The 49112-nt window shown below is 73.7% G+C and carries 40 protein-coding genes (1 of these 40 only partly in view); 28 read left to right on the top strand and 12 right to left on the bottom strand.

All coding sequences use genetic code 11. The features are described 5' to 3' along the window. From DQ384_RS22745 to DQ384_RS22790, 10 genes are all read left to right on the top strand, one after another. Nucleotides 1–4152: the 3' portion of a non-ribosomal peptide synthetase gene (locus tag DQ384_RS22745; RefSeq protein WP_114030902.1), read on the top strand. 1386 nt of this gene lie to the left of the window's left edge; 4152 of the gene's 5538 nt are visible here — the last part of the coding sequence; its start codon lies beyond the left edge, outside the window; it ends in the stop codon at nucleotides 4150–4152. Beyond that, nucleotides 4149–5306, top strand: a complete 1158-nt coding sequence (locus DQ384_RS22750) for a saccharopine dehydrogenase NADP-binding domain-containing protein (RefSeq protein ID WP_114030903.1) — start codon at nucleotides 4149–4151, stop codon at nucleotides 5304–5306. Before DQ384_RS22745 ends, DQ384_RS22750 begins: the two co-directional genes overlap by 4 nt. Continuing rightward, nucleotides 5303–7207, top strand: a complete 1905-nt coding sequence (locus tag DQ384_RS43015) for a Gfo/Idh/MocA family oxidoreductase (RefSeq protein ID WP_114030904.1) — start codon at nucleotides 5303–5305, stop codon at nucleotides 7205–7207. The genes DQ384_RS22750 and DQ384_RS43015 overlap by 4 nt, the downstream gene beginning before the upstream one ends. Before the next feature lie 133 nt (nucleotides 7208–7340). Further along, nucleotides 7341–8615 carry a cytochrome P450 gene (locus tag DQ384_RS22760; protein ID WP_114030905.1) on the top strand — a complete coding sequence of 425 codons (1275 nt, stop codon included), beginning with the start codon at nucleotides 7341–7343 and terminating at the stop codon, nucleotides 8613–8615. Further along, the gene (locus DQ384_RS22765) at nucleotides 8612–9442 is read left to right on the top strand and encodes a thioesterase II family protein (protein ID WP_220183073.1); all 831 of its coding nucleotides are present in this window, start codon (nucleotides 8612–8614) and stop codon (nucleotides 9440–9442) included. Before DQ384_RS22760 ends, DQ384_RS22765 begins: the two co-directional genes overlap by 4 nt. Nucleotides 9443–9476: 34 nt before the next feature. Next, nucleotides 9477–10205, top strand: coding sequence for a class I SAM-dependent methyltransferase (locus DQ384_RS22770; RefSeq protein WP_114030906.1), 729 nt, complete (start codon nucleotides 9477–9479; stop codon nucleotides 10203–10205). Then, complete coding sequence (locus tag DQ384_RS22775) at nucleotides 10202–12187, top strand: ATP-binding cassette domain-containing protein (RefSeq protein ID WP_245966702.1); 1986 nt, start codon at nucleotides 10202–10204, stop codon at nucleotides 12185–12187. Before DQ384_RS22770 ends, DQ384_RS22775 begins: the two co-directional genes overlap by 4 nt. After that, complete coding sequence (locus DQ384_RS22780; RefSeq protein WP_114030908.1) at nucleotides 12184–13938, top strand: ABC transporter ATP-binding protein; 1755 nt, start codon at nucleotides 12184–12186, stop codon at nucleotides 13936–13938. The genes DQ384_RS22775 and DQ384_RS22780 overlap by 4 nt, the downstream gene beginning before the upstream one ends. Continuing rightward, on the top strand, nucleotides 13935–15536 hold the full coding sequence (locus DQ384_RS43680; RefSeq protein WP_114030909.1) for a salicylate synthase: 1602 nt from the start codon (nucleotides 13935–13937) through the stop codon (nucleotides 15534–15536). The genes DQ384_RS22780 and DQ384_RS43680 overlap by 4 nt, the downstream gene beginning before the upstream one ends. A 301-nt stretch (nucleotides 15537–15837) precedes the next feature. Then, a complete protein-coding gene (locus tag DQ384_RS22790; protein ID WP_114030910.1) occupies nucleotides 15838–17025 on the top strand; it encodes an endo-1,4-beta-xylanase in 1188 nt (395 codons plus the stop codon). A 95-nt stretch (nucleotides 17026–17120) separates the two neighbouring features. Here the strand turns inward: DQ384_RS22790 and DQ384_RS22795 are convergent, their stop codons facing one another. Beyond that, entirely contained in the window at nucleotides 17121–18824 is a 1704-nt protein-coding gene (locus DQ384_RS22795) for a ThuA domain-containing protein (protein ID WP_114030911.1), read from the bottom strand. 129 nt (nucleotides 18825–18953) lie between these two features. Beyond that, nucleotides 18954–21779 (bottom strand): carbohydrate-binding protein, encoded by a 2826-nt coding sequence (locus DQ384_RS22800; protein ID WP_114030912.1) that lies wholly within the window; start codon nucleotides 21777–21779, stop codon nucleotides 18954–18956. 883 nt (nucleotides 21780–22662) lie between these two features. On the opposite strand from DQ384_RS22800, the gene DQ384_RS22810 reads away from it, so the two are divergent. Both DQ384_RS22810 and DQ384_RS22815 read left to right on the top strand, forming a co-directional pair. Then, nucleotides 22663–23931: an ROK family protein gene (locus DQ384_RS22810; protein WP_220183074.1), complete on the top strand. Its 1269-nt coding sequence runs from the start codon at nucleotides 22663–22665 to the stop codon at nucleotides 23929–23931. A gap of 196 nt (nucleotides 23932–24127) precedes the next feature. Then, entirely contained in the window at nucleotides 24128–24547 is a 420-nt protein-coding gene (locus DQ384_RS22815) for an ATP-binding protein (RefSeq protein ID WP_181871349.1), read from the top strand. 103 nt (nucleotides 24548–24650) lie between these two features. On the opposite strand, the gene DQ384_RS22820 is transcribed toward DQ384_RS22815, so the two are convergent. Beyond that, nucleotides 24651–25238 (bottom strand): snapalysin family zinc-dependent metalloprotease, encoded by a 588-nt coding sequence (locus DQ384_RS22820; protein WP_245966703.1) that lies wholly within the window; start codon nucleotides 25236–25238, stop codon nucleotides 24651–24653. Nucleotides 25239–25769: 531 nt separating this feature from the next. Between DQ384_RS22820 and DQ384_RS22830 the strand changes: the two genes are divergently transcribed. Next, nucleotides 25770–26234: a hypothetical protein gene (locus DQ384_RS22830; protein ID WP_114030916.1), complete on the top strand. Its 465-nt coding sequence runs from the start codon at nucleotides 25770–25772 to the stop codon at nucleotides 26232–26234. 165 nt (nucleotides 26235–26399) lie between these two features. On the opposite strand, the gene DQ384_RS22835 is transcribed toward DQ384_RS22830, so the two are convergent. The 4 genes from DQ384_RS22835 to DQ384_RS22850 all read right to left on the bottom strand — a co-directional run bounded on the left by DQ384_RS22835 (nucleotide 26400) and on the right by DQ384_RS22850 (nucleotide 31790). Then, the gene (locus tag DQ384_RS22835) at nucleotides 26400–28127 is read right to left on the bottom strand and encodes an ABC transporter ATP-binding protein (RefSeq protein ID WP_114030917.1); all 1728 of its coding nucleotides are present in this window, start codon (nucleotides 28125–28127) and stop codon (nucleotides 26400–26402) included. After that, entirely contained in the window at nucleotides 28124–29647 is a 1524-nt protein-coding gene (locus DQ384_RS22840) for an ABC transporter transmembrane domain-containing protein (RefSeq protein WP_220183075.1), read from the bottom strand. The genes DQ384_RS22835 and DQ384_RS22840 overlap by 4 nt, the downstream gene beginning before the upstream one ends. 77 nt (nucleotides 29648–29724) lie before the next feature. After that, nucleotides 29725–30483, bottom strand: coding sequence for a response regulator (locus DQ384_RS22845; RefSeq protein WP_114030919.1), 759 nt, complete (start codon nucleotides 30481–30483; stop codon nucleotides 29725–29727). Continuing rightward, entirely contained in the window at nucleotides 30477–31790 is a 1314-nt protein-coding gene (locus DQ384_RS22850; protein ID WP_181871350.1) for a sensor histidine kinase, read from the bottom strand. Before DQ384_RS22850 ends, DQ384_RS22845 begins: the two co-directional genes overlap by 7 nt. A gap of 166 nt (nucleotides 31791–31956) precedes the next feature. On the opposite strand from DQ384_RS22850, the gene DQ384_RS22855 reads away from it, so the two are divergent. From DQ384_RS22855 to DQ384_RS22875, 5 genes are read left to right on the top strand one after another with little or no spacing between them, the layout of a single operon-like run. Then, nucleotides 31957–32733, top strand: coding sequence for a DUF998 domain-containing protein (locus DQ384_RS22855; protein ID WP_114030921.1), 777 nt, complete (start codon nucleotides 31957–31959; stop codon nucleotides 32731–32733). Between the two features lie 36 nt (nucleotides 32734–32769). After that, nucleotides 32770–33072 carry a hypothetical protein gene (locus DQ384_RS22860; protein ID WP_114030922.1) on the top strand — a complete coding sequence of 101 codons (303 nt, stop codon included), beginning with the start codon at nucleotides 32770–32772 and terminating at the stop codon, nucleotides 33070–33072. Then, nucleotides 33069–33731: a TIGR04282 family arsenosugar biosynthesis glycosyltransferase gene (locus DQ384_RS22865; RefSeq protein WP_114030923.1), complete on the top strand. Its 663-nt coding sequence runs from the start codon at nucleotides 33069–33071 to the stop codon at nucleotides 33729–33731. Before DQ384_RS22860 ends, DQ384_RS22865 begins: the two co-directional genes overlap by 4 nt. Then, complete coding sequence (locus DQ384_RS22870; protein ID WP_114030924.1) at nucleotides 33731–34369, top strand: methyltransferase domain-containing protein; 639 nt, start codon at nucleotides 33731–33733, stop codon at nucleotides 34367–34369. Before DQ384_RS22865 ends, DQ384_RS22870 begins: the two co-directional genes overlap by 1 nt. Next, nucleotides 34348–35577 carry a molybdopterin-dependent oxidoreductase gene (locus tag DQ384_RS22875; RefSeq protein WP_114030925.1) on the top strand — a complete coding sequence of 410 codons (1230 nt, stop codon included), beginning with the start codon at nucleotides 34348–34350 and terminating at the stop codon, nucleotides 35575–35577. Before DQ384_RS22870 ends, DQ384_RS22875 begins: the two co-directional genes overlap by 22 nt. A gap of 416 nt (nucleotides 35578–35993) precedes the next feature. Here DQ384_RS22875 and DQ384_RS22880 read toward each other — a convergent pair whose 3' ends face one another. Continuing rightward, complete coding sequence (locus DQ384_RS22880) at nucleotides 35994–37145, bottom strand: NAD(P)/FAD-dependent oxidoreductase (RefSeq protein WP_245966704.1); 1152 nt, start codon at nucleotides 37143–37145, stop codon at nucleotides 35994–35996. 147 nt (nucleotides 37146–37292) lie between these two features. Between DQ384_RS22880 and DQ384_RS22885 the strand changes: the two genes are divergently transcribed. The 8 genes from DQ384_RS22885 to DQ384_RS22920 all read left to right on the top strand — a co-directional run bounded on the left by DQ384_RS22885 (nucleotide 37293) and on the right by DQ384_RS22920 (nucleotide 42787). Further along, nucleotides 37293–37727 (top strand): pyridoxamine 5'-phosphate oxidase family protein, encoded by a 435-nt coding sequence (locus DQ384_RS22885; RefSeq protein ID WP_114030926.1) that lies wholly within the window; start codon nucleotides 37293–37295, stop codon nucleotides 37725–37727. Nucleotides 37728–38281: 554 nt separating this feature from the next. After that, nucleotides 38282–38509 carry a hypothetical protein gene (locus tag DQ384_RS22890; RefSeq protein ID WP_114030927.1) on the top strand — a complete coding sequence of 76 codons (228 nt, stop codon included), beginning with the start codon at nucleotides 38282–38284 and terminating at the stop codon, nucleotides 38507–38509. Next, nucleotides 38506–39522 carry a DUF998 domain-containing protein gene (locus tag DQ384_RS22895; protein WP_114030928.1) on the top strand — a complete coding sequence of 339 codons (1017 nt, stop codon included), beginning with the start codon at nucleotides 38506–38508 and terminating at the stop codon, nucleotides 39520–39522. Before DQ384_RS22890 ends, DQ384_RS22895 begins: the two co-directional genes overlap by 4 nt. A gap of 85 nt (nucleotides 39523–39607) precedes the next feature. After that, nucleotides 39608–39964 carry an ArsR/SmtB family transcription factor gene (locus DQ384_RS22900; RefSeq protein ID WP_114030929.1) on the top strand — a complete coding sequence of 119 codons (357 nt, stop codon included), beginning with the start codon at nucleotides 39608–39610 and terminating at the stop codon, nucleotides 39962–39964. Next, nucleotides 39961–40446, top strand: coding sequence for an SRPBCC family protein (locus DQ384_RS22905; RefSeq protein WP_114030930.1), 486 nt, complete (start codon nucleotides 39961–39963; stop codon nucleotides 40444–40446). The genes DQ384_RS22900 and DQ384_RS22905 overlap by 4 nt, the downstream gene beginning before the upstream one ends. A gap of 57 nt (nucleotides 40447–40503) precedes the next feature. Next, nucleotides 40504–40890, top strand: a complete 387-nt coding sequence (locus tag DQ384_RS22910) for a VOC family protein (RefSeq protein ID WP_114030931.1) — start codon at nucleotides 40504–40506, stop codon at nucleotides 40888–40890. A 30-nt stretch (nucleotides 40891–40920) separates the two neighbouring features. Then, nucleotides 40921–41502: a TIGR03086 family metal-binding protein gene (locus tag DQ384_RS22915; protein WP_114030932.1), complete on the top strand. Its 582-nt coding sequence runs from the start codon at nucleotides 40921–40923 to the stop codon at nucleotides 41500–41502. A 346-nt stretch (nucleotides 41503–41848) separates the two neighbouring features. Continuing rightward, nucleotides 41849–42787, top strand: coding sequence for a putative protein N(5)-glutamine methyltransferase (locus DQ384_RS22920; RefSeq protein WP_114030933.1), 939 nt, complete (start codon nucleotides 41849–41851; stop codon nucleotides 42785–42787). Here DQ384_RS22920 and DQ384_RS22925 read toward each other — a convergent pair. Continuing rightward, nucleotides 42762–43673: a MarR family winged helix-turn-helix transcriptional regulator gene (locus DQ384_RS22925; RefSeq protein WP_245966706.1), complete on the bottom strand. Its 912-nt coding sequence runs from the start codon at nucleotides 43671–43673 to the stop codon at nucleotides 42762–42764. The genes DQ384_RS22920 and DQ384_RS22925 overlap by 26 nt on opposite strands. 146 nt (nucleotides 43674–43819) lie before the next feature. On the opposite strand from DQ384_RS22925, the gene DQ384_RS22930 reads away from it, so the two are divergent. Next, entirely contained in the window at nucleotides 43820–44506 is a 687-nt protein-coding gene (locus DQ384_RS22930; RefSeq protein WP_114030934.1) for a hemerythrin domain-containing protein, read from the top strand. A 134-nt stretch (nucleotides 44507–44640) separates the two neighbouring features. On the opposite strand, the gene DQ384_RS22935 is transcribed toward DQ384_RS22930, so the two are convergent. Next, nucleotides 44641–46197, bottom strand: coding sequence for a glycoside hydrolase family 13 protein (locus DQ384_RS22935; RefSeq protein WP_114030935.1), 1557 nt, complete (start codon nucleotides 46195–46197; stop codon nucleotides 44641–44643). A 245-nt stretch (nucleotides 46198–46442) separates the two neighbouring features. On the opposite strand from DQ384_RS22935, the gene DQ384_RS22940 reads away from it, so the two are divergent. After that, on the top strand, nucleotides 46443–47132 hold the full coding sequence (locus DQ384_RS22940; protein ID WP_114030936.1) for a GNAT family N-acetyltransferase: 690 nt from the start codon (nucleotides 46443–46445) through the stop codon (nucleotides 47130–47132). 136 nt (nucleotides 47133–47268) lie between these two features. Here the strand turns inward: DQ384_RS22940 and DQ384_RS22945 are convergent, their stop codons facing one another. Next, complete coding sequence (locus DQ384_RS22945) at nucleotides 47269–47775, bottom strand: GNAT family N-acetyltransferase (protein ID WP_114030937.1); 507 nt, start codon at nucleotides 47773–47775, stop codon at nucleotides 47269–47271. Nucleotides 47776–47808: 33 nt separating this feature from the next. Next, the coding region (locus DQ384_RS22950) for an Nramp family divalent metal transporter (protein ID WP_342769446.1) at nucleotides 47809–49112 on the bottom strand (1304 nt) is incomplete at its 5' end.

The following is a 49112-nucleotide window of genomic DNA, read 5'->3' on the forward strand; positions in this document are numbered from 1 at the left end:
CGCGGCGAGGATCTCGTCCTGTCGTGGGACGTCCGCGAGGGCGCCCTGCCCGGCGGCGTCGCCGAGGACATGTTCGCGGGCTACGCCGCCCTGGTGGAGTCGCTGGCGGCCGAGGGCGCGCGGGCCGAGGCCGCCTGGGACCGTCCGGCCGCCGTCGCGCTGCCCCCCGCGCAGGCCGCGCGCCGGGCCGAGGTGAACGCGACGGAGGGGCCGCTGCCGGACGCGCTGCTCCACGAGCCGATCGTCGCCCGCGCGCTGGCCGTGCCCGGCGCGGTCGCGGTGGAGGCCGCGGACCGCACCCTCACCTACCGGGAGCTTCTCGGGCGGGCGGCGGAGGTCGCCGACCGGCTGGCCGCGGCCGGGCTGCGTCCCGGCGAGCCGGTGGCCGTCTGGATGGAGAAGGGCTGGGAGCAGGTCGTCGCCGTGCTCGGCACCCTGCTGGCCGGGGGCGCCTACCTGCCGGTCGACACCGCGCAGCCGCCGGCGCGCCGCGACACCATCCTCGTCGACGCCGCGGTCCGGGTCGTGCTGACGCAGTCCTGGCTGGCGGAGATCGGCGATCTGCCCGAGGACGTGTCCGCCGTCGCCGTGGACCGGCTGCCCGAGGGCGACGCGCCCGACACCGTGCCCGAGCGCCGCCGCGACCCCGACGACCTCGCCTACGTCATCTACACCTCCGGCTCCACCGGCACGCCCAAGGGGGTGATGATCAGCCACCGGGCCGCCCTGAACACGGTCGAGGACATCACACGCCGTTACGGCGTCACCGCCGGCGACCGCGTCCTCGGCATCGCGGGACTGGGCTTCGACCTGTCGGTCTACGACATCTTCGGCCCGCTGGCCGTGGGCGGTGTCCTCGTGCTGCCCGAGGCCGGGCGCCGGGGGGACCCCTCCCACTGGGCAGAGCTCATCGCCGGCAGCGGTGTCACGGTGTGGAACTCGGTGCCCGGCCAGCTGCAGATGCTCTGCGACTGGCTGCGCTCGGAGCCTCCGGCGGGGGACGGCACGCTGCGCCTGGCCCTGCTCTCCGGCGACTGGATCCCCGTCGGCCTGCCGGACGAGGCACGGGCGCTGCTGCCCGGCGTGGAGGTCATCGCCCTCGGCGGCGCGACCGAGGGCTCCATCTGGTCCATCGCCCACCCGGTCGGCGAGGTGGACACGCGGCGGCCGAGCATCCCCTACGGCCGGCCGCTGACCAACCAGTACTTCGCCGTGCTCGACCACGCCATGCGTTCCCGCCCCGACTGGGTGGCCGGCGAGCTGTACATCGGCGGGGCCGGAGTGGCCCTGGGGTACCTCGGCGACCGGGCGCGCACCGCGGAACGGTTCGTCACCGACCCCGCCACCGGCGCGCGGATCTACCGCACCGGCGACCTGGGCCGCTACCTGCCTGACGGGACCATCGAGTTCCTCGGCCGCGAGGACGCCCAGGTGAAGATCCGCGGCTACCGGGTGGAGCTGGCCGAGGTCGAGGCCGCCGTGCGGGCCCACCCGGCCGTCGCCATGGGGGCCGTCCTCGTGGACGACTCCGCCGCGGGCGGCCGCCGCCTGGCCGCGTTCGTCGAGACGGCGCGCCTCGGACCCGGTCAGCCCGGCTCACCGGTGGCCGCCCCCGTGCGCGCGGCCGCGGCCGAAGCCGTGCGCGCGGCCTCGGCGGAGGTCGACGCCGAGCGGCTGGCCGCCTTCCTGGCCACGCTCGACGAGGTCGCGCTGGCGGTGATGAGCCGCGTGCTCACGCAGGCCGGGCTGTTCACCGGAGCCGCCGGGCACACCGCCGAGGAGGTGTACGCCGCGCTGCGCTCCACCCCGCGTCACCGGCACATCCTGCGCCGCTGGCTGCGCGCGCTCACCACCCGGGGCCTGCTGTCCCTCGACGTCGAGACCGGGACCCTCCACGCGGGACGTCCCGTCTCGGAGGCGGAGCTGGAGGAGGCGTGGCGGCGGGCCGCCGCCCTGGAGCGGGAGGTGGGGTGGAGCACCGAGCTGCTCGGCGTCATGCGCACCTGCGCCGGCCGGTTGCCCGAGCTCATCGCCGGCGACCTCGACGTCCGCGCGCTGCTCTTCCCCGGCGCGGCTACGGAGGCGGCCGACGCCGCCTACCGGGACAACCTCGCCATCCGCCACCTCAACCGGGCCGTCGTGGCCGCCGTGCGCGAGATCGCCGCCGCCCACACCGGAGAGGAGCGGCTGCGCGTCCTGGAGGTCGGCGGCGGCGTCGGCGGCACGACCGGCGAGCTGGTGCCGGCGCTCGCCGGGTACGGCGTGGACTACCTGTTCACCGACTCCTCCGCGTTCTTCCTCGGCGAGGCTCGCGAGCGGTTCGCCGACCACCCCTGGGTGCGCCACGAGCGTTTCGACGTGAACGAGGACCTCCGCGGCCAGGGCTTCGTCCCCAACACCTTCGACGTCGTAGTCTGCGCCAACACCCTGCACGCCGCGTCCGACGCGGAGGCGGCGGTGGCGCGGCTGCGCGAGCTGCTGGTGCCCGGCGGCCACCTGGTCTTCGTGGAGAACACCCGGGACGACCACTACCCCCTGCTGGTGTCCATGGAGTTCCTGGAGGTCGCCGGCCGCGTCTGGACGGACCTGCGCCGGCACAACGGGCAGTCCTTCCTCACCCGGCCGCAGTGGCTGGAGGTGCTGGCCCGGCACGGCGCGTCGGACGTCGCCGCGCTCCCGGAACCGGGCGACCCGCTGGCCGCCACCGGGCAGGAGGTCTTCCTCGCCCGGATGAAGGCCGACCGCGCCCACATCACGGTGGGCGAACTGGTCCGCGGGGCGTCGACCCGGCTGCCCGAGTACATGATCCCCTCGGTGTGGCAGATCGTCGACGCCCTGCCCCGCACCGCCAACGGCAAGACCGACCGGGCCCGGCTGCGCTCCTGGCTGCCCCGCGAGGCCGCGCAGGCGACTCCGGACGCCGACGACCGGCCGATGGACGAGCTGGAGACCAGGCTCTCCGCGCTGTGGGCGGAGCTGCTGGGCGCGGAGCACGTCCGCCGCGCGGACGACTTCTTCGCGCTGGGCGGCGACTCCCTGCTGGTCGCCCGCATGGTCGGACGGCTGCGGGAGCGGGTGCCCGAGGCCACCGAGCTGGAGTGGGAGGTCGTGCTGCGGCACATGTTGCGGCGGCCCACGGTGGCGGGCCTCGCCGCGTTCCTGCGCGGCCTGGGCGGCGAGTCGCCGGCCGCACGGCCCGGCGCGCCGATCGACCCCGTCGTCCACCTGCACGGCTCCCGGTCGGCCGACGAGCCCACCACCGTCCTCGTGCACGCCGGCACGGGGACGATCATGCCCTACCGGGCGCTGGTCACCGAGATCAGGCGGCGCTCCCCGGGCGTCGCCACCGTCGCCGGCCTGGAGGTCCCCGGGCTCGACGACTACCTGACGGCCCCTCCCGAGGGCCTCATCGAACGGCTCGCGGCCGACTACGCCCGCGCGCTGACGGCGGGCGGTGGCGATCGCTTCCACGTCGTCGGCTACTGCCTGGGCGGCCTGATCGCCACCGAGGTGGCCCGCAACCTGGCCGAGTCGGGCGCGCGTGTGGAGACCCTGACGGTCATCAGCAGCCACAGCCCGCGGTTCCGCCTCGACGACGAACTGCTGTCGGAGTACTCCTTCGCGGTGATGATGGGCATCGACCCGGCCGACCTCGGTTTCCCCGGCGACCAGTACCGGGTGGCCGCTGCCGCGGACGCCGTGCTGGCGGGCAGTCCCGGCGTCCTGCCCGACGGCGGGCTCGCCGCCCTGACGGGGGAGTACGCCGACGTCGCCGCCTGCTTCCGTGCCCTGGCCGCGGTGCCCCGGGCCGCGCGCATCGCCCGGATGTGCGAGGCCGTGCCCGCCTCGGCGGGCAGCTACGAGCCCGGCCACATGACGCGCCTGTTCTCCGCCTTCCGGCAGAGCGTCTTCGCCATCACCCGCTACCACGCGGAGCCGTACGCGGGCGACATCACCTTCCTGCGCCACGACGGCGCGTACCCGTTCCCCGGCAGCAAGGCCGCCGTCACCGGGTACTGGGAGGAGCTGACTCTCGGCGACCTGGAGATCGTCGACATCGGCGGCGACCACTTCAGCTGCCTCTCGGCCGAGCACGCGCCCGCGGTGCTGAAGATCCTCGGCGAGCTGACCGACGGCGCGGTGACCCGATGACGGCCACCCCGGTCATCGGCGTGCTCGGCGCCTCGGGCGCGGTGGGCCGGGCCGCGGTCCGCGAGCTGCTGGACCTCGGCCACACCACGCTACGCCTCGGCGGGCGCCGCGCCGGCGCCCTCACGCGGGTACGCGACGAGGACCTCACCGGCCGCGGCGAGGTCGCGCCTACGGACATCGGCGACGCCGCGAGCCTGGCCGCCTTCGCCGGCGGATGCGACGTCGTCCTCAACTGCGCCGGCCCGACCTACCGGCTCAGGGCCACCGTGGCCTCCGCCGCGCTGGCCGCCGGAGCGGACTGCGTCGACGTGGCCGGCGACGACCCGGCCGCGGAGGACCTGCTCCAGGCGGGCGACCCGGCCCGCGACGGCCGCGCCGTAATCCTGTCGGCCGGGGCGCTGCCCGGACTCTCCTCACTGCTTCCCCGGTGGCTGGCCCGTCAGGGGCTGGACGAGGTGCACGCGCTGACCGCCCACTGCGGCGGGCTGGAGCCGTGCTCTCCGACCGTGGCCACGGACCTGATGCTCTCGCTCACCTCCGGCGGCGCGGACGGGGCCGCGTACGGCGAGCCGCTGGCCGCCGTACGCGGCGGGCGCCGTGCCTCCCGCGCGCTGAGGGCGACCGAGGACGCCGAGGCGCCCGGCTTCCCCGGCCGTGTCGCCCTCCAGCCGTACCTCGGCGGCGAGACCGAACGCCTCGCCGCGCGCCTCGGCCTGGACCGCGTGGACTGGTTCAACGTTCACCCGGGCCCGCAGGTGCACGCCCTGCTCAACCTGCTGCCGGCCCGCCTCGCCGCGGGGGAGGACATGGAGCGGCTCGCCGACCGGCTCATCCTCGCCGCCGAACTCGACCTCGCCGGGCGCACCCCCTACTACGTGCTCGGCTTCCGCCTCACCGGCACCGCCGGCGGCGAGCCCGCGGAGCGCCGCCTGACGGTGCGCACGGCCAGCAGCTACCGGCTCACCGCTGTCGTCGGCGCCCTGGCGGTGGACGCCGTGCTGCGCGGCGCCGTGCCACCCGGCGTGCATTTCGCCTGCGACGTGCTCGACCCGGACACCGTCGCCGACCGCGTCCGGAGCGGCGGGGCCGCCATCCGGTTCGATCTGTCCGGCGGGCCGCACGACGTCGAAATGGTCGAGGAGGGAGTGCTGTGAGCGGGCCGCCTCCCCTGCGCGTGGTCGTCTGCGGCACCAACTTCGGCCGCTTCTACATCCAGGCCGTGCTCGACCACCCCGGATACGTCCTGGCCGGAATCCTCAGCCGCGGCTCCGCCGCCTCCCGCGACCACGCCCGGCGCCTCGGCGTGCCGCACCATACCGACGTCGGGGAACTGCCGGACGACGTCGACGTGGCGTGCGTCGTGGTGGGCTCGTCGATCCAGGGAGGCGAGGGAACCGCCCTGGCCAAGGCCCTGATCGGCCGTGGCGTGCACGTCCTGCAGGAGCACCCCGTCCATCTCGGGGAGCTGACCGAGTGCCTGAAGCTCGCCCGCGCCCACCGCGTGCAGTACCGGCTCAACACCCACTACCCGCACGTCGGACCGGTGCGCGCGTTCATCGAGGCCGCCCGCAGGCTCGCCGTGCGGCGCGAACCCCTGTTCGTGGACGCCGCCACGCCCATCCACCTGATGTACCCGATGGTGGACATCCTCGGCCGCGCGCTGGGCTCGCTGCGCCCGTGGCGGTTCGCCGCCCCGGCGCCCGTCCCAGGGGAACTCGGCGCGCAGCCGTTCCGCGTCCTGCAGGGGCTGCTCGGCGGCGTGCCGCTGACCTTGCGCGTGCACCACCAGATGGATCCGGCGGACCGGGACAACCACGCCCTGCACTGGCACCGGCTGTCGGTCGGCACCGAGGGAGGGGTGCTCACCCTCGCCGACACCCACGGGCCGCTGCTGTGGAGCCCCAGGCTGCACGTCGGTCGGGACTCCGGCCACCGGTTCGTCCTGGACGGGCCCGGCACCGGCGATCTCGGCCTCGCCACCGTCACGGTCGCCGGCGGCGCCGGGACGTTCCGCGAGGTGTTCACCGAGCTGTGGCCGCAGGCCATCGGCCTCGCGCTCGACGGGATGCGCGACGCCGTGGCGGAGGGCGGGGACGCGCTGCGGGCGGCGCAGTACGACCTGGCGGTGTGCCGCATCTGGTCGGACCTGGCCGCGCGGCTCGGGCCACCGGAGATCGTCCGGCCCTCCGCCCCGCGCCCGCTCGCGGCCGTCGAGGTGTTCCCCGGCCTTCCGGCCCCCGGTGAGGTGCGGGCACCGGCGCCCTCACCACGGCACCAGGCCGCCGACGCGGCGCCGCACGTGCCCCCGGCCGAGGCGCCGTACGTGCCGTCGGCCGAGTTCTTCGACCTGGTCGCCACCGAGCACACCGCCACCGGGAGCGCCGCCGCCATCGCCGGGGCGCTCGCCGGGGTGGACCTCTCCCACGGGCCGGTGGTCGACATCGGCGCCGGCACCGGCCTGGTGACCGAGGCCGTCGCCCGCGCCCGGCCCGACGCGGAGATCCTGGCCTGCGAGCCGGCCGTCGGCATGCGGGCCGTGCTCACCAGCCGCGTCTTCAGCGACCCCTACCTGCGCCCCCGGGTGACGATCACCGCGGACGCGGCCCCCGAGCTGGAGCTCCCGGACCGCGTCAGCGCCGTCCTGCTGTGCGGCGTCCTCGGCCACCTGGACGCCGGGCGGCGCGAGCGGCTCTGGGAGCGGCTCCTGCCACGCCTGGCTCCCGGCGGAGTGGTCATCGTCGAGCTCATGGGCCTGGAAACGCCCCTGGTCCTCCCCGAAGCCCGCATGGCGACGGCCCGGGCGGGCCGGCACCGCTACGAGTGGTGGTTCTCCGGCGCCCCCGGCGACGACCCGGGCGAGATGCGGCTGCGCACCACCTGGCGCGTGTACCGGGAGGACGAGGACGCGCCGCTGCGCGAGGTCCGCGACTCCTACCGGTGGATCCCCTTCGGGCTGCGGCAGGTGGCCGAGGAGTCCGGGCTGCACCCGCGGGCGCTCCCCACCCGGCCGGGCGCGCCGCCGCTCGCCATGCTGACCCGCCGACCGCCATGCTGACCCGCCGTCCGGCCACCGGCCCTCCGGCGACGTGGCTCGCTCGCCGTCTCGCCACCGGCCCCCTCTCTCCGACGGCGAAGCCGACCGGCCGACCGGCAACCGGCCTCAACTCTCCGACGACGAAGGACGATAGATGAACCCGCCCGCGCCTCCCAGCCCTCCCACCGCCGCGTCCGAGGCCGCCGAGCCCGCAAGGGCGGCCCCTGAGGCGGACGCCGCCCGTCCGCAGGGCTTCCCCATGCGCCGGGGCTGCCCCTTCTCCCCGCCCGAGGAGTACGCCCGCCTGCGTACCGAGGAGCCCGTGGCCCGGGTCACCCTGCCCACCGGACGTGAGGCCTGGGTGGTCAGCCGCTACGAGGACGTGCGCGAACTGCTCGCGGACCCGCGGATCAGCGCGGACATCCGCCGCCCGAACTTCCCCGCCCTCGGCGAGGGCGAGCAGGAGGTCGGGGCGCGGCTGCGGCCCTTCATCCGCACCGACGCCCCCGAGCACACCCGCTACCGCCGGATGCTGCTCCCGGAGTTCACCGTCCGCCGGATCCGCGCCATGAGGCCCGCCGTGCAGGCCATCGTGGACGGCCTCCTGGACTCCATGCTCGCCTCCGGCGGCCCCGTCGACTTCGTGCCCGCGTACGCGAACGCCGTCTCCACCTCCGTGATCTGCGAACTCCTCGGCATCCCCAAGGAGAACCTGGAGTTCTTCCGGGACGTCACCCGCGTCTCCGGCTCCCGGAGCAGCACCGCCGAGCAGGTGGCGGAGGCCCTCGGCGGCCTGTTCGCCCTCATCTCGGGCCGGGTCGAGCGGCGTCAGGAGGAGCCGGGCGACGACCTGCTGTCCAAGCTGGTGGCCGGCCACCTGCGGACCGGCAACGTCACCGTGCCCGAGCTTCTGTCCACGGTGGGCATCACCATCAACGCCGGGCGCGAGACCAGCACGAACATGATCGCCCTGAGCACCCTGTTGCTCCTCCAGCGCCCCGACCTGGCGGAGGAGCTGCGGGCCGACCCCTCGCTCATGCCCGCCGCCGTGGACGAGCTGCTGCGGGTGATGTCGATCGCCGACTCGATCCCGCTGCGGGTCGCGGCGCGGGACATCGAGATCTCCGGCGCGGTGGTGCCCGCCGACGACGGCGTCATCGGCCTGCTGGCCGCCGCCAACCACGACCCCGAGCAGTTCCCCGAACCGGAACGGGTCGACTTCCACCGCCCGGAGAACCATCACGTCGCCTTCGGCTACGGCGTGCACCAGTGCATCGGCCAGCATCTGGCCCGGCTGGAGCTGGAGGTGGCCCTGGAGACGCTGCTCCGCCGCGTGCCCACGCTGCGCCTGGCCGTACCGTACGAGGAGGTCGAGTTCAAGCACGACTCGGCGACCTTCGGCATCGAGCGGCTGCCGGTGACCTGGTGAGCGCCCGTCCCGCCGTCCCCGCGCCCGCGCGGGGCGGGGACGGCTCCCTATGGCGTTCGAGCCCGTGGATCCGCTGCTGGAGCCCCCGCCCCGCGGCCCGGCTGCGGCTGGTCTGCCTGCCCCACGCCGGAGGCGGCGCCAGCGCCTACCGTCCGTGGGCGGCCCTGCTGCCGCCGGAGGTCGAGCTCCTGACCGTCCAGTACCCAGGCCGTGAGGACCGCTTCCAGGACCCCCTCGTGGACGGCATGCAGGACCTGGTCACGCGGATCGCCGGCGCCCTGACACCGGCGCTCGACCGTCCGTACGCCCTGTTCGGCCACAGCATGGGCTCGGCCGTCGCCTGGGAGCTGGCCCACGAGCTGCGCCACCGGGGCGCGCCCGCGCCGCGGCGGCTGTTCGTCTCGGGGCGCGAGGCCCCGGGCACCGCCACGGCCGGCGAGGTCCACCGTCAGACGGACGAGGTGCTGTGCCGGGAGCTGGAGCGGCTCGGCGGCACCAGCCTGGAAGTACTGGCGGACGACGGAGTGCGACCGTTGGTGCTCGGCTACATCCGCAACGACTACCGCCTCATCGAGACCTACCGCCCGGTGCCGCGCACGCCGCTGAGCTGCCCGATCGCCGTCTTCGCGGGCGAGTCGGACCCGGAGCTGACCCCCGGGAGCGCCGGCGGCTGGGCAGAGCTCACCACCGGCCACACCGAGGTCCGGTCCTTCCCGGGCGGCCACTTCTACCTCAACCGGCAGCGCCGGGAGGTCGTCGGGGCGGTGCTGCGGAGGCTGGACCCGTCGCTGGCCAGAGGGGATCACCGGTGGCCGAGCACCCCATGACCACCAGGCCGTCCTCCCGCGCAGGAGCACTCCCGTGATCGACTACTACTCGGCCTCCGCCGAGTTCTACGAGATGGTCGCCACCCGCCACACCGCCAGCAGCGGACCACCGCTCGCCCGGGTGCTCGCCGGCGTCGACGTCTCGCACGGCCCCGTGCTGGAGATCGGCGCAGGAACCGGCCGGATCACCGAGGCCATCGCGTCCGCGCTGCCCGAGGCGGAGATCGTCGCCGCCGAGCCGTCCGCCACCATGCGCGCCATGCTCACCTCGCGGGTCGCCCGCGACCCGGACCTGCGCCGCCGCGTGACCGTCACCGACGGCGCGGCGCAGGACCTCGACCTGCCGGAGCGGCTCTCGGCGGTGGTGATCTTCGGCGTGGCCGGGCACCTCACCGCCGCCGAGCGCGTGTCCCTGTGGCGGCGGCTCGCCGACAGGCTGCCCACCGGCGGCGTCATCGTCGTCGAGCTGATGGGTGTGTCCGCCCCGCGCGTCATCCCGCCGGTGATGTCCCTGCGGGAGACCATCGGCCGCCAGACGTACGAGTGGTGGATCGGCGGCGAGCCCGCGCAGGGGGACGCCATGCGCTTCACCACCGTCTGGAAGGTCCTGCGGGACGGGCGCACCGTCCGCGAGGTCTCCGACGAATACGACTGGCACACCTTCGACGTCGCCCGGCTCGCCCGCGAGGCGGGAATGACGAGCCGCCGTGTCACCGAGGCCGGCGGCCAGGCCATCCCCGAAATCGGAGTCCTCGTCAAGTGACCCAACGCACCTCACCGCCGGCCCCGCCCGGCATGCCCGCCGAGCACCGCCGGCCGGGCCCGCCCGGCGCGTCCGCCACGTCCGCCGCTCAGCGTGAGCCGGGCCCGCCCGCCGCGCACGGCGAGCCCGGCCCGCCGCACGTGCCCGGGGCGCCGCCGTCCCCGCTGCTCGGCATCCTGCGCGAGGTCCGGGGCCGTCTCGCGCCGGCCGTCGCCCTCCAGGCCGCCGGAGCGCTCGCCGGTGTCATGCCCTTCATCGCCCTGGCCCGGATCGCCGTCCACCTGACCGGCGGCTCCCCGCCCTCCGGGGACGACCTGTGGCCGCTGGTCACCCTCGCCTGCCTCTCCGGTCTCGCGGCCCTGGCCCTCGGGTCCGCGGCCGGCTTCGTCAGCCATCTAGCGGACAACGACCTGCAGCTCACCCTGCGCCGGCGGCTGGCAGATCACGCCGGGCGGCTGCCCCTAGGGTGGATCACCGCCAGGGGCGGGGCCGAGATCGAACGCGCCGTGCGGGACGACGTGCGCGCGCTACACACGCTGGTCGCCCACACCCTGCTCGACGTCACGGCCCTCTTCACCGCCCCCGTCCTGGCCCTGGCCTATCTGCTGACCGTCGACTGGCGCCTGGCCCTGCTCAGCGTCCTCCCGCTCGCCCTCGGCGCCCATCTGTTCGGCCGGGCCATGTCGGGAGCGGCGGCTCAGATGGGGGAGTACGGCGCGGCCCTCGGCCGGATCTCCTCGGCCGCCGTGGAATTCGCCAACGGCATCGCCGTCCTGAAGACCTTCGGCCGCGGCCGCAACGTCCACGACCGTTTCCTGTCCGCGACCGACGGCTTCTCCGACTTCTTCACCGCCTGGGTCCGCACCACGCTGGTGGCCTCCACAGGGGCCCTGCTCGTCGTCTCCCCGGTGCTCGTGCTGCTCCTGCTCGTCGTGACCGGGGCCGTGTTCGTCGTGAACGGGTGGACGACCGGCGCGGCCCTGGTGCCGTTCGTGCTGCTCGGGCCGGTCGTCGCCGCGCCCATGAGCGTGGTCGGCACCCGGATCCAGCAGATCCGGGCGGGCCAGGCGGCCGCGGCCCGGATCGCCGGCCTGCTCGCCACCCCCGTCCTGCCGCAGACGGCGACGCCCGCCACGCCGGAGGGCTCCCGCGTCTCGATGCGCGACGTGTCCTTCTCCTATGACGGGCGCTCCGACGTGCTGCGCGGCATCGACCTCGATCTGGAGCCCGGCACCGTCACCGCGCTCGTCGGCCCGTCCGGATCCGGCAAGTCCACCCTCGCCTCGCTGCTGCCGCGCTTCCACGACGTCACCACGGGCGCCGTCACCATCGGCGGCGCCGACGTCCGCGACGTCCCGGCCGCCGAGCTCTACCGCCACGTCGGGTTCGTCCTGCAGGACGTACGCCTGCTGCGCGCCTCCGTCGCGGACAACATCCGCCTCGGCCGCCCGGAGGCCACCGGCGAGGAGGTCGAGCGGGCCGCCCGCGCCGCCCGGATCCACGACCGGATCGCCGCGCTGCCCGGCGGCTACGCCACCGAGGTAGGGACCGGCGTCGCGTTCTCCGGCGGCGAGGCGCAACGCCTGTCCATCGCGCGGGCCCTGCTCGCCGACGCGCCCGTCCTCGTCCTGGACGAAGCCACGGCGTACGCCGACCCGTACTCCGAGGCGCTGATCCAGACCGCGCTGTCCACGCTCGCCGCCGGGCGCACGCTCCTGGTCATCGCGCATCGGCTGTCCACCGTCCGCCACGCCGACCAGATCGTGGTGCTCGACGGCGGGCGGATCGCCGAGCGCGGCCGCCACGAGGAACTGCGGGCCGCCGGCGGCCGCTACGCCCGGCTGTGGAAGGCCCAGGCACGCGCCGGCGCGTCCCAGGCACCGGCCGGGACAAAGGCCCGGGAACGCGCCGGCGGACCAGGGGCTCCGGCCCCGGCCGCCCTCGGCCTCCCCGACGACCCCCGGGAGGGGACCCCGCGATGATCCGCCATCTCTACCGTGTCCTCGGGCCCGGAGGATCCGGCGCCCTGAACCGCCTCCTCGCCGTGCAGGTCGGCGCCGCCGTGCTCCAGGGCATCGCGTTCGCCCTGCTGGTGCCGGTGCTGCGCGCCCTGCTCGGCGCGAACCCGGGTGAGGTCTGGCCGTGGCTCGCCGCGCTGGCGGCCTGCTCGCTCGGCTACGCCGTCCTGCAGGCCATCGGCCTGAGCAGCGGCTTCACCGTCGGCTCCCGGCTCTCGCGTGTCCTCCACCGGCGGCTCGCCGACCGCGCCCTCGACCTGCCCCTCGGCTGGTTCACCGCCGGACGGGCCGCCGAGCTGAGCCGCCTGGCCGCCCAGAACGTCGTCCAGGTCATGAACATGCCGGCGCACCTGCTGCGCCCGCTGACCGGCTCTGTGCTCACCCCGGTCACGATCGTGGCCGCCGCCTTCTTCTTCGACGGGCGGGTCGCGCTCGTGCTGCTCGTGTGCGCGCCGGTGCTGCTGGGCGTCCACGTGTGGAGCACCTCGGTGATGCGCAGGCTGGACCAGGGCCGTGACGGCGCGATCGGCGAGTCGGCGGACCGGATCCTGGAGTACGCCCGGAACCAGCCGGTCCTGCGCGCGTTCGGCCGGACCGCCGACGGCTACGGGGCGCTCGACGACGCGCTGGTGGCCGAGTCCCGCGCCGACCGGCGGATGATCGTCCGTGGCGTGCCCGGCCTGGTGTCCTTCGCCTTCGTCACCCGCATGGTCTTCGCCCTCCTGCTCGCCCTCGGAGTCTCGTGGGTCCTGGACGGCTCCCTGGACGTGCCGACCCTGCTCGCCCTGCTGGTGCTCACCGGCCGGCTCACCGACGGCCTTTCCGCCGCGGCCGACCTGGGGGCGGGGACGCGGATGGCCCGCAACAGCCTGGAACGGCTGGCCGCCGTCCTCGGCGCGAGCCCCTTCCCGCGACCGGCAGAACCCCTGTCCCCCAAGGGGGCCGACGTGGAGTTCGACGGCGTCTGCTTCGGCTACCCGCAGGACGCCACGGCCGCGGCCGTACCCGCTGGACTGCTCGCCGACGTGAGCTTCCGCATCCCCGAGCGCAGCATGACCGCTCTCGTCGGACCGTCCGGCGCCGGCAAGACCACCGTCGCCCGGCTGCTCGCCCGCTTCTGGGACACCACCGACGGCACGGTCCGCGTCGGGGGCGTCGACGTCCGCGACATCACTCCCGAGGAACTGGCAGCGACCGTCTCGATCGTCTTCCAGGACGTCTACCTCTTCGAGGGCACGATCGAGGACAACGTCCGCGTCGGCGCCCCCGACGCCGGCGACGAGGCGCTGCGCCGCGCGGCGGTCATGGCCGGGCTGGACCAGGTGGTGGAGGAACTGCCCGATGGCTGGGCCACCCGCGTCGGCGAGGGCGGCGCCGCCCTGTCCGGCGGGCAGCGCCAGCGCGTGTCCGTCGCCCGGGCCCTGCTCAAGGACGCGCCCATCCTCGTCCTGGACGAGGCCACCGCCGCGCTCGACCACGAGAACGAGGCCGTGCTGACCTCCACCGTCCGGGCCCTGGCCGCGGAGAAGACCCTGCTGGTGATCACCCACCGGCTGAGCACCGTCCTGGCCGCCGACCAGGTGCTCGTCATGGAGGACGGGCGCATCACCGAACGCGGCACGCACGACGAGCTGCTCGCCGCGGGCGGCACCTACACCGGCTTCTGGCGTCAGCGGACCGACGCCGAGGGCTGGCGGCTGGAGGCGGCCCGATGAGCGCGCCGACCCTGACCGGGACGACCGGCGACGCGCACCGCCGCGCGGGCGTGACGATCGACGCCGCGGGACGCCGCGGGCGGACGGAGTGGGCGGAGTGGGCGCGGGCCGTCGCCCCGCTCAGGTACTCCGTCGTCCTCGACGGCCCGGACGACCCGGCCCGCGCCGCGGTGCTGCTCGCCCAGGCCGGCCTCGGCGAGGAGCACGCCGTGTACGAACACGCCGGAGTCTGGTACTTCGCCGCGGGCTCCGCCGTCTCGCTCACCGCCGGCGCGGCCGAGATCACCGCGCGTGCCGGCGGGCGCACCTGGACCGTGGCCGCCGACGGCCGGCCCCTGGACAAGGTGGCCGAAGCGCTCGCGGCGCTCCGCGACACGGGCGCGTCGGACCGGCACGTGTACGGCTGGGCCGCCTTCGAACTCGCCCACCTCCTGCACGGCGATCCGGACGCCGCGGGAGGCGAACCGCTCCTGTACGTCATGGCGCCGTGCGCGGAGGTAGCCCTCAGCCGGGGGAAGGCCGAGCTACGCGCGGTCGACGACGTGTGGACCAGGAGGATCGCCGCCCTGCTGCGTGACGCCGCCACCCCGGGCCCGGGAGCGCGCACCGTCATTCGGGCGGACGCCCGGGCCGAGGCCGCGGCGGACACTGGGACCGAAGCCGCGGCGGACGTTGGGGCCGGTGCTCCGGCGGGCGGCCGGGCGGGTGCCCCGGTGAGCGCTCGGGCCGGTATGCCGGCGGGGGCTCCGGCCGGGCGGGACGCGGGACGCCTCATCGCGGTGGACGGATCCGCGTACCGGCGGGCGGTCGCCCACGGCATCGCCGACATCCAGGCGGGCCTGCTCGACAAGGCCGTCCTGTCCCGTACCGTCCCGCTCCCCGAGGGGACCCGGGTCGACTTCGCCGCCTCCTACCTCGCGGGACGCCGCGCCAACACCCCCGCGCGCTCCTTCCTCCTGGACCTCGGTGGCCGGCGGGCCGCCGGCTTCAGCCCGGAGACCGTCGTGGAGGTGGACGCGAGCGGCCGGGTCTCCACTCAGCCGCTCGCGGGCACCCGCGCGCTCGGACCCGACCCCGCCGAGAACGCCCGCCTGTGCGAAGAACTCCTGGCCGATCCGAAGGAGGTCCACGAGCACGCGATCTCGGTACGGCTCGCCTGCGAGGAGATGGAAGCCGTCTGCCGCCCCGGCTCTGTGGTGATCGAGGAGTTCATGGCGGTCAGGGCCCGGGGGTCGGTGCAGCACCTGGCGTCCCGGGTCGCCGGACGGTTGCGCGACGGGCTGGGCCCGTGGTCGGCGTTCGCGGCGCTCTTCCCGGCCGTCACCGCCACCGGTGTGCCGAAGGCCGCCGCCCTCGCCGCCCTGAGCCGCCACGAGCCCGGACCTCGCGGGCTCTACGGGGGAGCGGTGTTCCGGGCCGGGACCGACGGCTCCCTGGACGCGGCGCTGGTCCTGCGAACGCTGTTCGGACACGAGGGCCGTACCTGGCTCCGCGCCGGGGCCGGGGTCATGGGGCAGTCCACTCCGGAGCGCGAGTACGAGGAGACGTGCGAGAAGCTCCGCAGCGTCCTCCCGCACCTGCGGTTTCACGGCGAGTGAGGCGACTGCTCACAGTGGCCGTCCTGCCGTGCAAATGGTCGACCGGTGACCATGCTGTGAGACGTGCGGCGAAGAGCCGGTGCGCGCAGCGAGCGGAACGCCACTCGACCTGCGAACTCCCGTGATATCCGGGCGTCTCCCGATGCCGGGGGGCGCCCTCCACAGGGGCGGCGCATGAGGTTCCCGGTTTCCGAAATGTTTCGGGATTGCAACATGGGCCTTTTCCGTGATTGCACGCTTGGCTACCATCATGTTTCGCAATTGAACCGAAAATTTCGGGGGCGAAGACCGAGGGAGCTCAATGAGACGTTTCTTAGCCATCGGCGCCGCCGTGGTCACGCTGGCCGGCGCGCTGACCGCCGTGCCGGTTCTCGCGGCCCAGCGGCACCCCACGGTGGCCGAGCAGAGCCTGCGCGCGCTCGCCGCCCGCCACGACCTCGCCATCGGCACCGCGATCGACATGGAAGCGCTGCACGACGCGGCCGATCCGCAGTACCGGGCACTCGCCGCGTCGCAGTTCTCCACCGTCACCGCCGAGAACGTCATGAAGTGGGAGGCTCTGGAACCCACCCGGGGTGTGTACAACTGGGGTCCCGCGGACGAGCTCGTCGACTTCGCCCGCAGGAACGGCCAGCGGGTCCGCGGTCACGTGCTGGTCTGGCAGAACCAGCTGCCCGCCTGGCTCACCCAGGGCGTCAACGACGGGACGATCAGCGACGCGCGGCTGCGCGACATCCTGCGCGACCACATCACCGCCGTCGTCAAGCACTTCAAGGGCAAGATCTGGCAGTGGGACGTCGTCAACGAGGCGGCCAGCGACCCGTGGGACAGCCCGTCGTCGATCCACCTGAAGGGCTTCTGGGCCCAGCACCTCGGCCCCGGCTACATCGCCGACGCCTTCCGCTGGGCCCGCGCCGCCGACCCCGGGGCCCTGCTGTTCTACAACGACTACAACATCGAGGCGTTCGGGGACCGCGGCCCTTCCGACAAGACCTGGTACGTCTACACCATGGCCAGGCAACTGCGCGCGAGCGGTGTCCCCATCGACGGCGTGGGCAGCCAGGGGCATCTCGGCACGCAGTACGCCGACTACGACGCCTTCCAGGTGGGCGAGGTGCTCGACGCCTTCTCCGGCCTCGGGCTCGCCACGGCGTTCACCGAGGTGGACGTGCGCAGCCAGATGACCGCGGGCGTGCGCGCGGGCGACCCGGCCGAGATCAACCCCCGCCTCCAGGCGTCGGCGTCGAACTACAGCGTGCTCCTGCAGGCGTGCCTGGCCGACCGGCACTGCCTCAGCTTCACGGTGTGGGGATTCACAGACAAGCACTCCTGGGTGCCCGGCTGGTTCAGCGACCCCCCGGAGGGCCTGGCCACCCTGTACGACGAGTCCTACCGGCCGAAGCGCGCCTACAACGTGGTCAAGGCCGACCTGGCGTACGCCGGCCCGCCCTACGTGCTGCCGAGGATCCCGCAGAAGCCCAGGCGATGAGCGGCGTCGCGGGGCGTCCTCGGCCCGGACGCCCCGCGGCGGGCACCATCTCAGAGGGCGGGCCGGGGCCGCGTGGCGCCGGCCCGCCGTTCGGCTCAGCTTCCGTAGACCTCGAAGGTGAACAGGGAGTACCCGTACGCCGTGGCGCGGGTGGTGCCGTAGATGCGGACGTAGCGGGTGGAGGCGTTCAGGCCGGTGTTGTCGTCCTCGCCTCCGTTGCCGCCGGTGATGGACCGGGCGGTGGTCCAGGTGGTGCCGTTGGGGGAGGTCTGGATCTGGTAGGCGGATCCGTAGGCGGCTTCCCAGACCAGGCGTACGCGGTTGATGGTGTAGGTGGCGCCGAGGTCGACCTGGATCCACTGCGGGTCGGAGAACGCGCTGGACCAGCGGGTGGTGGTGGAGGCGTCGACCGCGGCCGAGGCGGGGTAGGCGGCCGATTCGACGCTGGACGCCGTCGCCGGCTTGTTCAGCGCGAGGTTGGTCGCCGGCTGCGTGCCCCCGGACTCCTTGACGCGGATGTTGCGGAACGCCACCTGGTCGGCGGCCCCGTGGTTCTGGATGCCGATGTACCCGTCGAGGTTGCGGTTCGGGTCGGTGTTGGTGAAGTCGTTGACCAGCGAGCCGTTGAGGTACACGCGGATGCGCTGGCCCTCGACGAGGATCTCGTAGGTGTTCCACTCCCCGGGCGGGTTCAGCGCGGCGTCGCGCGCCGCGAGGTCGGCCGACTTGAAGCCGTAGATCGAGCCCGTGGTGCGGTCCGCCGTGTCGGTGGCGTCGATCTGGATCTCGTAGCCCTGGTTGACCGCGACGTTCGGGTCGTTGCCCGGGTTGGGGAAGCCGACGAAGATGCCGGAGTTGCTGTCCCCGGTGAGCTTCCAGTCCGCCTTCAGCGAGTACGAGGTGTACTGCTTGGCGTTGTACCAGAACAGGCCCATGCCGCCGACGGAGGACAGCGTGGCGTCGGAGTTGGTGAAGCTGCCCGGCCCGGACTGCGCCCAGCCGGTCGTGGAGCCGTTGTAGAGCGTGGTGTACCCGGTCTCGGGCCGGCAGTCGGCCTGGGCGCGCTTCGCCGCGTACCGGATGCCGCCGAGCAGCTGGCTGCGGAAGCCCGCCTCCGTGAAGGACGCCTGGGTGTGGCCGAAGCCGGTGTAGAACGACCGCCCGCCGTCGACGGTCTTGCACCAGGTGATCGGGTGGTCGGCGCCCATCGAGCCGCCGGAGTAGGAGGACTCGTCGAGCGTCGCGAGGACGCGGGCCGTGCCGCGCGGGTTCGTCCGGTAGTTGTACAGCTCGTCGGTGCGGGTCCAGGTCTGCGGCAGGTGCGCGGTCGCCGGGTGGGCCCGGTTCTCGGTCTTCGAGTTGACCTGCTGGATCGCCGGGTGGCTGGCGAACCACGCCCCGGCGAGCTGGCCGTAGAACGGCCAGTCGTACTCGGTGTCCGCGGCGGCGTGGACGCCCACGTAGCCGCCACCACCGCGGATGTAGGACTCGAACGCGGTCTGCTGGGTGGGGTTCAGCACGTCGCCGGTGGTGCTGAGGAAGACGACGGCCTCGTACTGCGCGAGGTTGGCCGTGGTGAACGCGTTCGCGTCCTCGGTGGCGGTGACGGTGAAGCTGCCCGCCGCGCCGAGGTCGCGGATGGCCTGGATGCCGTTCGGGATGGAATCGTGCCGGAATCCGGCGGTCTTGGAGAACACGAGGACGTCGTACGGCGCGTCGGCGGCTTCGGCCGCAGTCGGGAAGAACGTGCAGGCGGCGAGCGCGATGGCGGCGCCCACGCCTGCGAGAAGTCTGCGCATGGATCCTCCGGTCGTGGCGGGCACTGGGGGGTGGGAGGCACGGCGGGTGAGGGGCACGGCGAGGGGGAGGGGCGCCCGTGCGCGGCACGGGCGCCCGACCTCATCGGTGCTTCGGGTCCGCCGTTCGGCTCAGCTTCCGTAGACCTCGAAGGTGAACAGGGAGTACCCGTACGCCGTGGCGCGGGTGGTGCCGTAGATGCGGACGTAGCGGGTGGAGGCGTTCAGGCCGGTGTTGTCGTCCTCGCCTCCGTTGCCGCCGGTGATGGACCGGGCGGTGGTCCAGGTGGTGCCGTTGGGGGAGGTCTGGATCTGGTAGGCGGATCCGTAGGCGGCTTCCCAGACCAGGCGTACGCGGTTGATGGTGTAGGTGGCGCCGAGGTCGACCTGGATCCACTGCGGGTCGGAGAACGCGCTGGACCAGCGGGTGGTGGTGGAGGCGTCGACCGCGGCCGAGGCGGGGTAGGCGGCCGATTCGACGCTGGACGCCGTCGCCGGCTTGTTCAGCGCGAGGTTCGTCCCCGTGGGGGGCGGCCCCGTGCCGCTGGTGAACGAGAACGAGTCGAGGTCGAACAGCGAGCCCGCGCCGCCGGTGAAGACCAGGTACAGGGCCTGGGTCCCGGACGGCGGCGTCACGGTGCCGGTGACGTTGGCCCAGGTCTCCCAGCCGCCGGTCGGCGCGACCGTGGCCGTGCCGATGACCGTCCCGGTCGCCGAACCGGCCCGCAGGGTGAGCGTGCCGCCGGCGCCGGCCGACGCGACCCGCGCCGTGAACGAGGTGACCCCGCTCAGGTTGTACGGCGTGAACGAGATCCAGTCCCCGTTCTCGATGTACCCGACCGCGTTGCCGCCGTTGGCCGTCGGCTTGGCGACGACCGTCACACCCTGCTGGGCGCTGTAGTGCTCGGCCTGGCGGGTCCGCGGCTGCAGGACGGCCTGCGGCGCGTGGACGGCCGTGGTCGAGCCGACGGGGGTGTACTCGGCGTCGAAGACGCCGAAGATGTTCGCGGCGGAGTCGTGCTCACCGTCCACGGTGGTCTGGATGGTGCCCGAGCACCCGGTCGCGCTGGTGATCGGGTGACCGTGGCTGTCGTGGCCGAGAATGTAGGTGATCTTCACCCGGTTGCAGTCGACGGTCCCCGCGTTCGGGTCGTTGACGGTGATCTGGAACGGGATCGCGTCGCCGAAGCTGAACACCCGCCCGTTGACCGGCAGGTTGAGCGTGACCGTCGGCTTGCCGATGTCGATCGTGACGCTCGCCGTGGCGCTGCGGCCGGTGTTGTCGCTCACCGTCAGCGTCGCCGTGTACGTTCCGTTGGCCGTGTAGGTGAACGTCGGGTTGGCCGCGGTCGAGTCGGTGCTGCCGTTGGTCTGGAAGTCCCAGGCGTAGGTGATCGGGTCGCCGTCCGGGTCGGTGGTGCCGGCCGAGCTGAACTGCACGGTGAGCGGCGCGTTCCCGGACGTCGGGTTGGCGGCGGCCACCGCGATCGGCGCCCGGCCGGTGCCCGTGCTGTACTCGATCCTGTAGAGGGCCGAGTTGGCGTCGCCGCCGAACCAGCCGGTGCCGTAGTCGAGCACGTACAACGCGCCGTCCGGCCCGAACTCCAGGTCCATCACCTGGGTGCCGGTGTAGGCGGGGAAGGCCTCGATCGTGCCCACCGCGCCGCCGGCGCCCAGGGTGACCGCCTTGATCCACCGGCGGCCGAACTCGCCGATGAACACCTTGCCGCTCATCGACGCCGGGAACTTCACGTCCGAGTTGAGCGCGGCGTCGTAGTTGTAGACCGGGCCGCCCATCGGGGACAGGCTGCCGCAGCACAGCTCCTGCCGGTCCTGGCCGCCGCCGTAGCCCAGCCAGGCGGCGCGCGAGGCCGGGAGCTGGGTGATGCCGGTGTTGTTGGGCGAGTTGTTCACCGGACCGCCGGCGCAGTTGAACGACGCGCCGGAGGGGCCGTTCGGGAACGTGAAGTCGACGTACGGCGCGTTGTAGTTCGAGCAGTACGGCCAGCCGTAGAAGCCGGGCTGGGTGATGCGCTCGAACGAGACCGTGCCGGCCGGGCCGCGGGTCGCGCTCGCGGTGCCCGCGTCGGGACCGTAGTCACCGAGGTAGACGGTGCCGGTGGCCCTGTCCACGCTCATGCGGAACGGGTTGCGGAAGCCCATCGCGTAGATCTCGGGCTTGGTGTTCGCGGTGCCGGGCGGGAACATGTTGCCCGCCGGGATGGTGTAGCCGCCGTTCGCGCCCGGCTTGATCCGCAGGACCTTGCCCCGCAGGTCGTTGCTGTTGCCGGCGGTGCGCTGCGCGTCGTAGGCGGGGTTGCGGTCGGCACGCTCGTCGATCGGCGTGTAGCCGCTGGACTCGAACGGGTTGGTGTCGTCGCCGGTGGACAGGTAGAGGTTGCCCGCCGCGTCGAAGTCCATGTCGCCGCCCACGTGGCAGCACATGCCGCGGCTGGTGGGCACGTCCAGGATGGTGACCGCCGAGGCCGCGTTGAGGGTGTAGTCGGCGTTGACCGTGTACCGGGCCAGCCGGTTCACGCCGTTGAACGGGGCGAACTGGGCCGGCGTCCCGTTGGCCGGCGCGTCGCCGCCCGGGGTGGACAGCGGCGGCGCGAAGTAGACGTACACCCAGCGGTTCGTCGCGAAGTTCGGGTCGGCCTTGATGCTCTGCAGGCCCTCCTCGTCGTGCGTGTACACCGGGATGGTGAGGGCCACCTTGGTGTTGCCGAGCACGTCGGTGTAGCGGATCGTGCCGTCGCGCGACGTGTGCAGGACGCCCCGGTTGGGCAGGACGGTCAGGCCCATCGGCTCACCGGTCTCCGCCACCCCCTTGGCGAGCGTCACCTGGGTGTAGCCGGGCGCCGCGAGCGCCGCGGCGTCCCGTGCGGCCTGGGCGGGAGGGCCCAGGCTGAGGGCGGCCGTGAGCACGGCGGCCCATGAGACGAGCTTTCGTAACATGATCGGTGGTCTCGCTTCCTGTCGCAGGAGTCCAGACAGGCGTGCGCCGATCACGCCAACGACGCCGCGAGGTGTGGGATCCGTCAGCGACGTCGTTCGGACAAACTGTGTACCGCCGGAGGTGAAAGAGTCAACAGGTCTATGTCAGGGGTTGTGAGTCATCTTCTGGTGCGGTGATGCGAATACGGAGTGAGCCGGGGTCGCGGAACCCCGGGTGATCGGTACGGCACGCGTGCCTGTCCCGGCCGCCGCCACACGGTGCCTGGTCCTATGGACGAGGTGGTTCGCTCCCGGCCGTTCCGGCTCTGCGGCCGCGCGCACGCGCGGCGGTTCGAGCCGGCAGCCCAGTTCGGCCTCGGAAAGCGACTCCTCGTCGCGCAGGAGACGAAGAGTGCGGTGCTGCGGTCGCGAATCGCTGCACCTCCTGAACTTTCGCCAACTTTACGGCTTGTTCTGCTGCGAGCCTAGAATGTTACGTACATACTGTCTAGATGTTACGGTCGGTTCCACGCGGCTTTTGTCATTATGAGACGAAAGTCTGGCTTCGCCAGTCGAAACTCGCATCACCGGGCACAGAGAAGCGCCGGGCCGCGGGAACGTTTCCCCGGACCCTCCGCCTGGATCCGGGCGTGGAGCGGCCGAGGCCCGCGTGCGCCGCCCGACCGGCCGATGCCGGGCGTACCGGCTCCCGAGGCGGGCCCGCGACGACGGCCGGGCCGGCCGGCCGAGGCGCAGGGGTCGGAGTCGCGAGCACTTCTGCGACTTTTGATTATTTCAACAAAATCAGCGAGGGAGCCACCGAAAGCCCTTCCCGGAATGGGCGAAAGGACGGTACGTTCCACCCGAACGCCTACACCGAGCGCGCCAACTCGAGGAGTGGTAGGTGAAGACGAACCGGCCGGAGGACTCGCACCAGGCGGCGCTGCTGCGCCTGATGCGGGACGGGCCCCGCTCGCGGGCCGAACTGGCGGATCTCACCACGGATCCCGCCGCCGCGGGCACCTCCGCGGGCTCCCCGGCGCCGCCGGCCGGCGCCGCGTACCCGCACCCCGCTTATCCGCATCCCTGGCCCATGTCGCGTTCGAAGCTCAACGCCTCCCTCAACCGGCTCGTCGGGCTGGGGCTGGCCGAGACCGACGGGCTCGCGGCCTCCCGGGGCGGCCGCCGTTCGGGCCTGGTGCGGGTGTCGCGCGACACCCGCTTCGCGGGGATCGACATCGGGGCGACCTCCGTCGACGTGGCCGTCACCGACGGCGAGCTACGCGTGCTCGGGCACGTGAGCGAGCCGTGCGACATACGGTTCGGCCCGGCCCACGTGCTCGACCGGGTGCTCGTCCTCGCAGGGAAGCTCCGCGAGCAGGGGGTGTTCACGCAGCTCCACGGCGCCGGGATCGGCGTGCCCGGGCCGGTGAGCTTCGCCGAAGGGGTCCCGGTCGTGCCGCCGATCATGCCGGGCTGGGACCGGTACCCGATGCGCGAGATGGTCAGCCAGGAGCTCCGTTGCCCGGCCATGCTGGACAACGACGTCAACATCATGGCGCTCGGGGAACTGCACGCCGGGCTGGCCCGTCAGGTCGGGGACTTCCTGCTCGTCAAGATAGGCACCGGCATCGGCTGCGGCATCGTGGTCGACGGCAAGATCTATCGCGGCGTGTCGGGGAGCGCGGGCGACATCGGGCACATCCGCGTCGACGAGGTCGGCCCGGTGTGCGCGTGCGGCAACACCGGCTGCCTGGAAGCCTATTTCAGCGGCGCGGCCCTGTCCCGCCAGGCGCAGGCCGCGGCGCGCTCGGGCGCCTCGCCGTACCTGGCGGAACGGCTGGCGGCCACCGGGACGCTGTCGGCCGAGGACGTCTCCGCGGCCGCCGCCCAGGGCGACTCCGCGGCGGTCCAGCTCATCCGCGACGGCGGGCGCCGTGTCGGCCAGGTCCTGGCGGGCCTGGTCAGCTTCTTCAACCCCGGGCTGGTGATCATCGCGGGCGGGGTGGCGCGGCTGGGGCACGTGCTGCTCGCGGAGATCAGGAGCGTCGTCTACCGCCGGTCGCTGCCCCTGGCCACCGGCAATCTTCCCATCGTCCTGTCGGAACTGAACGACACCGCCGGGGTCGTGGGTGCGGCCCGCCTCATCAGCGACCACGTCTACTCCGTCTGAACCTCGCCCGTCCCCCGTCCGAACACCGCCCGCTCCGATCCCCTGACCCGATCGAACGTCCCACCGGCCCTCCACGCGCGTGGATCGCCAGTGCCGGCAGAGCTCGGTGACACACCTAATCCAATCCCCCGAGGACGCGATGCTGGAAGTCCGGAACATCCCGCGCGCCCCGTTTCCGCTGCCTACGGCGATTCCCATGGACCCGATCGATGCGATGAACGACTTCCAGGGCGGCGGAATGATCTGGCGCCGCGCCTTTACCGGCACGCCCGACCAGATCCCGCACGCGCGCCAGCTGGTACGCGTCCTGCTCGCCGACTGCCCGCGCCGCGACGACGCCGAACTGATCGCCTCCGAGCTCGCCGGCAACGCCGTCCGGCACACGCGCAGCGGCCACGCCGGGGGAGAGTTCGTCGTCGAGGTCGCCCGCTCCGGACAGGCCGTGACCGTCGCGGTCTACGACAGCGGCTCGGACGGTACCCCGAGGTTCGGCACACCGTGCCCGACCGGCGACGAATACGGCCGAGGCCTGTCCATCGTCGTGGCCCTGGCCGACGAGGTCGGCTACGAAGCCTTCCGAGAACGCGGTCACCGAATCTGGGCCCACCTGACCTGACCGGCCATGCCCGTTCCCGGCTTCGGCGGCGGGGCGGCGACGGCCCGTACCCTCGCGGTACCGGCGAGGGTACGGGGCGCCGGTGGTTTCGCCGGGAGCCGGGTTACGGTGCCGGGACCAGGCCGCGGGCGGCGTCCGCGCGGTCGACGTAGAGCCGGTCGAACTCGGCCAGCGGGGTGGCGCCGGCGAAGTTGGCGTTGACCTCACTGCGCTCCGCCGGGCTGGGGTTGGCGTTGGTGCAGCTCACCGGGGCGCTGGAACCGGACATCAGGTCGGTGCAGAGGCCGGTGCGCCGGTCGGGCAGGCCGAGGATGTGGCCCATCTCATGGGTGGCGATGCGCAGGGGGTAGTAGCCCTGGGCGGTCGCCTGCCTGCCCATCCAGATGGTGCCCCGGCCCAGGCTGGTGACCATCGCGCGGGGCCAGTTGTTGTCGGCGAGCACCACGAAGTCGGCGGGCGTGCCGGCCACGAGCCGGACGTTGGTGACACTGGCGTTCCAGACCTGTGCGGCCTGGTCCACCACGGTGCGGAACTCGGCGGCCCGGCTCGCGTCGTACCGCAGCACGCGCACCGCGCTCGCCGCCGGGCCGGTGCCGGTGTGCTCGGACGCCTGGGCGGGCGACACGGTGGCGAGAAAGGCCAGTCCCAGCAGCAGGGTCGAGACGGCGCGGAGGAACCTTGACATGCGCATCGGGGTCTCCTCGGTCGGGGGGTGACCACCGCGAGGCGCGCCGAAGGGATCACCGGCGCGGACGCACCGGTGATCCGCGGAGTCCTCGGGTGGGGCTCCCGCCAACCTACGCCGTGCGGGCCCCGCCGGGGATACGCCAGTTCTCCCCTACCACGGTGTTATGGGACGGCCGCGCCGATGGCCAGACGCCGGCTGAGGCCGGCCGGCGCGGATGACCGACGGCGAACGCGATGGCGCGGCGCTCTGGGCCTGCTCGGGATCGGGGAGGTGGGCATCACGGGGGCCGCCGCGGCGGTGGCCAACGCCGTACGCCACGCCACCGGCAAGCGCGTGCTCGACCTGTCCGTCACTCTCGACAAGCTGCTGTGAACGAGGAGGTTCTTCTGACGCTGAGACCGGATGAGACGCGAGCGTAGGGAAGTGGCCAGGCAGCGCTCTACTTGCCCCACTGGTCTGGGTGCGGCCCGTTCCGGTCCTGGGTAGCTACTACCTGAGTTCGTACGAATACAAAAATTAGCCAGTGGGGGATCTATGGGACTTCCGGAAGGACGGTTCTCCATCTACCGGGGCACGGAGCTACACGCCCAGAGCCGGCTGGACTTCGCGTACGGCACACAGTCCGCCGTCGGCCACCCTTCGCAACTGGTGGACACCAAGTGGCTGTGCTGGGGCGCCGTCGGGTCCGCCCAGGCGCGCTTCCGCGTGGTAGACGGCGCGGAAGAGGACGGCGGCTGGAGCTGCCGAATGAAAATCGACGACGGCCCCTACGCCGGCTACTGGCTGGACTCCAGCGACGGCTACGTCTGCGCCGTAGGCTCCTCCAGCCAGCGGTGGAGGTTCCTGGGCAGCGGCGACCACTACGAATGGTGGCAAGACGCACGGCCGGTGGTGGTCAGCGACCACAAGCCCGCCTCCAACGTGGGCAGCGGCCGGCAACTGCGCGCCCAGCTCGGCGCCACCCCGCAGATGTACACCATCAGCCGGATCGACGGCTAAGCGCCGGTCGCCAACCCCTGCCCATCGCGATCACAGCGGCTTCTGCGGTCGCGATGGGCACCCGGCCACACCGGACTCGGGCGACACCGAGCTGACCGAGCGCCCTGGCCCGGGCCGCCGCCGAGCGTGCCGCGCGCGGCCAGGCCCGGCCCGTCGGCCAGCCCCCTAAGGGCGTGAGCCGTGCCAGGAGCTCCACAAGGCCTCATAAACCCCACCGGCCGCGATCAGCTGATCATGCGTGCCGACCTCGACCACGCGCCCGCCCTCCATCACCACCACCCGATCCGCATCCCGCGCCGTATGCAGCCGGTGCGCGATCGCGATCACCGTACGTCCCTCCAGCACCGCCGCCAGCGACCGTTCGGCGCGCCGGGCCGTACGCGGGTCGAGCATGGCGGTTGCCTCGTCCAAGACGACCGTGTGCGGGTCGGCCAGGATGACCCGGGCCAGGGCGAGCTGCTGTACACGGTCGGGGCCGAGTTCGGTCCCGGAGGAGCGCGAACCGAGCTCGTCGTCCAGCGAGGCGACCCAGTCGGCGCCGACCGCCGCCAGGGCCTTCTCCAAGTGGTTGTCGTCGGCCGTGGGGTCGGCCAGGTGGAGGTTGTCGCGGACGGTGCCGAGGAACAGATGCTGCTCCTGGGTGACCAGCACGACGTGCTCGCGGAGCTGGGCGGGGGACAGGTCGGCGACGGGGACCGAGCCGACGGTGACCGTGCCGAGGCGGGGGCGGTCGATGCCGGCCAGCAGCTTGCCGAGCGTGGACTTGCCGGCTCCCGAAGGGCCGACGATGGCCAGGCGCTCGCCGGGCCGTACGGTCAGGTCCACTCCGGTGACGACGTCGTCGGTGGATTCGTAGGCGAAGTGCACGCCGGTTGCCACGATGAGGTCGTCCCGGGGGTCCGGGGCGGCCACAGGGGTCTGCGTCGCCGGGGTCTGGAGGCCTTCGATCCGGGCGAAGGAGGCGCCGCCGCTTTGCAGCTGTTCCATCCAGATGAGGATGGTCTCGATGGGCTGCTGGAGCTGGCGAAAGTAGAGCACGCACGAGACCACGGCGCCGAGGGTGACCTGGCCGCTGTCCAGCAGTACTCCGCCGAGCAGCAGGACCAGGACCGGAGGGAGGAGTGCGGAGACTTCCACCGACGGCCAGAGGACACCGCGCAGGAAGAGGGTTCTGAGCTGGGCGACCCGGCTGCGCTCGATCACCCGCTCGGCGGCGCGGGTGCGCCGGTCCTGGAGGCCGAGGGCTTCGATGGTGCGGGCGCCGGCGGCGTTGGCGGCCAGGTGTTCGGCCAGTTCTGAGCGGGCGGCGCCCTCCTCAAGATAGGCGGCGCGGGCCCGGCGCAGGTACCAGCGGGAGGCGGCGGCGATGCCGGCGAGCGCGAGCAGACCGCAGGCTCCCAACAGCGGGTCGACCAGGAAGACGGCCGCGACGAGGAAGAGCGCCTGCAGGGCGGAGATCAGTACGGCGGGGGCGGCGTCGCGCAGGGTGCGCCCGACCACGCCAACGTCTGTGGTGCCGCGGGCGGTCAGGTCTCCGGTGCGGATGTGCTCGACCGTGGCGGCGGGCAGGGCGAGCACGCGGTCGAGGAGCTCCTGGCGGATGTGTTCCTGGGTGCGCTCGCTGAAGCGGGTGCCGATCTTCTCGGCGTATCGGGACAGGATGAGCTGCAGCAGCGCCCCGCCCACGGCGATCGCGGCAAGGAGGTCGATGATGCCGCCGGCGGAGATGGTGTCGATGATGCGGCCCAGCAGCCACGGGCTGATCAGGGCCGCGGCCGCCGCCAGGCCGTTGAGGAGGAGGGTGGCGGTGAAACCGGGGACGTCGCGGCGGATCAGGCGCAGGGCCGCCTGCCGTACGTGCTTGCGGTCGGCGACGGGGAGGTCGCGGATCATGACACCACCGTCCGGTACGCGTCGCTGGATTCCAGCAGGTGGCGGTGGGTGCCCGTCGCGGCCACCCGGCCGTCCTCGATCAGGACGACCTGGTCCGCCTGGGCGAGCAGCAGCGGCGACGTGGTGGCGACGACCGTCGTACGGCCGGCGCGCGCCGTACGAAGACGCTGCGCGAGCAGGGATTCGGTGTGCGCGTCCAGCGCCGAGGTGGGCTCCACCGCCAGCAGCACCTCGGGCTCGGCCACCAGCGCCCTGGCCAGGCGTACCCGCTGGCGCTGGCCGCCCGACAGGTTGCGGCCACCGGGCTCGATCATGGAGTCCAGCCCGTGGCGCAGCCCGGCGACCACGTCCTGGGCGGCGGCGACGGTGACGGCGCGGCGGATGGTCTCGTCGTCGGCCGCGCCGCGGCCCTGCAGGACCTCGCGCAGCGTGCCGGCGAACAGCGCGGCGTCGTGGTCGGCGATCAACGAGGTGCCGTCAAACCCGCCGAGGCTCTCGAGCAGCGCCACGCTCTCCTCGGGGCGGGCGCTGACCAGCCCCACAAGGCTTCCCGGCGTGACCTCCAGCCCGGGGGAGCGGGGCCGGTCGCCGGGCCGCAGCGCGAGGAAGCGGGTGACCTGCCGGGCGGAGACCAGGCCGTGGCTGATCTGGAAGCTGCCCTCGATGAAGAAGGAGACCGGAACCACCAGCATGGCGATATATCCGTAGACGCCGACCAGCTCGCCCACCGTGATCGTGCCTTCTGCGGCCAGCCTGGCACCCAGCCAGGTCACTGCGGCCAGGAACAGCGCGGGCAGCCCGGCGCCCAGCGCGCCGATCCAGCTCGTCAGCGACGCCACCCGGTAACCCTGCTCGCGCAGGCGCGCCGAGTCGGCGAGGTAACGCTCGGCGTAGGCGCCCTTGCCGCCGAACGCGTTGAGCACCCGCAGCCCCTCGATCAGGTCCACCAGCCGGGTGGTCAGCCTGCCCTGGCTCTCGCGGTAGCCGTTCTGTACCTTCATCAGCCGCCCGAGCAGCGGCCCGAGCACGATCGCCAGCACCGGCACGCCGAGCAGCACCACCACGGCCAGCACCACGGAGACCTGCAGCAGCAGCGCCGCCACCACCCCGTAGCTGATCACCGCGCCCACCCCGGGACCTGTCACCGTCAGCGACGCGGCGATCGTGATGACGTCGCCGATGCCGATCGTCACGACCTCGCCTGCCGAGGTGCGCTTGTTCAGGTCCGCGCCGAGAGTGTTGATCTGCTCCACCAGGGCGCGCACCGTGCGGAAGTTGGCGTCCATCCGGATCTTGGTCATCGTGCGGTGCCGCATCATCGCCAGCCAGGCGTTGGCGAGGCCGGCGCCGAGCAGCGCCAGCACCCAGCCGGGCGCCAGGTTGTCGTCGATCGCCCTGGACAGCAGGTACGGCGGGAGCGTGAGGCCCACCGTCCACAGGGTGCCCAGCGTCGCGCCCAGCGTGACCCGGCCCTTCTGCGCCCAGGCCAGCCGGCACAGATACCGAGCCGCCGCCTTCATGGCGATCACGCTAGACCAGACCATGGCTTTAGAACGACTCCGGCCGCTGAGCGCCCGCCCGCCGGCCCGCAGGACCCTCACGCGCGGGAGCGGGGAAGACCTTTCGCCACGACGGGGATCACGAGGCCGGTCTCGTAGGCCAGGACGACGGCCTGGACGCGGTCGCGCAGGCGGAGCTTGCTCAGGATGTGGCCGACGTGGGTCTTGACCGTGTGCTCGGAGACGATGAGCTCGGCCGCGATGTCCGCGTTGGTGAGGCCTTTGGCGACCAGTGCGAGGACCTCCGTCTCGCGCGCGGTCAGGTCGGCGAGCCGCTCCGGGCGCACCGGCGGGGCGGAGCGGTCGGAGCGGACGAAGTCGGCGATGAGCCGCCTGGTCACGGCCGGGGCCAGCAGGGAGTCACCCGCGGCGACCACGCGCACCGCGCCGACCAGCTCGGTGGCGGTGGCGTCCTTGAGGAGGAAACCGCTCGCTCCCGCGCGCAGCGCCTGGTAGACGTACTGGTCGAGGTCGAAGGTGGTCAGCATCAGCACCCTGAGCGGCCGGTCGGCGGACGGGTGCGGCTCCGCCGGGAGGTCCGCCGCCGGTTCGTCGTGCGGGGACGGCCCCAGCAGCCGGCGGGTCGCCTCCAGCCCGTCCAGCCTCGGCATCCGGATGTCCATCATGACCACATGGGGCCGCTCGCCCCGCAGGCTCAGCTCGGCGATCTTCTCGAGCGCCTCCACACCGTCGCCGGCGGTCCCCACGACCGACAGGTCCGGTTGCGCGTCCAGCAGGTACGTGAATCCTTCCCGGACCATCGCCTGGTCGTCGACGACGAACACCCGTGTCACCATGGCGCGCCGCCGTGGCCGGTCCCGACCGGGACCGCCGCGCTGACGGTGAACCCGCCGTCCGGCCGTGGCACGGCGCTCAGCTCACCGCGCACGATCGCCGTCCGTTCCCGCATGCCCGCGAGCCCCTGCCCGGATCCGGCCGCGGGCGGGACGCGCCGGGGCGGGGGATCGTTGTCCACCTCGACCCGCACCCGGTCCGCCGTGTACCGCAGCTCGACCCGCACGGGCGCGCCCGGGGCGTGCCGCCGCGCGTTGCTGAGGGCCTCCTGCGCCACTCGATAGAGGACGAGGCCGACCGTGGGCGGCACCGGGCGGGGTTCGCCGCGGACGGTCAGCGTGACGGGCACGCTGGAGGAGCCGGCCTCGGCGACCAGGCCCTCGATGTCGGCCAGGCCGGGCTGCGGCGTGAGGTCCACCTCGTCGTCGTCGCGGCGCAACACGCCGAGCAACTGGCGCGTCTCGTCGAGCGCCTGCCGGGTGGCGTCGCCCACCGCGGCCAGCTCGGCGCGCACCGGATCGTCGTCCGGCGCCGACCGCAGCGCGGCCAGCCGGTACGGCGCCGTCTCCGTCCGCACCGCGATGAGGGACAGATGGTGGGCGATGATGTCGTGCAGCTCACCGACGATGCGGGCCCGCTCCTCCAGCACGGCCCGCCTGGTCTGTTCCTCGGCCACCGACCGGTTCACCACGTCCAGCCGCTGTTCGATCCGGTCCTGGCGGCCGACGCCCAGGCCGGCCAGCGTGGCGGCGCCCACCGCCAGGATCCCCGCGACCACGCCGCCGGAGAACGGCCCCGCGCCCACCGCCATCCCCGCGGGAAGGACCAGCGCGAGGCCGACCCCGGCGACGGCCATGTCACAGGGCAACGGAGCGCGCGCGACCGTCATCATCACCACCGGCAGGTACAGCAGCATTCCCGGTGTCCAAGGCGACCCGATGGCGTGCCCCCCGTCCGTGTGGGCGAGCGTCGCCGCGACGGCCAGGGTCAGCACGGTGCCCGCGACGGTGAGCCGCCAGGCGGTCAACGGCCGGCGCCGCATGAGCAGAACGGGCAGCATGTGCAGCAGGATCACGACGGGGACGAGCGGCCCGCCGTGTTCGCGCAGGTAGCCGTTGCCGACCTCGCCCGTGAACAGCGCCGCCACCGCTACCACGAGCAGCACCCTCTGGGCGTACCGTCTGCGGCCGGTGCCCCAGGCGGACGGCGGCAGGTCCCGGTCCCGGCCGGTGACCAGCACGTACCCCACCGCGCGTGCGGCCCGCCCGGCGAGCGCGCCGAGGCCGGTCCCGGCCGCTGTGCTGTCCATGCCGGCCACGCTAACCGGCCGGGGATCCCTCGGCATCGCCCCACAGGGTGATCCTCGGCGTCACCATCAGGTCGCACACCGGCCTCGCGGACGCCGGTGAGGACCAGCCGGGAGATCAACCGGCGGGCCGACGCGGAGGAGTCCTCCCGACGCCCAGCCTTACCGCATGAGCACCGCAGAGCCGCCGTCCTCGCCCGCCAGGCCACACGCCGCCGTCACCGCCGACCCGGCACGGCACGGTCTCGCGCGGATGGCGGCCTACGCCGGGTGCCTGTGGATCGCGTGCACGCTCGCGACCGCCGTCGCCGCCGAGCTGGGCCGGCCGGGGGGCCTCGACCTGATCCGTCCCACCTTCAGCGAGCTGATCTTCACCGGCCCCGGGGCGCGCCTTGTCGGGCTCAGCATGGTCTCGCTCGCCTTCGCGTCCATCTGCGTCGTCTTCGCGCTCGCCGGGCTCCGGGCGCCGACCGGCCGCCTCGCCCAGGCGCTGATCGCCGGGTGGGCCGGCACTCTGGTGGTGGCCGCGATCTTCCCGATGACGCCGGTCGGGGCGCCGCCCGTCTGGCACGACACGCTGCACCGCTACGCCGCCCTGGCCGGGCTCGTCTGCCTCCCGGTGGCCGGGCTGCGGCTGGCCCGGCGATTCCGGGACGATCCGCGCTGGCGACCGGCGGTGGCGCTCCTGCGGCCGCTCTCCGCGGCGAGCCTTCTCGGCGTCGCCGCCTTCCTCGCCACGTTCGTGCCCGTCGATCATCCGCTCTGGCTGCTCGGCGCGCGGCAGTACAGCGGCATCACCGAGCGCGTGCCTCTGGCCGCCGACCTCGCGCTGCTGGCCACGCTCGCGGGGGCGGTCCTGCGCGCCGCCGCCCCGAGGCGGCCTGGGTCACGATCTCACCGCAGTGCCGAGCCGGGTGCCCGGGTCGGTCCCGTCATCACTCCGTAAGGGTTGATCAGCGGTTTCGCGTCTACGGTCGAAGCCATGATGATCGACGTGGTGCTGCCGTGCCTCGACGACGAGGAGGCGGCACTTCCCTGGGTGCTCGGACGGATGCCCGACGGCTACCGCCCCATCGACCGGCGCTTCGGCCACCCGCTGGAGATGGTGCTGCGCGCGGCGGCGTACGGCCGGCGGATCACCGGGACCGCGGTCGCCTACCGCCCGCGCGTGGGCCGCTCCAAGGTGACGGGAACGGTACGCGGCACGTTCCGGGCGATCCGCGACATGCGCCGCGTGATGGGCGAGGTGGGAGGCGGCGTGGTGCGGACGGGAGGGGCGGCATGACCGGGGCGCAGGTCGTGGTGATCGCCAAGGAGCCCGTCGCCGGACGGGTGAAGACGCGGCTCGTGCCCCCGTTCACCCCGGGGCAGGCGGCCGGTCTGGCCGCGGCCGCGCTGGAGGACACGCTGCGCGCCGTGGCCGCGACACGGGTCCGTGAGCGGGTGCTCGCGCTCGACGGGCTGCCCGGAGCCTGGCTGCCCGGGGGGTTCACGGTGATCCCGCAGCGCGGCGGCGGCCTGGACGAGCGGCTGGCGGCGGCCTTCCACGACGCCTGCCGCCTCCACCGGCTGCCCGTCGTCCTGATCGGCATGGACACCCCGCAGGTCACCCCGGACCTGCTCCGGCAGGCGGTGGACCTGCTCGCCGGCCACGACGCGGTGTTCGGCCCGGCCGCGGACGGCGGTTTCTGGCTGCTCGGCCTGCGCCGTCCCGACCCGTCCCTGCTGCTCGGCGTGCCGATGTCCACCGCCGTGACCGGCGAGGCCCTGGTGCGGCGCCTGCGCGAGACCGGGCTGAGCGTGGGCCTGCTCCCGGAGCTCCGGGACGTCGACACGGCCGCCGACGCGTTCCAGGTGGCGGCCGAGGCGCCCGGAACCCGCTTCGCGGCGTCCCTCGCCGCCATGAGGACGGGTGCTCCCGCGATGATCGGCGAGGCCCCGTGATGATCGGCGACCTCTACGCCGCGTCCCTGGACGGCGCGCCGATCGAGGTGGAGTACGTCGACGGCCGGGTGGAGCCGTTGCGGGCCGCGCGCTGGCGGGAGCCGATCGACGGCGACCACGCCATGCTGGCGCGCTGCTCCGGTCCGACCCTGGACGTCGGCTCGGGCCCGGGGCGGCTCACCGTCGCGCTCACCCGCAGAGGCGTCCCCGCGCTCGGCATCGACGTCACCCCGCACGCCGTGCGCCTGACCCGCGAGTCGGGCGGGGCGGCCCTGTGCCGTGACGTGTTCGCCCCGGTCCCCGGCACCGGCCGATGGGCCACGCTGCTGCTCGCCGACGGCAACATCGGCATCGGCGCGGACCCCGTCGCCCTGCTGCGCCGCGCCCGCCGGCTCCTGCGCCCGGGCGGCGAGGTCGTCGCCGAATTAGAACCCCCCGGCGTGCCCAGCCGGGTCGACCGAGTGAGGCTGCGCGTGGACCCGGGCCGCCCGGACGGAGGGAATCGTCCGGACGTCGGGTGCTGGTTCGGGTGGGCTCGCGTGTCCGTGACCGACATCGCCCGGCTCGCCCACGCGGGCGGGTTCCCCATGGTCCACCACTGGCAGGAGGCGGGCCGATGGTTCGCGAGCCTTCGCTGAGAACCCGCGTCGCCGTACTCGCCCGCGGAGGCCGGAGGGGTGCCTCCGCCGGGCGGTTCGGGCGCGGGGAGGGGACGGGGCGCCGGCTTCGCGGCCTGGCGGGGTCGGCGCCGCCTCCGCCGTTCGACCGGGTGCGTTTCACCAGCCGCCTGCGGTCGGAGGGGGTGGCGGCCAGGCTCGGGATCGCGCTCGGCTGCGCGTTCACGCTGGCCTTCGTCACCGGCCTGTTCAGCCACTTCCTCCAGCACCCGCCGTCGTGGCTCGACTGGCCGTCCCGCCCCGTGTGGCTCTACCGCCTCACGCAGGGGCTGCACGTCATCGGGGGCCTCGCCGCGATCCCGCTGCTGCTCGCCAAGCTGTGGACGGTCTATCCCAGACTGTGGCAGTGGCCGCCCTTCCGGTCGGTGGCCCACGCCGTCGAACGCGGCCTCGTCCTGCTGCTCGTGGCGGGCGCGCTGTTCCAGCTCGTGACCGGGCTGCTGAACATCGCCTACATCTACCCGTGGCCGTTCTCGTTCCCCGTCGCGCACTACTGGACGGCCTTCATCGTCTACGGCGCGCTGATCGTCCACGTGCTCAACGAGTGGGCCAAGGTGCGCCGCTCGGTCGTGACGCCGGTCGAACCGGGACGGCGCGGCTTCCTGCTGGCCGTGGCCGCCGCCTGCGGGGTCACCGTCCTGGCGACGGCGGGCGAGACGGTCACCCCGCTGCAGGGGCTGGCCGTGCTGGCCCCCCGCGCCCCGTCGATCGGGCCGCAGGGCCTGCCGGTCAACCGCACCGCCCTGGCCGCGGGGGTGAGCCCCGCCGACGCGGGCTACCGGCTGACCCTCACCGGCGGGGCCACGCCGGTCGAGCTCGGCTACGCGGATCTCGCACGCTTGCCCCAGCACACCGTCGAGCTGCCCATCGCCTGCGTGGAGGGCTGGAGCGTGACGGCGCGCTGGACGGGTGTCCGGCTGGCCGACCTCATGGCCATGGCCGGCGCGCCCGGCGACGCCGTCCTCACCGTGGAGTCGCTGGAGACCCACGGCGGCTACCGAACCAGCGAGGTACGGCCGCCGCACTGGCACGACCCGCTCACCCTGCTCGCGCTGCGCGTGAACGGGCGGACGCTCCATCTCGACCACGGCTACCCGCTGCGGCTCATCGCACCGAACCGGCCCGGCGTCCAGCAGACCAAGTGGGTGCACAGGATCGTGATCGCGTGAAGGCGCTCGGATACACGCTCGCCGGCGCGCTGATCGTCCTCGGCTTCACCGGCCTGGCCCTCGACGCCACGCACAGCAAGCCGCTCGGCTGGGCGCTGTGGTTCGCGGGCCTCGTCCTGGCCCATGACCTGCTGCTGATGCCCCTGGTCCTCGCGATAGCCCTGCTCGCCCGGCGCGCGCGGGCGCCGTACGGGTACGCACTGGTGATAGGCGGGCTGGTGACCGCGGTGGCCCTGCCGATGGTCCTCGGCCTGGGCGGACGCGCGGACAACCCGTCCCAGCTCCCCCTGCCGTACGGCGCGAACCTCGCCGCCGTCCTGCTCGCCCTCGCGGCCGCCGCCACCGTCGCGCACCTGTCGCGCCGGAACCGGAAAGGGCCGGCACCGTCTCCGGCACCGTCTCCGGCACCGTCTGCGTCAACGCGCGTTCGCGAGGGCGCCGGCCAGCCAGCGTCGGGTCACGGCGTAGGCCAGGGGGAGGGGGACGGTGCCGGCGCCGAGGCCGACGTCGACCAGGAGGTCGAAGACCTCGCGGCGGCGGGCGGCGGTGGTGATGGCGGCGTCGATGAACCCGGGGGACTGCGCGGCCCGTGACAGCAGGTCGGTGGTGCGCAGGTGGCGTCCGAGGGCCCCGCGCAGGCCCCGCCGATACGCGCGGAGCGGTTCCCCCGGCGCGGTGACGGCCGCCTCGCCCGCCAGCCGTCCGGACAGCAGCGCGTAGTAGATGCCCTCACCGGTGAGCGGGTTGATCAGGCCGGCGGCGTCGCCGGCGAGCAGCACGCGGCCCGCGCCCGGCCTCGGCCGCCCGGGGGACAGGGGAAGGTGGTGGGCGCGCAGGTCACGGGCCGGCAGGTGGGGGAGCAGCTCGGCCAGACGGCCGTGCAGCACCTGGCGGCCGGGCAGGCCGGTGGCGCGCAGCCGGGGCAGCAGCATGCCGAACCCGACGTTGGCCGTCCCGTCGCCGACCGGGAACGACCAGGCGTACGCGGGCCAGCCGTCCCGCTGCATGGCGATGAACTGCACGTCGTCGTCGGCGGGCACGTCGGCGTACCCCCGGACGGCGATCGCGGTGTGCCGGGGAGGGCTCGGCGGCAGACCGGCGAGGCGGCGCACGACGGAGTTCGCGCCGTCCGCGCCGACCACCACGCGGCCGACCGTCGCGCCGTCCAGCACCACCCGGTCGCCCCGGACGTCCATTTCGCGGACGTTGTGGCGGCGCACCTCGACGCCGCGCTCCCGGGCCGCCTCGACGAGGCGGGCGTCGAAGACCATGCGCGGGACGACGTAATTGGGGCGCGCGACGGTGGCGTGGACGCGGGCGCCGCCGGGGGAGACCACCTCCAGGCGCCGGGCCGGCCGGTGGTCGTCGATGAGGCCGGGGACGCCGAGCAGCGCCAGCTCGTCACGGCCGTGCGCCGCGATGCCGTCGCCGCACGCCTTGTCGCGAGGGAAGTCCGCCTTGTCCAGCAGGAGCACCCGCGCGTCCGGCCGGAGCTGTTTGGCGCGCAGGGCCGCCGCGGACCCCGCGGGACCGCCTCCCACGATGATCAGATCCCAGACGTCGTCCACGCGGCTCAGCCTCCCACGCCGGACCCCGTGCGGAACGCGCCGGGGGCCGGTGATCGTCGCGTTGCGGGGAGGTCCGGGCCGGGTAGGGCGACTGGGGGGAGTTCTCCGAGGTGTGACCGGCAGCAGGACGTCGCGGAGGGGGAGCACATGGACGACGGTGGCGGGGGGCCCGTGCCGGAGGAGCTCGGCGCCGAGGAGTGCATGACGCTGATCTCCCCGGGAGGCGTCGGCCGGGTCGGCTTCTGCACGGCGACGGGGCCGTTGGTGCTCCCGGTCAACTACACGACGCACGAGGGCGGCGTGCTCTTCCGTACCGCGTTCGGCGGGCCGATGGACGAACAGCTCGACACCGGGGTCCGGGGCGTGGAGTTCAAGGTCGCGTTCGAGGTCGACCGGATCGACACGACGACCCGTGAGGGGTGGAGCGTCCTCGTCCAGGGCGCCGCGCACCGGATCGCCGCCGAGGACGAGCTCACGGCGGCCAAGGCCGTGGCCGTCGAGCCCTGGGCGGGCGGGGAGAGGCGGCTGTACATCCGGATCAGCCCCGTGCAGATCACCGGACGCCGGATCCGCCACCCCTGAGACGGTGAGGCGGCCTCGCGGGGACCCGGCACCGGCGAGGATGGCGTCAGGGCGGGACATGGGCGCGTGCCTGTGGGAACGCGCCATTCCCTCGCGTTCCCGCCGGTGCCGGGAGCGAACGGGCCGGGATCCGCTCGCAGCGTGCCGCACCGCGCCCGCGATGACAATGAGCATTCGCCGATTCGCCGATCGTCAGGCCGGTTCGGTATGAGCGCCATCCACGGCGAGATCCAATTCGAATGGAGGGTGGCCGATCGTCCTCCTGCCGGCCGGGTGGACGCGCTGTCGGCGCCGGGCGCGCGGCCGGCGTTCGAGCACGACGCCCTCGCGGCGTCCCCGGGTCCCCGGCGTCGTCCTCCGGCGCTCCGGGCGCCGCCGGGCCCTGCGCGGGGGACACGGTGGTCGAGCGGGCCCGGGCCGTCCGCGCCGGGGGGCGAAAGTCGCGAGGGTCGCGACTTTGGTCCACGGCGGCGCCGAGAGACGGCGACGACGGTCGCCCATGAAGATCCCCCAGCCCGATCCGCGCCGGGGCCCGCGATTCCTAGCGTCGGGGCATGCGCAAACCCATCCAGCTCGCAGGACTCTTCATGATCCTCCAGGGTGTCAGCGGGGTCATCGACCACCTGTTCGTCCAGCCCTTCTTCGGCGTGGTGCTGAACTTCTTCAACCGCGTCGTCATCCCCCGCGTCGCCTTCCTGACCGGCCACGAGATCTTCGCGAACCTGATCCTCGCGGCGCTCGGCGTGGTCGTGGTCGTGGCCGCCGAGCGGGCGGGGTCGTGACCGCGGACGGAGGGCCGCTGTGGCGGCGCCTGGCCCCGGCGGCCGGGCTGTTCTTCCTGGCGCCGCTGATCGGCGAGTTCGTCCTCGGCAACGTCCCCCTCTCGGGCATCGTCGTACTGCCCTTCTACGCCCTGCTGTACGGGACGGGCGCGCTGCTGGTCCGGGAGGTGGCGCGCCGGACCGGCGGCGGGTGGCCGGCGATCGTGCTCCTGGCCGCGGCGTACGCGCTGATCGAGGAGGGCCCGGTCGACCAGCTGCTGTGGAACGACTCCTACGCCGGGCACGACTACCTGCACACCGCGTCCTACATCCCCGCGCTCGGCACGAGCGTCGCGGTCGTGCAGACGATCCTGTCGCTGCACACGATCTGGAGCATCTGCGTCCCGATCGCGATCGCCGAGGCGTTCGTGCCCCGCCGGGACACCACGCCGTGGCTGGGCCGCGCCGGGCTGGCCGTCGTCGCCGTGGTGTTCGTCCTCGACGCGGTCCTGGTGTTCTGGGCGACCTACGCGGAGGAGCGCTTCCTCGCCTCGCCGGCGCAGTTCGCGGGCGCGGGCCTCGTCATCGCGGCCCTCGTCGCGGCGGCGCTGCGCCTCCGGGGGGACCGGCCCGGCGGGGCCGAGGGGGACGCGCCTCCGGCGTGGGCGGCGGGGGTGGCGGCCCTGGTGGCGACCAGCCTGTGGTGGGGGCCCGCCGTGCTGGCGCCGGACGACCGGCATGAGTGGGCGGGCGTCGCCGTGTGGGTCGTGCTGGTGGTCGCGGGGGTGCTCCTGGTGTCCCGGTGGTCCCGGCGGCGGGGCTGGGGGCCCAGGCACCGCTTCGCGCTGGCGGCGGGCGCGACGCTGACGTACGTGTGGGCCGCGTTCCCGAACGTGCCCGAGGTGGGCGCCGGCTCCGCGGGCGAGCAACTGGCCGGTGACGTGGTGTTCGGCACGGTCGCGGTGGTGATCCTCGCGCTGGCGTGGTGGCGCTTACGGGCGGACGACCGTACCGCCGCGCGAAGTCGGCTCTGAGTGCCCTGGCCCTGCGCAGCTTGACAGCCGCCGCGTGAGCCCTGTATTTAACTACATGGTTAATTAACCGAGTGGTTGGATACGTATGGCATCGGACTCCCTGAGCGCCACCTTCGCCGCGCTCGCCGACCCCACACGACGCGCGATCCTCGCCCGCCTCGCCGAAGGGCCCGCGACGGTGAAGGACCTCTCGGCGCCGTTCGCGATGAGCGGCCCCGCGGTGTCCAAACATCTGCGGGTGCTCGAACGCGCCGGGCTCATCGCCCGCGGCCGCGAGGCGCAGTGGCGTCCCTGCCGGCTGGAGGCGACCCCGCTGAAGGCGGTCGCCGAGTGGGCGGAGGGCTACCGGCGCTTCTGGGACGACAGCTACGAGCGCCTGGACGAGTACCTGCGGCACCTGAAACAGCGCGAGAAGGACGAACAGCGGGGAGAGGGACGATGAGCGGCCCGGACAGGCTCGGCGGCGGCACGACGTTCACCACGCCGTCGGACCGCGAGATCGTCGTCACCCGCGTCCTGGACGCGCCGCGCCGTCTCGTCTTCGACGCCTGGACGAGCCCCGAGCACCTCCCGCACTGGATGGGCCGCAGGGACTGGACCATGCGCGTGTGCGAGATCGACCTGCGCCCGGGCGGCGGTTACCGGTTCGTCTGGAGCGGCCCGGGCGGCGGCGAGCTGACCATCAGCGGCATGTACCGGGTGATCGCGCCGCCGGAGCGCCTCGTCACCACCGAGACGTGGGAGGGCCGGCCGGACGTGCTCAACACGCTCGTCCTGACCGAGCACGACGGCGTCACGACCATGACCTGCACGATGCTGTACCCCAGCCGCGAGATCCGCGACGCGATGCTCGGAACCGACATGCGCGCGGGCATGTCCGAGGGCTTCGACCGCCTCGAAGATCGCCTGCGCGCGCGGGCCTGACCCGTCATCCCCACCCATCCCGGCTGATAGCGCCGCTTCACGAACGGACGACCCACCATGGAATGGAAACTGGAAGCCGTCCCGATCCCCGTCGGCGACGTGGATCGGGCGAAGCACTTCTACAGCGAGCGGGCCGGTTTCACCCTCGACCACGACCACGACCTCGGCCCGGGCATGCGCGTGGTGCAGCTCACGCCGCCCGGCTCGGCCTGCTCGATCGTCTTCGGCGCCGGGATCCTGGCCACCGAACCCGGCTCGGTGCAGGGCCTCACACTGGTCGTGCCCGACGTCCACGCCGCCCGCGCCGAGCTGGCCGGGCGCGGCGTGAAGATCAGCGAGGTCGAAGATCTGACCGCGCCCGGCAGGCCGACGGTCTCACACGCCTACTTCGCCGACCCCGACGGCAATGGCTGGGTGCTCCAGCAGCGCATCCACTTCCCCTAGGCCCCGCCCACCCCTTCTGAGGAGCGCAGGATGTCCGTTTCCGACCACCAGATCGCCCTGCTGGCCCGCGCGCTCGACCAGGCCGGCGACCTCGTCGCCCGGATCCGGCCCGAGCAGGCGTCCCTGCCCACCCCGTGCCGCTCCTGGGACGTGCGCGCGCTGGTCAACCACCTGGTGGACGAGGTGCGCCAGTTCGCCGCGGTGACCGCCGGAGGGGAGCGCGACCACCTGGGAGTGGACGTCATCGGTGACGACTGGGAGGGCGCCTACCGCAGGGCGGCGGCCGAGCTGCTCGCCGCCTGGCACCTGCCGGGCGCCCGGGACCGCCCGCACCGCCTGCCCTTCGGCGAGATCGCGGCCGAGTGGGCGGTCGGGCAGCACACCACCGAGCTGGTGATCCACGCCTGGGACATCGCGAAGGCGACCGGCCGGTCGACCGACCTCGACCCCGACCTCGGCCAGGCCGCCCTGGACTGGGGCCGGGCGCACATCAGGCCGGAGTATCGGGGTGACGAACCGAGCGGCGGCCACATCGCCCCCGAGGTGGAGGTGCCCGGCGACGCGCCGCTGTACGACCGCGTCGCCGCGTTCGGCGGCCGCGACCCCCGCTGACCTCGGGGCCGGTCACGCCCCGAGGTCTCCGCTGGTCAAGGACATTGCCAGGGGGCGGAAGGCATGTGCAGGACCGGTGGGGCGGTGTGTTCATGGGGATCGCCCACCGGTCGATCCGGACGCGTTTCACGTTCGTCTCGGGGATGGCGGCGCTGCGGCCGTCGCCGGCCCCGGAGATGCGGGCGGGGACCCGGCTCGGGTAATGTGCGTCTCCAGTGAAGGACCTACCGGGGAGGTGAGACCCATTACCGCCAGATCAGGCTGGGTGCTCTCGCCTCACGGCCGTGCGGTCCACCGGCAGTAAGCCGGCCCGACGGAGCGCCCATCGGCACTCCGAAGGACTTTCATGTCGGTTTCCCCCGCTTCTCTTCCTGAGCTCCCTGAACTCCCCGAACTTCCCGCGCCTTCCGAAGCCGTGATCGTCACCAGGCTCCGGGCCGCCGGTTGCGTCTTCGCCGAGGACGAGGCGCGGCTGCTCGTCTCGTCGGCGCGCACGCCCGCCGACCTGTCCGCCATGGTCGAGCGCCGCGTGGCCGGGCTTCCCCTGGAGCACGTCCTCGGGTGGGCCGAGTTCTGCGGCCTGCGCGTGACCGTCGCCCCCGGCGTCTTCGTCCCCCGCCGCCGCAGCGAGTTCCTCGTCACCCAGGCCGTCGAGCACACCCGGCGGGCCGCGCTCCGCTCCGGCGCTCCCTCTCCCGATCCGTCCGCCGGACGTCTGATCCCCCTGCGGCGGCCCGTGGTGGTCGACCTGTGCTGCGGCACGGGGGCCCTCGGAGCCGCGCTGGCCCAGGCGCTCGGGCCGGTGGAGCTGCACGCGGCGGACATCGACCCCGCCGCCGTGGAGTGCGCCCGTGACAACCTGGCCGCGCTGGGCGGCCACGTGTACGCCGGCGACCTGTACGAGCCGCTGCCGGCCATGCTGCGGGGGCGCGTCGACATCCTGGTGGCCAACGCCCCCTACGTCCCCACCGGCGCGGTCGGCCTGCTCCCGTCCGAGGCCCGCGACCACGAGCCGCTGGTCGCGCTGGACGGCGGCCGGGACGGGCTGGACGTCCTGCGGCGCGTGATCGCCGAGGCTCCGCGCTGGCTGGCTCCGGGCGGCATCCTCCTCGTGGAGACCAGCGAGCGCCAGGCGCCGTCGCTCGTCGAGATCGTCCACGGCGCCGGGGCCACCGGGGGCTCCGGCGGCGCGGCCCGTGACGGGGTGGTCGCCCGCGTCGTGGAGGACGACGAGATGGACGCCACCGCCGTCGTCTTCGTCAGGCCCGAGGGGAGATCAGTTTGAGCAGCAGGGCGCGCAGTTCCCGCTCGGGGCCGCCGCCCAGGATGGTCAGCACCTCGGCGGCGATGGACTCCATGGCGGCGCGGACGGACGTGAGCCGTTCGCGGCCGAGGGCGGTGAGCTCCAGGGCGTAGCGGCGGCGGTCGTGCGGGTCCTGGCCGCGGGCCACGAGACCCGCCTGGACCAGCTCGTCCACCACCTGCGCCGCGGACGGCTCGGTGATCGCCAGGTAGCGGGCCAGCTCCTGCTGCGGGCACGGGGCGAGCAACTCGAGCGCGGACAACGGCCCGAAGTGCCGGGTGCGCAGGCCGGCGGGCCCGAGCAGCGCGTCGCCGTGCCGCCGCAGCCGGTGGTGCGCCTGGGTGACGAGGTACTCGGTGCTCTGGACGGCCGGCTGCTCGGGTTCGGGCAGCATCTTGCCCAGCAGTTCGTCCAGCCGCCGGCGCTCGTCCGGGGTCAGCGCGGCGGTGACCCGCGCGTCGCGGTCGGAGACCGCCTGACGCATGGCGTCCCGCGCCTCGCGGCCGGCGGCCGTCAGCGTCAGCACGTAGGAGCGGCGGTTGGCGGGGTTGCGCGTCCTCGTGACGTGCCCCGCCTCCTCCAGCCGGTCGATGAGCCGGACCATGATCGTCCGGTTGATGCCGAGCCTCTCGGCGAGGTCCTGCTGGGAGCAGCCGTCCTGCTCGGCGAGCGTGTCCAGCACGACGAAGTCGCGCGACTGCGGGCCCTCGCGCATGGCCTCGGCGGTGAAGAGGACGAACGTCCTGCGCAGCAGGTTGCCGATGGACCGGTTCAGCACAGAGGCCAGGGACGTGTCCGGCGCCTGCGCGCCCGGGTCCGTCGCCGGGCCGTCGATCACCGGCTCCTCGTCGTCCCGCCGTCGCCGCACCGGCCCACCTCCTGGCCACCACCCTAGTCCAAGGTGTGATGGTTGGTTGCGTGACGGTTAGGTGAGTAATTAGTTGGCATGTTGACAGTTAACCTCGTGCACGATTAGCGTCGGTGCTCCCACAAGGTCCAAAACCAGGGAGAACCATGACAAGCAACACGTCCCGCCTGGACATGTCGATGATGCTCGCGGTGCACGACGCCCTCCGGCGCGACGCCGAGCGCATCGCACGGATCACGGCGCGCGCGGACGACGACCCCCGGCGCGTGCTGAGCACCGCCGCCGGCTGGGAGATGTTCAAGGGCTACCTCCGGGTGCACCACACCACCGAGGACGACACGGTGTGGCCCGTGATGCGGCGGGTGCTGGCCGGCCGCGCGGACGACCTCGCGCTGCTCGACGCCATGGAGGCCGAACACGGCGCCGTCGACCCGCTGCTGGACGCCATCGACGCGGCCCTGGCCGACCGCGACTCCGGGCACGAGCGGCTCGGCGGGCTGGCCGACGGCCTGGTCATGGTGCTCACGACGCACCTGCGGCACGAGGAGGCCGAGGCGCTGCCCCTGGTCGACGCCACCATGACCGAGGAGCAGTGGCGCCGCTTCGGCGAGGAGCACCGCGCCCGCATCGGCTCCGGCGCCCCTCGCTACCTGCCGTGGGTGCTGGACGGCATGGACGCCGCCGCTACCGCGGCGATCCTCGCCCGCATGCCGGAAGGGCTGCGCGCCGCCTACGAGGACGAGTGGCGGCCCGCCTACGCCGGGCTCGACCTCTGGGGCGCCCCCGGCCGGCCGGTGACCCGCGAAAGCCCCGGCGAGGCGGCGGCCTCGTGAGAGCCGAGATCGATTCGCGCGACACCGGCGTCGCGGCCGGGCCCCTCGACACCGGTCGGCAGGACGGCGGGGCGCTGCCCGGGGCGAGGCCCGGACGCCGGGAGGTCAGGCCCTGAAACCGCCCGTCACGGAGGTCAGGCCCTGAACCAGGCGGTCGCGGACGGGGCCACCGTCCCGGGGGCGGCGTCGGCCGAGGCCAGGACCGGCTCGCCCCACGGCACGGCGTACGGCTCGTCGCCGAAGACCGTGACGCTGACCAGATCGCCCCGCCGGAACGCCACCACGTCCTGGCGGCCGGCCGGAACCCACTCCAGCGGCCCGCCGATGCCCCGGCGCACCTCCAGGGCCCGGCGGTGGAGCTCCCAGGTGGAGCCGGGCAGGCCGATCTGCGGCTCGATCGCGAACTCGGCGAACCAGTCCGGCTGCGGCAGCCACGTCCGCTCCGAGGAGGAGAAGCCGAAGGACGGGCCCGCCGGGGTCCAGGGCAGCGGGACGCGGCAGCCGTCGCGCCCGTAGTCGGCGGTGCCCGAGCGCAGCCAGGTCGGGTCCTGGCGGGCCTCGTCGGGCAGGTCCAGCACCTCGGGAAGGCCCGCCTCCTCGCCCTGGTAGAGGTAGACCGATCCGGGCAGGGCGAGCAGCAGCATCATCGCGGCCCGCGCGCGCCGCACCCCGAGGGCGACGTCGACCGTGCCCCGGGGCCGGGTGGGCGGGCCGTCGGTGTAGGAGACCAGGCCGTAGCGGCTGACGGTGCGGTGGACGTCGTGGTTGGCGAGCGTCCAGGTGAGGGTGGCGCCGGTGGCGGCGATCTGCTCCAGGCCGCCGCTGATCGAGGTGCGGAACCGGGCGGCGTCCCAGGGGCACAGCAGCAGGTCGAAGTAGAACGCCTGCGGCAGCTCGTCGGGCCGCAGGTAGAGCGCGAGATCGTCGATCGTGGGCACCCAGACCTCGCCGACCAGGGTGAGGTCGCGCCCGTACCCGTCGGCGATCTTGCGCCAGCGGCGCAGCACGTCGTGCACCTCGGGCTGGTTCTGGGCGAGGATGTTGTACTCGGCGTGGTTCGGCCAGTCCGGCAGGTCGGCGTGCTTGAACATCATGTGCGCCACGTCGATGCGGATGCCGTCCACCCCGCGGTCGAACCAGAACCGCAGCACCTCCTCGAAGTAGGCGGCCACCTCGGGGTTGCGCCAGTTGAAGTCGGGCTGCCCGGCGTCGAAGCTGTGCAGGTACCACTCGTCCCCGGCCTTGGACCAGGCCGGGCCGCCGAAGGCCGACCGCCAGTTGTTCGGCGGCAGGTCGCCGAGGCCGGGACGGAAGATGAACCGCTCGCGCGCCGCGGGGTCGCCCGCCAGTGCCGCCTGGAACCAGGGGTGCTCCGCCGAGCAGTGGTTGGGCACCAGGTCCATCAGGACCTTGAGCCCGCGGGCGTGCGCGTCGGCGAGCAGGCGGTCGAAGGCGGGCAGGCCGCCGTAGCGGGCGTCGATGTCGGTGTAGTCGGAGACGTCGTACCCGTGGTCGGCGCCCGGCGAGGGGTAGATCGGGTTGAGCCAGAACCCGTCCACGCCGAGCGCGCGCAGGTAGTCCAGGCGCAGGCGCAGCCCCTCCAGGTCGCCGACGCCGTCACCGTCGGTGTCGGCGAAGGAGCGCAGGTACACCTGGTAGACGACGGCGTCCTGCCACCACGATCCGTTCACTCGGCCTCCTCGGGAAGATTGACGACGTGTCCGCCGGCGTCGACGCCGGCGGACGCACGATGCCTGGGGGTCCTGCCACGGTAGGTCCTTGCCCACCGGCCGCCTCCCTGCACACCCCCGAGTGCGCGGGATGGGACACCACAGACTTGCCGGGGCCGCCGAGACCGGCGTGCGGCGGAGGAATACCGTGACCGTGGCGCGGATAATCTCTGCCGTTCCCGCCGGAATAACAGAAAGAGGTTCGGATGCACCCGCTGGACAACCCCGCGTGGGCCTCCCTCACGGGGCCGCACGCCCACTTCGCCGAACGGCGCGGCAACGCGCTGCGCTATCCGGTCGAGGTCTCCCCGTTCGTGGCGCTCCCGGCGGACCCGGAGCCCGCGGACTGGGAGGACATGGCCGCGCTGGCCGGCCCCGGGGGACTTGTCCCGTTCGCCGCCTTCGCGGCCACGCCCCCGGAGGGATGGGAGGTCGTGGACAGCGTCGAGGGCGTCCAGTTGTCCGGCGAGGATGTGATGGGCGCGCCCGACCCGGAGGCGGTCATACTCGGCCCCGGCGACGTGCCCGACATGCTGGACCTCGTCGAGCGCGCCAGGCCGGGGCCGTTCGCGATCCGCACGTTCGAGATGGGCACCTACCTGGGCATCCGCCGGGACGGCGTGCTCGTGGCGATGGCGGGCGAGCGCCTGCACCCGCCGGGGTGGACGGAGGTCAGCGCGGTGTGCACCGACGAGGCGTTCCGCGGCCAGGGGCTGGGATCCCGCCTGGTGCTGGCCGTCGCCGCCGGGATCCGAGACCGCGGGGAGATCCCGTTCCTGCACGCCGCGGCCTTCAACACCACCGCGATCCGCCTGTACCAGGCCCTCGGCTTCCGGCTCCGCCGCCAGGCGATGTTCCCCGCCGTGCGCGTGCCCGCCGACGTCCCGGTCGCGTAGGCCGGGCGTCAGGCGACGGGCGCGGAGAGGGCCCTGTGGTGGACGCGGAAGCCGCACGAGGTCACGAGCAGGCGCTCGCGGGACGTTTCCCGCCCGTCTAACCGCACTCGCGCGCGCCGGCCCGCGGGCGCCCAGGCTAGCGCTCCGCGCTGGGCTCCCGCACGGGCAGCGGGCGCTCGAACCGGTCCTCCAGGATGTCCGGGTCGGACGGGAGCGGCTGCCGGTCGCCCGTGGGCGAGAAGCCGTGCCGTTCGTACAGGGCGCGGGCGCGGTGGTTGAGGACGGTGACCCACAGCTCCACGCGCCGGGCGTCGCGCTCGCGCGCCCAGTCCACCACCGTCTCCACGAGCCGGCCGGCGACGCCCGTGCCGCGCGCGGAGGGGTCGACCCACATGCCGACCAGGTGGACGGTGGCGGGATCCTCCTCCACGAACCCCGTGGCGGTTCCGAGCGGCCTGCCGTCCTCCTCGGCGAGGAAGGTCGCCGACTCCTCGCGGGTCACCCGCGACACCCACACGTCGGCGCCGAACTGCTGTTCCCGTTCCAGCGTCGAGGCGAAGGCTGAGGGGGACTCGGCGAGCGCCCTCAGCCTCACCTCGCGCAAGCGGTCCTCGTCGCCCTTGCGCAGCCGCCTGATCTCCATGGACCGGGACCCTAGACGACCCGGCCCGCGCTCTCACAACGAGGGTCCGGCCAGGAAGACCAGCACGACGTTGAGCGCGATGATCACCATGGAGGCTCCGGCGGCGGCGAGCGTGGTCGCGCGCCGGTTCGCCCACTCGCCCATCACGTCCGCGCGGCGGGTCAGCAGCACGAGCGGCACGAGCGCGAAGGGGATGCCGAACGACAGCACGACCTGGCTCAGCACGAGCGCGTGGGTTGGGTCGACGCCGAACGCCAGCACCGCGAGGGCGGGGACCACGGACACCAGCCTTCTCGTCCACAGCGGCACGCGGCGGCGCAGGAAACCCTGCATCACGATCTGCCCCGCGTACACCCCGACGCTGGAGGACGCCAGCCCCGAGGCCAGCAGGGCGATGCCGAACAGCAGCGCGGTGAGCGGGCCCGCCCCCTCGGCGAAGGCGGTGAAAGCCCCGTGCAGGGTCGGCTCGGCGCCCGTGCCGCGTAGCAGAGAGGCGGCGGACACGAGCATCGCCATGTTGACCAGGCCGGCGACGCCCATGGCCAGTACCACGTCCAGCCGTTGCGCGCGCAGCAGTGTGCCGCGCTGAGGCTCGCGGATCCCGGCGAACCGCTCCTGCGTCAGCGCCGAGTGCAGGTAGACGGCGTGCGGCATGACGGTCGCGCCGACGATCCCCGCCGCCAGGAGCAGGCTGGCCGGTCCGTCGAACCGGGGCACCAGCCCGCCCGCCACCTCCGGCAGCGGCACGGGCGCGCTCAGCGTCTGGTAGAGGAACGCCCCGGCCACGACGGCCAGCAGCGCGGTGATCGCCGCCTCGAACCGCCGGTGCCGGGCCGAGCGGACGGCCAGGACGACGAAGGACGCCACCGCGATCAGGATGCCGCCCTGGAGCATGGGCAGGCCGAACAGCAGGTTGAGCGCGACCGCGCCGCCGATGAACTCGGCCAGGTCCGTCATGATGACCACGATCTCGGCCTGGAGCCACAACCCCCAGACGACCGGGCGGGGGTACCGTTCGCGGCACAGCTCGGGGAGGCTGCGGCCGGTCGCGATGCCGAGCTTGGCCGACAGGTACTGCAGCAGCATCGCGACGACGTTGGCCGTCAGGACCACCCACAGCAGCAGGAATCCGAACCGCGCGCCGCTCTCGACGTTGGTGGCGAAGTTGCCCGGGTCGACGTAGGCGACGGCCGCCACGAACGCCGGTCCCATCAGCCCCACGACGCGCGCCCGCATCCGTCCCGGCGCGGGAACCGGGATCGCGGGCGGGGCGGTGAGGGTCTCGGGATCGGTCTCGGTATCGGACGTCCCTGGCGGGGGCTCCGGTTTCTGGGCAC

The sequence above is a fragment of the Sphaerisporangium album genome (assembly GCF_003323745.1).
In the GTDB taxonomy this organism is placed as follows: domain Bacteria; phylum Actinomycetota; class Actinomycetes; order Streptosporangiales; family Streptosporangiaceae; genus Sphaerisporangium; species Sphaerisporangium album.

What these genes read in the sequence shown, in the direction of transcription:
- DQ384_RS22750 (WP_114030903.1), top strand. Translation starts at nt 4,149, where the DNA reads ATGACGGCCACCCCGGTCATCGGCGTGCTCGGCGCCTCGGGCGCGGTG.
- DQ384_RS22760 (WP_114030905.1), top strand. Translation starts at nt 7,341, where the DNA reads ATGAACCCGCCCGCGCCTCCCAGCCCTCCCACCGCCGCGTCCGAGGCC.
- DQ384_RS22780 (WP_114030908.1), top strand. Translation starts at nt 12,184, where the DNA reads ATGATCCGCCATCTCTACCGTGTCCTCGGGCCCGGAGGATCCGGCGCC.
- DQ384_RS43680 (WP_114030909.1), top strand. Translation starts at nt 13,935, where the DNA reads ATGAGCGCGCCGACCCTGACCGGGACGACCGGCGACGCGCACCGCCGC.
- DQ384_RS22790 (WP_114030910.1), top strand. Translation starts at nt 15,838, where the DNA reads ATGAGACGTTTCTTAGCCATCGGCGCCGCCGTGGTCACGCTGGCCGGC.
- DQ384_RS22795 (WP_114030911.1), bottom strand. Translation starts at nt 18,824, where the DNA reads ATGCGCAGACTTCTCGCAGGCGTGGGCGCCGCCATCGCGCTCGCCGCC.
- DQ384_RS22800 (WP_114030912.1), bottom strand. Translation starts at nt 21,779, where the DNA reads ATGTTACGAAAGCTCGTCTCATGGGCCGCCGTGCTCACGGCCGCCCTC.
- DQ384_RS22815 (WP_181871349.1), top strand. Translation starts at nt 24,128, where the DNA reads ATGGACCCGATCGATGCGATGAACGACTTCCAGGGCGGCGGAATGATC.
- DQ384_RS22820 (WP_245966703.1), bottom strand. Translation starts at nt 25,238, where the DNA reads ATGCGCATGTCAAGGTTCCTCCGCGCCGTCTCGACCCTGCTGCTGGGA.
- DQ384_RS22830 (WP_114030916.1), top strand. Translation starts at nt 25,770, where the DNA reads ATGGGACTTCCGGAAGGACGGTTCTCCATCTACCGGGGCACGGAGCTA.
- DQ384_RS22835 (WP_114030917.1), bottom strand. Translation starts at nt 28,127, where the DNA reads ATGATCCGCGACCTCCCCGTCGCCGACCGCAAGCACGTACGGCAGGCG.
- DQ384_RS22840 (WP_220183075.1), bottom strand. Translation starts at nt 29,647, where the DNA reads ATGAAGGCGGCGGCTCGGTATCTGTGCCGGCTGGCCTGGGCGCAGAAG.
- DQ384_RS22845 (WP_114030919.1), bottom strand. Translation starts at nt 30,483, where the DNA reads ATGGTGACACGGGTGTTCGTCGTCGACGACCAGGCGATGGTCCGGGAA.
- DQ384_RS22850 (WP_181871350.1), bottom strand. Translation starts at nt 31,790, where the DNA reads ATGGACAGCACAGCGGCCGGGACCGGCCTCGGCGCGCTCGCCGGGCGG.
- DQ384_RS22855 (WP_114030921.1), top strand. Translation starts at nt 31,957, where the DNA reads ATGAGCACCGCAGAGCCGCCGTCCTCGCCCGCCAGGCCACACGCCGCC.
- DQ384_RS22860 (WP_114030922.1), top strand. Translation starts at nt 32,770, where the DNA reads ATGATGATCGACGTGGTGCTGCCGTGCCTCGACGACGAGGAGGCGGCA.
- DQ384_RS22865 (WP_114030923.1), top strand. Translation starts at nt 33,069, where the DNA reads ATGACCGGGGCGCAGGTCGTGGTGATCGCCAAGGAGCCCGTCGCCGGA.
- DQ384_RS22870 (WP_114030924.1), top strand. Translation starts at nt 33,731, where the DNA reads ATGATCGGCGACCTCTACGCCGCGTCCCTGGACGGCGCGCCGATCGAG.
- DQ384_RS22875 (WP_114030925.1), top strand. Translation starts at nt 34,348, where the DNA reads ATGGTTCGCGAGCCTTCGCTGAGAACCCGCGTCGCCGTACTCGCCCGC.
- DQ384_RS22885 (WP_114030926.1), top strand. Translation starts at nt 37,293, where the DNA reads ATGGACGACGGTGGCGGGGGGCCCGTGCCGGAGGAGCTCGGCGCCGAG.
- DQ384_RS22890 (WP_114030927.1), top strand. Translation starts at nt 38,282, where the DNA reads ATGCGCAAACCCATCCAGCTCGCAGGACTCTTCATGATCCTCCAGGGT.
- DQ384_RS22900 (WP_114030929.1), top strand. Translation starts at nt 39,608, where the DNA reads ATGGCATCGGACTCCCTGAGCGCCACCTTCGCCGCGCTCGCCGACCCC.
- DQ384_RS22905 (WP_114030930.1), top strand. Translation starts at nt 39,961, where the DNA reads ATGAGCGGCCCGGACAGGCTCGGCGGCGGCACGACGTTCACCACGCCG.
- DQ384_RS22910 (WP_114030931.1), top strand. Translation starts at nt 40,504, where the DNA reads ATGGAATGGAAACTGGAAGCCGTCCCGATCCCCGTCGGCGACGTGGAT.
- DQ384_RS22915 (WP_114030932.1), top strand. Translation starts at nt 40,921, where the DNA reads ATGTCCGTTTCCGACCACCAGATCGCCCTGCTGGCCCGCGCGCTCGAC.
- DQ384_RS22920 (WP_114030933.1), top strand. Translation starts at nt 41,849, where the DNA reads ATGTCGGTTTCCCCCGCTTCTCTTCCTGAGCTCCCTGAACTCCCCGAA.
- DQ384_RS22930 (WP_114030934.1), top strand. Translation starts at nt 43,820, where the DNA reads ATGACAAGCAACACGTCCCGCCTGGACATGTCGATGATGCTCGCGGTG.
- DQ384_RS22940 (WP_114030936.1), top strand. Translation starts at nt 46,443, where the DNA reads ATGCACCCGCTGGACAACCCCGCGTGGGCCTCCCTCACGGGGCCGCAC.
- DQ384_RS22945 (WP_114030937.1), bottom strand. Translation starts at nt 47,775, where the DNA reads ATGGAGATCAGGCGGCTGCGCAAGGGCGACGAGGACCGCTTGCGCGAG.